The organism is Fictibacillus sp. B-59209, from assembly GCF_036216745.1.
In the GTDB taxonomy this organism is placed as follows: Bacteria; Bacillota; Bacilli; order Bacillales; family Fictibacillaceae; genus Fictibacillus_C; species Fictibacillus_C marinisediminis.
On sequence record NZ_JARMMC010000015.1, the window covers coordinates 1 to 57,671 of the forward strand.

Below are 57,671 nucleotides of genomic sequence, written 5' to 3' on the forward strand. Positions count from 1 at the left end.
CAATCAACTTGTCAATGAAGCCTATTTACAAAAAGATTCCCAAAGCAACAATCTTTTAGAAAAGAGCCTTAGGGAAAGACCTATTCCGAAATACCTAGATCACGATACAGTTTCTCAAACAGCTCAACAGGAATGGAAAAGCAAGTCGTTTTTTCGTTTCGCCAGTACGTCGTCAAAACCACTTGATTGCCTTTGTGTTCAGCTTCAAATAAGGCATTTTCTTCTTTATCCCGGACTTCAATGTAGCTGGTTCCGTTTCGTTTTTCTTTTTGTTTGTAGTCATAGTTTAAATGCATGAGAGGCACCCCTTTTGTAAAATATTTCTATATAAATAGTTTAGCATAAAAAAAGCAGCGACCCTCCTGCAAGGATCACTGCTGTCATCTTAAAGTTCGAGCTGTTCTTTTAACGTGGTTTGAATCTTGGTTTTCTCGTCTTCCGGCACGATGAGGTAGTAAATGCCGCCGATTCGCTGGCCTTGGCCTTTAATCTCGATGTTTTCTACATTTTTACGTGCGCCTTTATACTTCGATTGAATGTCTTTCATTTCGTCAAACTTCATGTTTGTCTTTACATTAGTGCCGACTACGTCCAGAATGTCGCCCATCTTTGTAACCGAAGAAATTTGTGCTCCTTCGTTTATGATTGCGCTGATCACCTGGCGCTGGCGTTCGTTACGGCCAAAGTCACCCTGTGGATCCTGTTTTCTCATACGGGTATAAGCAAGCGCTTCTTTTCCGGACAGCTTCAGCTCGCCTTTAGGGAACGAGTAGCCATCGTAATTAAACGCCAGACGTTCGTTATCTACAGTGACGCCTCCAAGGGCATCCACGATTCCTTTGAAGCTTTCCATGTTTACTTTTACGAAATAATCGACGGGCACGTCCAGGAAGTTTTCAACGGTCTTGATCGCCATTTTTGTTCCGCCAAATGCATACGCATGGTTGATTTTATCTTCTCGGCCTTTTCCAACGATTTCTGTGCGCGTATCACGCGGGATGCTGGTCATTACCATTTTGTTTGTATTCGGGTTAACGGTGACAAGAATTAGCGTATCGGATCGGCCGCGGTCACCTTGCCGCTCATCGACACCCAAAATCAAGATAGAAAGCGGGTCGCCTTTAGAGGGAGTAAGCTCTTTCTTTCGTTTAGAGGAACCGTCCCATGTAGAGTTGTCGTGCATTTTGTTGGCCGTATTTTTCACCGAGCCATAAACATAGTAGAAACCGCCTGCTCCAATGAGCAAGAGAACTCCAAGTATAATCAGTGTAACTTTTAAGCTCGTGCGTTTTTTCTTGCGCTGCTGTTTTGCTGAACGTCTGTCCATTTCATCAACCTCTTCTTTAAAATTAAAAACGACTGTATACAATTTTTGGAATATAATAGTTTAAAAGTTGCAATATCTTTTATAATATAACAGAAAATGACAGGTTTGTTTAAAAATATTTCAAAATTTACACATTCCTCAGGATTGGTTGGAGCCTAAGGTTGGGCACTTCATTAGGCTGGTTGCCTTCAATTTACAAGTTTCCGCAAATGACATGCATTATTTGTCATTTATTTTCAGTATAAACCGAACATATATTCGCATATAATAAGGTGAGGAAGGTGATGAATATGCTTCGGGACCGCGGAAAGATGAAATGGCAAGGGATGTTTATGCCTGAGCATGTGAAGGGTTTAAGGGAGTTTGACTGGGATCATAAAAAGAAGACAAAACCGGAACTGGATGAACAGCAATACGAGCTGATGGAAGAGACGATCTGTGAAGCGATGGCTGAAGATTTGGATCTGTGTATGACCATTTTTGAAAAAGGGGACTTTCATTTATTGATCGGGAAGGTCCATTATGTAGATTCCTATAAAAAAGAGCTGCGCATCGTAGATTTCCACCATGAGGTCCATCGAGTGAAGATGTCTGATCTGGTGGATGTGAAAATAAAATAAGGAGGAGTAAAATTGGTGCCATAAATTTGGTGCCAGGCACCGCTCTTTGACATATGTCAAAAGCGGGTGCCTGGCACCAATTTTTTATTTCGTTAATGCATTATAGATGTTGGCTTCTCCAGACCCGAATAGCGGATCTTGTCCCACTTTTCCGAGATCGACAGCTGTCTGGCGCAGCTTGGCCTGAACTTGTGCTGGCGAATATTCAGGATGCTGTGATTTGATGACCGCTGCGATACCGGCTACTTTCGGTGCAGCCATGGAAGTACCGTGAAGAAGGGCATAACCTTTTAAGTTTCCTGTTACATAGGGTGCCAGGTAGGTTGGCCAGGTTGAGAACGCGCGGTACTTAAAGTCACGCTTATCAAGATAATTTCCTTTTGGATTTTGGCGGTATAGGGCATCGTATGTCGGGCCGTTGTCGCCGCCAGGAGCAGCTACATCAATCACGCTTCCGTAGTTGGAATAGAACGCAATTTTATCCTTAGACCACTCATTGGAAGAGGATACCGTAACGACTCCAGGAACCTGGGCAGGTGCTACACGGGAAGGTCCTTTAATATCCAATCCGTACGTTTCCTTCCAGTAAGCTTGCATGTCATGGATATCGTTCAAGTTGCGGGAGTCATTGCCGGCAGAAACGACTACCGTCACACCTTTTTGCGTAGCGTACTGCATGGCACGGTGATAAGCCACCATGGAAGCGGAATCGCCTTTGTCGCCAAGATTGTTTGCCATCCAGCGCCATCCGCCAAGGCTCATGTTGATGACCTCAACTCCATCGTTCGCTGCAGACACGATCGCATCGGTAATCCATGATTGCTGGGCACCGCCTGTAGCACCGAAAACCCGGTACGAACGTACGGTTAAGTTCGGGCCAACGCCGTATACTTTACCGTTACCAGCAATGGAACCGGCTACGTGTGTTCCATGGCCGTTTTGGTCCCGGGCATCTTTCGTGCCAGGTACAAAGGTTTTACTGCCTGCAAGATCTGCATTTTCTTTTAAATCAGGGTGATTGAAGTCCATTCCGGTGTCGATGATCCCGACGACCGTGTTATGGTTTCCTTTGTTGATGTTATAGGATTTAAAATCGTTCGTGATCTTCTTTATATCCCACTGGAGATCATGGTAGTTTTGGCTAGGATCGTTCCAGTTGGGCTGCGGAATGGATGTAATGGGTTGTCCGTCAGCTGGATTTGGATCGTCTTCCAAATAAACTTCCAATTCTTTGTCCGCGGCTTGTACATTTGAATCTGCCTTCACTTTGGCAAGAAAATCAGGGGAGGATGATTTGGCTTCTACAACACCAATTTCCTCAACGACACGTTCCACAGAACCGCCGGCTTGTTCAATTTTTGCAGAAAGGTTGGAAGGGACGTTGTTGCCTTTATACGTTAGAAGATAATGCACCTGTGAGGCTGATTCCTCAGCGCTGGCAGGCTGGGAAACAAGTCCCGAAAACAGTGAGAATGACAGGGCTGAGCACATTGAAAGTACAGCAAGCTTTTTCTTCAAATTTCTATCCCCTTTTCATCAATATTAGACTGCAGTTAATATTTATCAAAAAACATCAGAAAATTGTGTCGAATTACTTTGTAATAAAAAATTTTATTTTCGACAATACGAAAAGTGGGGTTACAAAATTGGTGCCAGGCACCGCTCTTTGACATATGTCAAAAGCGGGTGCCTGGCACCAAAATATTATTTAGCAAATATATGATTGCCGATTCGGGTAACGCTTGGGCGTGAAAAGATCCAGTTGTTCGATGCAAGGTGAGGATTGTAATAGAAAATAGAACCGTGTGTAGGGTCCCAGCCTTTCATGGCATCAATGGCAGCACGATAGGCGGAAGAGTTAGGAGAGATATTATACTGTCCATCATGGACGGCAGTGAAAGCGTTGGTCTGGTAGACGACATTAAACGTATCTTTTGGAAAACGTGAATCTTCAAGGCGGTTTAGGATGACCGCAGCTACGGCGACTTTCCCGAGGTAGGATTCCCCGCGCGCTTCTCCGTTGACTACCCTTGCCATAATTTCGACATCGTTTAACTTACCGAATGTGCGCGGGCCGGCAACTCCGTCAGGAACAATGCCAGTGGCCAGCTGAAAATTAGCAACAGCATACTTTGTGAGAGGTCCATAATAGCCGGTAACAGGACCATGAAAGTAGCCTGCATTCTTCATGCGGCTCTGCAGGGTCTTAACCTCATTGCCTGTACTTCCCTTACCCAGCGTTTGTGCGTACGATAAACTTGGTGTTGCGGCTAGCGTGAATACCATAACAATCAGAATCAGCATTTTTTTTACCATTTTCATCAAAACACATCACCTCTCGCTATTTTTTGCACTACCATTTTACAGTAACAAACAAATAGGAAAATATTATCCATCAATGGGTTTATTTTATAGTAAGCAAGAAGTATGCTTTTTAAAAAATTGGTGCCAGGCACCACAAATTACACAAGTGTGTAATTGAGGTGCCTGGCACCGTTTACCGTTTACAGCATGATGCCGCTTTTTAGTTCCTGGACAATATTTGGGGGCTCGTTTCCGGTAACTGCAGCGACCAGGTTTTTGGCAGCGAGCATGGCCATATCGAACCTCGTCTGGTGAGTCGCTGAACCGATATGAGGCAGGGTCACCACGTTAGGAAGCTTCAACAGCGGATTGCTTGTTGAGACGGGTTCCTGGTCAAATACATCGAGACCGGCAGCCAGGATTTCTTTGTTTTGAAGAGCTTGGATCAAGGCGTTTTCATCGACCGTCTGTCCGCGTGAAGTGTTGATGAAGATGGCGGATTTTTTCATGAGTGCAAATTGCTCTTGACCCATAAGGTGCTTCGTCTCCTGAGTAAAAGGAACCATTAACAGTACGAAGTCTGAAGTTTGCAGCAATTCCTCCAGCGGGACATAGTCAGCATCCAGAATCTTTTCTGATCCAGGTTTCCTGTGCCGGTTATGATACTGAATGTTCATATTAAAGCCGAATTTGGCGCGCTTTCCAATAGCCTCGCCAATTCTGCCCATGCCGATGATACCCAATGTTTTTCCGTGAACATCGACACCGAAGAGCGGTTCATCGTCTTGATCCTCCCACTTCCCGTCCTTCACCAGCTTGTCCAGTTCGGGGATGCGCCGTGCTGCGGACAGCATTAAGGCCAGAGCCAGATCAGCCACCGTTTCATTGAGAACATCAGGGGTATTCGTACCCATAATGTTCCTTCTTTTCATGGACTCAAGGTCAAAGTTGTTATAGCCTACAGAAATATTACTGACCACCTTAAGGTTTGGGGCATGATCCAGCAGTTCGTCATCAATTTTTTCCCCGGTAATGAGCAGCCCTTCTGCATCCTCCAACCTTTCTAGCAGTTCACTTCTCGTTATCGGTGCAGAACCTTGCCATTTTTCGTATATGCAATGCTCTGAAATATACGCTTCTGCCTCAGCAGGGATAGGTCTTGCGAGAAAAACTTTCGGTTTCAATAGCGCTCCTCCTTATCCTTATTCTTGAATAGGATTCTTGACGATAAACCAATAACATAATGCCGCACAGCCTGCGATCAGACCGCCGGAGATAAAAGCAAGGGAGTAGGAGCCTGTAGCATCTACAATCATTCCTGCTATGACAGGGGAAAAGGCTCCTCCAAAATAGCCGCCGAAATTTTGAATGGCACCGACTGATGCAACCATGGAAGGCGGTGCGATATCACCCGCAAGCGCCCATGCACTTCCCGTCATTGCTGAAATAAAACAAAGAGCAAGCGTTAACAGTGTGAGCGTCATGGCAAGTCCTGTCACGAACGGAACGGCACAAACCACTATGGCAGCAGAGATGGCACAGATACTAATAAGCGCACGCTTTGCTTTGATCGGTGTAGTGATTTCCTTATCCACGAGCTTTTTCGTAAGGTATCCCCCGAAAATATTTCCGAAGATCCCGCCAAGCCATGGAATCCCGGCATAGATCCCCAGTTCTTTCAAAGAGACATGATGGACGTTTGTTAAAAAGAGCGGAAGAAAGACAAGGAAAATATTCCAGATCCAAATGGTACAGAAAAAGCCAAGAATCATCCCCCATACACTTCGATACTTGAATAATTCTCCCCATTTAATTTTGGATGTTTGAATGCTATGTTCAGAACCAGCGCCTTCCGATTGTATATATTCCAGCTCCATCTCGGAAAGCTTGCGGCTTTTGTCCGGATTTTTATAAAAGATGAAAAATCCGATAGCAAATACAATGCCGATGGCACCCGTGATATAAAAGAGGGCTCTCCAGCCAAAAGTTACCATGAGAAAAACGAGCAATGGCGGTGCTATAGCGGGCCCCCACTTGGAGGATGAGTCCCATATCCCTGTCGCAAGCCCTCTTTCCTTTTTCGGAAACCAATAAGAAGTAATCTTGGCCATGGTTGGAAAACATGGAGCTTCACCCACACCAAGCAAAACCCGGGCCATGATAAAGGTAGACATTTTATGTACTGCCCCAGTCAGCATGGTAGCGCCGCTCCACCAAATCAATGCGATCGTATAGACCCTTTTTGTTCCGAAACGGTCGATCAGCCAGCCGGAAGGGAGCTGCATCAGCGCATAACTCCAAGAAAAAACGGTTCCCAGCAATCCGATGTCTGTGGCAGTAAGCCCGAGTTCTTTCATCATTTCTGGAGCTGCTATGGAAAGATTCGCCCGGTCTAGATAGTTGATGATACCCCCGATCAACAACCAAACAACAACCGTCCAGCGAAACTTCCGTGCGAAATTAACTGGCTTAGCTTGCTTTGTCTCAAGTCTTGCTTCCATACCCAATCCCTCCTTGTTTTTTATAAAACGCCAAAATGGCAGCGCTTTCAAAAGATAAAAAGTAGAGCGTAAAATCTGGCTTTTATGTATAAACAAAGAGGTAAATGATTTATTTGTTTTATAATATAAAACTAAGTTTTGGAATAGGAACAAAAAAATAAACAGATAATTCTATCTATTCTGTCAGTTATCTTATTATGATGATGAGCTCTTGTCAATAGGGATAAAGTTTGGCAGTGAAAGTTTGATGTTAAAAGATTGGTAGGGTGTCGTTGATGTGTGATGTGGTGCCAGGCACCGCCTTTACATACTTGTGTAACGACGGTGCCAGGCACCTAAAAAAATTTCCCTTTGACATCTTAATTAGGAGGAATTATACTGTGTGTAACCGGTTACACAAGATTGACCGATTTTTTATTACAACAGTATGTAACCGGTTACACATATGAGTAGACATTCAAAACATAACTTTCTTTATAAATAGCATTTTATCGGAGTGTTTGATTATGGCAACCATTAAAGATGTCGCGAAACAGGCAGGTGTTTCAGTTGCGACGGTGTCCAGGGTGATCAACAGCAATGGGTACGTGAATGAAAATACGAAGAAAAAGGTTGATGCAGCGATCCAGCAGCTGAATTACAAGCCAAACGCGGTAGCCCGAAGCCTTTACAAAAAAACATCGAAAACCATCGGGTTAATGGTGCCGGATATAGTTAACCCTTTTTTCCCGGAGCTTGCTAGGGCAGTGGAAGATACGGCACATAAGCTGGGCTATAACGTTGTCTTCTGCAATACCGATGAAAACGCAGAAAAAGAAGAAGACTATCTTGAAATTCTGCTTCAAAAGTATGTTGACGGCCTTATTGTCGCTTCCAATACGCTGACTGCTGAAAAAGTGAAACAGCTGAACATTCCGGTTGTTAGCATCGACCGTAAAATCAACGCAGACATTCCTACTGTAGTTGTTAAAAACAAAAGCGGTGCAAAAAAAGCGGCTAGCTTTTTGAAGGGAATGGGATGTAAACGAATCGCCCATCTGAGCGGACCTGAGCATATTGATAACGCGATGGAGCGGCGTGCCGGATATCTCGAAGAAGTTGGAAGCGAACTGTGGTTCGACAGCAGCTATATCGAGGACGGCAACTATGATATGAAGACAGCGATTAAGGCGACACTTCAGCTGCTGAACCGCCACCCTGAGATCGACGGAATCTTTGCAGGCAACGATGTGATGGCCATCGGCGCGATCAAAGCAGCCCATCAGTTCGGAAAGAAGGTACCCGAGGAGTTGGCCATTATCGGTTTTGACGGTATTGCATTATCAGAAGCAACAACGCCAGAGCTGACCACTGTTGGACAGCCGATTTACGACATGGGAACAATCGTTGCTGATCTTCTTGTGAAGCTCATTGAGAAAAAGCCAGTGGAAAATACCTTCTATGAATTGGATGTTGAACTGATCGAACGAGAATCAACGCGGAAGGTTTAGGACGGTGCCAGGCACCGCAATTACACACTTGTGTAACGACGGTGCCTGGCACCGAATCAATGACACCGAAACAAACACAATCAATCAAAAAGGTGGGCTCGCAATGGCAGCTAAGATTACGGTAGTGGGAAGCATCAACATGGATCTGGTGACGATCTCGGACAAGGTTCCGAAGATGGGGGAGACGCTCCTCGGACAGGAGTTTAAGACAATCCCCGGCGGAAAAGGGGCGAACCAGGCAGTGGCTGCTGCAAGACTGGGAGCTGATGTCCGCATGGTAGGCTGTGTCGGTGACGATGTTTTCGGGTCTGAGCTTGTGAATCACCTTAATAAGCAGGGTGTAGAGGTAACAGATGTAGAGCAGGTCTCCGGATCCACGGGAACAGCCACCATCCTTGTATCAGAAGGTGATAACAGCATCATCGTTGTGCCGGCCGCCAATCATCAAGTGACGCCTGAATTTGTCGAGAAGAAGCGTGAGATAATAGCCGGCAGTGATTTTCTCCTTGTTCAGCTTGAAATACCGCTGGAAAGCGTTCAGAAAGCAGTGAGCATCGCCAAGGAAAACGGCGTAAAGGTAGTCCTGAATCCTGCTCCTATTCAGGAGTTGCCTGAAGAACTCCTTCGGGAAGTCGACTACATCACACCGAATGAACACGAGCTCGAATTGCTGCTTCAAGGCCGCGATGAGCAGCTCATCAAGGAAAAGGTCATCGTAACGAAGGGCTCAAAAGGCCTTACTTTTTATAAAGACGGCGAGGAAATCAACGTCCGTTCTTACAAGGTGGATGTTAAAGATACGACAGGGGCCGGCGATTCCTTCAACGGCGGGCTTGCCGTTGGATTAAGCCAGGGGCTGTCGCTGAAAGCGGCCTGTAAATTTGGCAACGCGGTTGCGGCCCTCTCGACAACAAAGCTCGGTGCGCAGACCGGCATGCCAACCAAATCAGAGGTAGAGCAGTTCATCGCAGTTAACGGCTGAACCGGGATTTTTTCTAATCAAAAGACAGCATGAGGAAGAGGTGGTGCAGATGAAAAAACAAGGGATATTGAACAGCGAGATTGCTTCGGTTCTCGCACGAATGGGCCACACAGATACGATTGTCATCGCAGACTGCGGCTTACCGATTCCGGACGATGTTAAACGCATCGACATCGCCCTGACGATGGGTACACCAGGCTTTTTGGAAACGCTGCAGGCGGTCGCGGATGACATGCAGGTGGAGGAAGTAACGCTGGCTCAGGAATTGAAGGAGAACGAAGCGTATCTCAGCAAGGTCCTCGAAGCGGTGCCAGGCACCGCGCAAAATATGGTCTCTCATGAAACGTTCAAGGAATTAACGAAGAATGCGAAAGCGGTCATCCGTACGGGTGAAACAACGCCTTATGCCAACATCATTTTACATGCGGGGGTGATTTTCTAATGAGTGACAAGACACTTGTTCATTTAACAGGTATCTATAAATCATTTTCAGATGTTCATGTGCTGAAAGATGTGAGCTTTGACGTGCAGACTGGCGAAGTTCATGCTCTCATGGGAGAAAACGGCGCGGGGAAATCGACACTGATGAAAATCATGGCCGGCATCTATGAACGAGACAAAGGGACAATCACAGTAAAAGGGAAGGACGTACATTTCTCCAATCCGAAAGAGGCAGAGGAGATGGGGATCGGAGTCGTGCACCAGGAGCTGAATATCATTCCTTACCTGACCGTGACGGAAAATCTTTTCCTGGGAAAAGAGCTGACGTACGGCAAGACCGGCATTTTACGGACGTCCGATATGCGAAAACGAACGAAAAAAGCACTGCAGCAGCTCGGGGTGGAAATCAATCCTGATGCGGTTGCCGGCGAGCTTTCGGTCGGACAGCAGCAGATGATCGAGATCGCCAAAGTGCTTGAAACAAATTCGGACTGCATCATCATGGACGAACCGACAGCCGCACTTACCGACCGTGAAATAGAAGCGCTTTTTACCGTGATTGAAAAGCTGAAAAAGCAAGGCGTCGGCATCGTCTACATCTCCCACCGGATGGAGGAAATCTTCCAGATGTGTGACCGGATCTCAGTTCTTCGTGACGGTGATTTTATCGGTACGAAAATAGTTAAGGAAACGAATTTTGATGAGATTGTTTCAATGATGGTCGGCCGACAGCTTGGCGAGCGGTTTCCTGAGCGGAAGGCGAAGATCGGCCCGGAACGGCTGAGAGTGGAAGGACTTTCTAGAAAAGAGCACTTCGAAGACATTCACTTTGACGTCAAGCAGGGCGAGATCCTCGGTGTAGCAGGCTTGATGGGCGCGGGCCGGACCGAGATCATGGAAGCCATCTTCGGCTATAAGAAAAAGGATGGCGGCAGCGTTTATCTCGACGGCAAACCGATGAACATCTCGAAGCCATCAGATGCGATTGAGGCCGGATTGGCCTTTGTCACAGAGGACCGCAAAGATAAAGGGCTTGTTGTAGGGATGACCGTTCGTGAAAATTTCACGCTAACCAATTTGAAAGCGGTGTCAAACGGCGGTGTGATCTCCGCAAGTGCCGAACAGAAAGAAACGGAGCGGCTCATTAAAAAACTCCACGTGAAAACGTCCGGCGGGGAACAGATCGTCAAATCGCTGAGTGGTGGAAATCAGCAAAAGATTGTCATCGGAAAATGGGTGAACAATCAGCCGAAAGTGTTGATATTGGACGAGCCGACCCGTGGCGTGGACGTTGGTGCGAAAAAAGAAATCTATCAGATTATGAATGAACTGACGGAGCAGGGAGTGTCCATCATTATGGTATCCTCCGAGCTCCCGGAAATTTTAGGAATGAGTGACCGGATCCTCGTCATTCATGAAGGAAAAATCAGCAGGATTCTCAACCGCGAAGAAGCGGATCAGGAAAAAATCATGCATGCTGCAACAGGAGGGATGTAACATGTCAGCCTCAACACGAAAGATTAGTATATTTCAGAAGCTCGGTCCGCTCATTGGACTCGTCATTATCTTAATTGTTCTATCCATCTTAAGTCCGGAGTTCTTCACGTTAACGAATATCCTCAACGTGCTTCGGCAGGTCTCCATTAACGCGCTCATTGCGTTTGGACTGACGTTCGTCATCTTAACGGGAGGCATCGACCTTTCCGTTGGTTCGATGCTGGCACTGTCCGGAGCGATCACAGCCGGACTGATGGCTGGCGGAACAGACCCAGTTCTCGCGATGCTGGCAGGTCTGGCTGCGGGTACTGTAATGGGAGCCATCAACGGAATCATTATCAGCAAAGGGAAAGTGGCGCCGTTCATCGCGACACTTGCGACGATGACCATTTTCCGAGGTTTGACGCTCGTTTATACCGAGGGAAAACCGATCACCGGCCTCTCGGATGATATGAGCTTTGTCTTGATGGGACGTGGGTATTTCCTTGGAATTCCTTTCCCGGTCATCTGGATGCTGCTCGCGTTCGCGGTCCTCTGGTTCATCCTGAAAAAAACGACCTTTGGAAGAAGAACGTACGCAATCGGTGGAAACGAGGAAGCATCATTGCTTTCAGGTATTAAAGTCGGCCGAATCAAAGTTATGATCTACTCGCTGACAGGTTTGCTGTCCGCGTTTGCCGGCATCATTTTAACGTCACGTCTGAATTCTGCACAGCCAACGGCAGGTACAGCGTATGAACTCGATGCCATCGCAGCTGTCGTGCTTGGCGGGACAAGTCTTTCCGGTGGTAAAGGCTGGATTTTTGGTACATTAGTCGGTGCCCTCATCATTGGTGTACTGAACAACGGCTTGAACCTATTAAACGTTTCATCCTTCTACCAGCAGGTGGTTAAAGGCGGAGTAATTCTGCTCGCAGTGCTGATCGATCGGAAGAAGGCGGCTTAGATTATTCGAGGAGGTTCGGTGTCAGAGGTTCGGTGCCAGGTTCGGTGCCGGGCACCGCAATTACACACTTGTGTAACGCCGGTGCCTGGCACCAAAAAAAACTGCAAACAAAAAAAGGGAGGATTTACGATGAAAAATATGTTTAAGGGTTTAATTATTCTCGTCATTGGAGCTTTGATGCTTACGGCTTGTTCCACAAAAGCGCCGGGAACAGATGACAACAAGAAAAAGGGCAAGGGTGATCTAAAGATTGGTCTTTCCGTTTCAACATTAAATAACCCATTCTTTGTTACGTTAAAAGAAGGGGCTGAAAAAGAAGCAAAGAAAGCTGGCGTACAGCTGAAAACAGTAGATGCACAGGATGATTCTGCCAAGCAGGTCAATGACATCGAAGATTTGATCCAGCAAGGCGTGGATGTGCTTCTAGTGAACCCAACAGATTCAGCAGCGATCTCTTCAGCGATTGAATCAGCGAACAGCGCCAACATTCCGGTCATCACGGTTGACCGCAGTGCAGAAGGCGGAAAAGTCGTTTCTCACATTGCATCAGATAACGTTAAAGGCGGCCAAATGGCCGGCGACTATATCGCGAAGCAGCTTAAAGGAAAAGGTAATGTAGTAGAGCTTGAAGGAATCTCTGGATCTTCTGCAGCGCGCGAGCGTGGAGAAGGCTTCCATAAAGCAGTCGATAAAGAAAAAGGCATTAAAATCGTAGCGAAACAAACAGCAAGCTTTGACCGTGCTAAAGGATTGAACGTTATGGAAAACATCCTGCAAGGAAACAAAAAAGTAGATGCGGTGTTTGCTCATAACGATGAGATGGCGCTCGGAGCGCTTCAGGCATTGGAAGCAGCCGGTTTGAAAGACGTCGTTGTTGTCGGATTTGATGCAACGGACGATGCGCAAAAAGCAATCAAAGAAGGCAAGATGGCGGCAACTGTTGCACAGAAGCCTGACATGATCGGTTCCGAGGCGGTTCAAACAGCGGTCAAAGTGAACAAGGACGAAAAGGTAGAGAAGTTCGTTCCAGTCGATTTAGATCTTATTACGAAATAACAAAAAACGGTGCCAGGCACTCCAATTACACAAGTGTGTAATGGAGGTGCCTGGCACCATTTCTATTTCCGGGGAAATTCCACAATTTTTGCAGGTTATCAGCAAAAAGGATGAGCAGCTCGGAGATGTTTGATACGTTCTACGATTCAAATTCCACCAAAACACAACGCAAAATTAAACCTATGTTTTACTACTGCTAAAATTTTTTCTGGAATTTAATCCCGGCATAAAAGGAAGTCCTATGCATGGCTTTATGACAATCCGGGTACTGCTAAATCCTATTTTTGAAAGTATTACGAAATTTTTTATAAAGGTAAAACCAAAGAGAAGACAGGAAAGAAGTCGTCTATCGGTAAATTATTGGGGCATATTAGTAAAATTCGGTAAAAATTTTAACATGGAGGATACCTTACATGCTTGATGAAAAAACCATTAATATCGTACAATCAACCGCCCCTGTTTTAAAAGAGCACAGTAAAGAAATAGGAAAAAGATTTTACAAACTATTATTTGAAAAAGCTCCTGACTTACTTAACATCTTCAATCAAACCAATCAAAAAAGAGGTCTCCAGCAGGAAGCATTAGGATATGCCGTTTATGCAGCTGGAGAATACATTACAAATCTGGATACTCTTAAACCAGTTATTGAAAGGATTTCACAGAAACATCGGGCCATTGGAATAAAACCTGAACAATATCCTGTTGTAGGTGAAACATTGCTTCAAGCAGTAAAAGATGTTCTTGGTGATACTGCAACAGATGAAATTATTGAAGCGTGGGGTAAAGCATATGGATATATTTCTGACGCTTTTATAAATCTCGAGAAAAAACTTTACGAAGAAACAGAACAACAGCCAGGAGGCTGGGAAGGATACCGGGCTTTTTATGTAGATAAGAAAGTAAAGGAAAGTGAAGAGGTCACTTCATTTTATTTTAAGCCTAAGGACGGGAAAGCAATTGCTTCGTATAAAGCTGGTCAATATCTTACCGTTAAGGCAGAAATTCCTGGCGAGAAATACACGCATATTCGCCATTACAGCTTATCTGAAGCACCTGGTAAAGATTACTACCGCATCAGCGTTAAGCGTGAAGATGAGCATGGTGATTCTCCAGATGGAATTGTTTCAAACTATCTGCATCATCACATTCAATCTAGTGATGCACTTCAATTTTCTGCCCCTGCTGGTGATTTTGTTCTCAACAATGATCATTTACCAATTGTGCTGATTAGTGGAGGAATTGGAATTACTCCTTTATTAAGTATGTTAAATACAATCGTCGAAGAAAAAGCACCAAACCAAGTTACGTTCATTCATGCAACAAGGAACAGCAAAACACATGCATTTAAAGAACATGTGAAGCAATTGGAAAACGATTATAAAAATGTAAAATCATTTATTTGTTATGATTCACCCACTGAAGAGGATAAAAAAGCCAAAAATTATGATAAAGAAGGATATATTGATTTGGACTCCCTGCAATCCATACTCACTAAAAAAGAAGCTAATTTTTATCTCTGCGGTTCCATTCCGTTTATGGAAGCGATTATTAAAGCCTTGAATGAATGGGAAGTTGCCAAGGAACATATCCATTACGAGGTTTTTCGTCCGGTGGCAATATTGGGAGAAGAGTAGAATTTTATTGAGTGCATTTACATTAAGAATTTAAAAATATGAGCCTGTGGAATGATAGGGAAAATGAGTCAACATAGGAAGTTGGCTTTTCAAGAAATGCACCTAAAATAAACTTTGTTAAATGACGGAGCATGAAGACGCTCCGTTTTCTCCTGCGCCTTCCATAAAACTGCGAATTTCTTTGCTGCCTTGATATCCTCAGATCCTCATTTGGTTCATGCCAAACTCCGTACCTCGGAATCTGCTGCTCCTCGAACTTCTTGTTTCTTGAGCCGCGCTGTCTTGGTGTAAAAAAACAGTGTTTTGTTTTATAATAAACCTATGCCAGTTTAAGGAGATGCTTGCATGCATCAAGTACCATTTGATCTATCTAGTACCGATGTTTTGAACAGTATTGGTGAAGTCATCATTCTTGCAGATAAAGAGTATAAAATTATATGGATGAATATAAAGGCGAAGGAGATTTTAGGAACAATTGCTCCGTATTATGGTCTTTCCAGTTCAGATGATTTTATAGGTTTGAATATGGACTATTTTCACAACAAGCCTGATCATCAACGCAGAGTAATGGGACGGCTCGAGGGAGGACATAGGGCAAGGATTAATATTAAAGACAAAGTGATTGCAGATATCGTAATTACCCCCATTCGAAAAGAACAAGGTTTTATGGTTATGTTGATGGACGTTACCTCAAAGGTTGAAGAGGACAAGAGAAAAGAAAGATTAATTAAAGATCTTTCTGTGCCGATCCTGAATATTTGGGATAGAACGATCGCTCTAACGCTCATAGGAAGCCTGGAAATAGATCGCGGAGAACATATTATAACCACAGTTCTGGAAGAATGCGTAAAAAATGGTGTCAGGTTTGTAATGGTCAGTTTAAGAGGTATAACCACATTTGATGATAGTGTTAGATATAATCTTACCAAACTATATGACTGTCTAAATCTGATTGGGGTAGAGTGTGTTATAGTTGGCATTAATCCTGAATTAGCAATGAGCATACAGGAGTTAAATCAGATCCCAACATTTAAAGATGCTCATGCTGGCTTAAAATATATTATTTCTTTTGAAAATAATAATTAAATCATTGAGGTAAGAGCATCCAGGCGGGTGCTCTTTTGTTGTGACCAGTGTTCCAGGTTTACCGGTGATTTTTCCTTTACCGGTGCCGCTGCATAAGCCGGCGTCATAATGCAAAACATCAGAACAAAGGATAAAAGCATTCTTGCAGTCTTCATAATCATCCACTTGGTGCCAGGCACCGCAATTACACACTTGTGTAACGCCGGTGCCTGGCACCAAAAAGAACTACCTTTTTGCCGTCGACTCCCGCACAATCAACTCCGCCGGAAGCAGCAGCTCAATAATCGGTTCATCCTTATAATGCATGCGCCATGTGAGCTGCTCGACGGCTTTCCGGCCATACAGCTCCAAATCAATATTCATCGTGGTGATCTTCGGGGTAGACAAGCGAGAAAGCATCCCGTTGTCAAAACTGCACACAGAAGCCTCACCCGGAACAGCAATGCCGTGCTGCTGCAGGGCAGACCTTACAAAAAAGCCAAACCCATCATTCACGCAAAACCAAGCACTGGGCTGAACATCCAGCCCCTGCACGAGCCTGGTCACATCCTGATCATCCTCAAGAACGTCACTAAACACAAACTCCTCATTAAGCTCGATCCCATGCTCCTGAAGCGCGAGCCTGTAGCCTTCCAAACGCTCCTGATAACTCGGTGACAGCCTGACGTTTCCAACATAGGCGATGTTCCGGTGGCCAAGCTCGATCAGATGCTTGACCGCGGTATAGGCGCCGAACCGGTTGTTCGTCAGAATGGCATCCGCCTGAATCAAGGGATGGTGATGGTCAATAATGACCGTCGGAATGCCGGTCGCGATGACGGCGTTACTATACTCTGTGCTGATGTGCGAGAGAATCAAGACACCATCGACCTTGCCCTCTGCTATAAAGGAAGGAAGGACTAGATTGTCACGCGCCACAGTATTGATCGACTGAATGAGCAGGTTCATCCCGCGTTCGGTCACTTCTTTTTCCACACTCAAATAAATTTCCCCGAAAAAGCTTTTCAGCGAGAAGGCATAATCCGAAGCGATCAGCCCGATGCTGCCTGTGCCGCTCCCAACCACACCAGCAGACACAGACGACTTCCTCACACTGTATCCCATCTCTTGAGCTGTTTTTTCAACAAGTCGCCGAGTTGCTTCACTTACACCCGGTTTCCCCGACAGCGCTTGGGAGACGGAGTTTTTCGATATATTCAATGCATCTGCAATGTCCTGCATGGAGACCTTTTTTGCCATTGTTATTCAAACCTTTCAAATAAAATCATCATATGGATTACATAAATTACATTTGTCACGTTACAAATTCACTATAACCTAATCAAGCACTCGCGTAAACTACAACAAGCAAATTCATCCAATTAATTTTCAGACAAAAAGAATTGACAGAACTTTTGTAATGATGTAAAACTGTAATTGTAAAGTTATTAATCACATTACAAAGTTACAAATAGAATAAAATGTAATGTTTTTCGACCGAGCAAGCGCAAAATTTTTTTATAAGAAATGATAGCGCTTACTCAAACTATCGTATTGGGGGATATCGTGATGAAAATGAAGAAGGCCGCATCACTATTGCTTGGAGCGTCATTAACGGTTTCTGCACTGTCAGCCTGTTCGACCGGAAACCCGGCAAGTGAAGATTCATCAAAGAACGGCACCACCACGATTGAATTCTGGGCCGCACCAAACCCGCCGCAGCAAGCGTACTGGAAAGAAACAGCCAAAGCGTTTGAAAAAGATCACCCGAAAATCAAGATCAAAGTAAGCCCGATCAAGGAAAGCCCGACTTCAGAAGCGAGCATCCAATCCGCCATCGCCGGTAAGGAAGCACCGACGATGTCCGAGAACATCAACCGCGGATTCGCGGCACAGCTGGCGGAAAGCAAAGCGATCGAACCGCTTAACAAGCTTGATGGCTACAATGACATCATCAAATCACGCAATATGAACAACACGATCAAAGGCTGGAAGTTCTCTGACGGCAACCAATACGTATTGCCGATCTACTCCAACGCCATGCTGTTCGGCTGGAGACTCGATATCCTGAAAAAGCTGGGGTACAACGAGCCGCCAAAAACATACAGCGAAGTACTCGATGTAACGAAAAAACTAAAAGCGAAATACCCGGATAAATACTTGTGGGCAAAGCCTGACCTTGCCGATCCGACCGCCTGGAAGCGCTGGTTCGACTTCTTCATGCTTTATGACGCTGCGACGCAAGGCAACAATTTTATAGAAGGAAGCAAGCTTGTGGCTGACGATAAAGCCGGAGTGGATGTGCTGAACTTCATGAACGACATCCGCAAGGAAAAAGGCATCCTTACCAAGCAGTCGAAGGATCCGTTCGAAACAGGACTCGGCATCTTCACTGACATCGGACCGTGGACATTGACTTACTGGGCAGAGAAGTTCCCGGAGATGAAATTCAATGAAACGTTCGCCTTATCAACACCGCCAGTGCCGGACGGAGCCAGCACAAAAGATGTATCCACATTTGCTGATACAAAAGGTCTTGTGATCTATTCCTCCGCACCTGAAAACGAGAAAAAAGCAGCGATGGAATTCATGAAATGGGTGTATTCAAAACCTGAAAATGATGTGAAATGGATGGAGAAAACGAACCTTCCGCCTGCACGCGACGATTTGGCGTCCAACGATTCATTCAAAGCGATCTTTGACAAGAATCCTGCGCTCAAGCCCTACGCAGAGGCCATTCCGAACGCCGTGCCGTCCATTGATAACGCGAAATACAACGAACTTCAAACCTATATTGGCCAATATGCCGTCAACCCTGTAGTAAAAGGGGAAGTACAGCCGAAGAAAGGCTGGGAAAAGATGAAGCAGGCCATTGAGGGGGATCTCAAGTAATGAGAACCAAGCATAATAACAGATTGGGCTGGCTATTCGCCAGTCCTTACCTTTTATATGGGCTGATCTTTTTCCTGATTCCGCTCGGCTGGTCGTTCTATCTGTCGATCACCGACTGGAATTTGATCGCTCCCGTTTTTCATCATGTCGGCTTTGAAAATTTCATTAAAGCACTGCAAAGCCCCGGCGTTCATGCCGCATTCATTGTCACGTTCAAGTTCATGATCGTGTTCGTGCCGATGGTCATCGCGTCCTCACTGATCGTGGCGCTCGTCGTTCACGGTTTGCCGCGGTTCAAAGGCTTGTTCCTGATCGGTTTCTTCCTGCCGTACCTGGCATCCGGCGTTGTATCTTCCTTTATCGTAAAAGGATTCCTTTCGTACAACAGCCCGGTCAACACATTCTTGCGCAGCTCGTTCGGACTTGACGTAAACTGGCTCGGAACACCGTTTTCAGCCCTGCTGGTCGTTTCCATAATCATGGCCTGGAAGTTTACCGGCTACTACGCGCTCATCTTAACGTCAGGCTTTGAATCAATTTCCAAAGAAATTTACGAAGCGGCAGCCATCGATGGCGTAAACGGCTGGCAGCGCTTTTGGAGAATTACCTTGCCGCTGCTGTACCCGGCTCTTTTCACGACACTCATCCTTTCGATCGGCGTGACCTTCGGGATTTTTACCGAGGTATACCAGCTGACAGGCGGAGGGCCGAACTTCGCGACCAACACGTGGCAGATGGAGATTTACAAGCAGGCGTTCCAGAACCTGTCCGCCGGCTATGCATCCGCCGTTGCGCTCATTGCGTCCGTTGTTACGTTCATCTCGATCTTTATCATTCGAAAATTATTAGAAATGTGGGGGAAACGAAATGGTTGGACATAAGAAAAATACGCTCATCATCCGTTATATCATCGCGTTTCTGCTCTTGTTCGTCATGGTTTTTCCGTATCTCTATATGGTCCTGAACTCGTTCGCCGACTGGAACCAGGTGGACAGGACACTTATTCCGTCTCACTTCTCACTCCGGTCATATGAATGGCTGCTGAGCGGGGGCCAGTCAGCTGAACCGCGGCCATGGATCCGTGCCTTTTTCAACAGTTTGATTGTTTCAACCGGCTCCACGGCTCTCATGATGGTGACCGGTATCATCGTGGCTTACTCGCTCGCCAAGCTTCAGTTCCGCGGGCGGAATTTCCTGAACAACGCCATCCTGTTTCAAATGTTTTTCCCGGCGATCATCCTGCTTGTGCCGACGTTCCTCATCATCCAGCGCTTGGGGCTGTACGACTCCTACTGGGCGATGATCCTGCCGAAAGCACTGAGTCTGTGGGCGGTCTTCATGTACACGAACTTTTTCCGGGCGATCCCCGACACGTTTATTGAAGCGGCAAAACTGGACGGTGCGTCCGACTGGCAGATCATCTTCCGGATCATTCTGCCGATGTCGAAGTCGATCACGATCGTTGTCTTTCTCTTCCTGTTCATGGAACGCTGGACCGAGCTCCTCTGGGACATGCTTGTCGTCAAGAGCGACAACATGCTGACCCTGAACGTGCTTCTGTCGCAGATGTTCGGCCCGTACGGCGGCTATCCGGGGCCGATGTATGCGGCATCCGTGATCCTGACCGTGCCGATCATCATCCTGTTCCTGTTCTTTGCCAAAAAGTTTAAAGAAGGCATGCAATTCACACTGAAATAAGGAGGGACAATCCTTTGAAACTAGTTAAATCCAACGTAAAAACATGCAGTGAACTGCTCTCCGGCTACGAGAAAAAAGATAAGCCCGGAGATCCTGAAAAACTGCTATTTGAAGGCGTCGGTGGAAAAGATGTCTACAACATTACCGCACCGTTTGAAGACGATGGCGAGCTGGTCATCGCCGGCAGAGTAGAGGCGCGTGACAGTGAGAAATCGGAAGTTCATTTTTTCATAAAAGCAGGGGAGACATGGGTTCCGAGAGAGGGAGCACCAATCTATCAGCTTCAGGATCCATTCATTACACGCATCGCTGGCGATCTCGTCCTAGGCGGCGTGCAGACCTTTCCGCATCCAAGTATCGAAAACGCCCTCGGCTGGCGGACTGTTTTTTATAAAGGAAGCAGCATCAATACTCTTCAAGAGTTCTTCAAAGGGCCGGATGGCATGAAGGACTTGCGGATTGCCGAGCTGTTGAACGGATCCATCGCTGTTTTCACAAGGCCTCAAGGCGAAAAGGGTGGAAGAGGGAAGATCGGATTCACGGTTGTTCCCGCGCTTAGCGACTTAACAATGGAGTCAATAGAAAACGCCTCGCTCTTGGAAAATCAGTTTACAGACGAGGAGTGGGGAGGGGCGAACGAGCTGCATGTCCTCTCGAGCGGATTGATTGGCGTGCTTGGCCACATCGCGAGCTTTGATTCGGAAGGCAACCGCCATTATTATCCGATGCGGTTTGTCGTGAATCCGAAAACAGGAGATTATTCCGATATCGAACTGATTGCGGTAAGAAATGATTTTCTGCCAGGAGCGTCAAAACGCCCTGACTTGGTAGATGTAGTGTTCAGCGGCGGCTTGGTGCGAAAGGAAGACGGCACCGCCGATCTATACGCCGGCATCAGTGACGCAGAGGCCCATAAGCTGACGATTCAAGACCCGTTCCTACCCTATGAGAGATAAGGAGACTGCAGCATGAATGTATATCGATATGAACAGAACCCCTTAGTAACACCTAGTGATGTTAAACCTCACCGTTCGGACTTTGAAGTGATTGGTGCCTTTAACGCCGGCATCGCCCAGTACAATGATGAAGTCATCATGCTGCTGCGTGTAGCCGAACGCCCGGTGAGCGAGGACCCTGAGATTGTGAAAGCTCCCGTCTTTAATGTGGAAAAAAATGAACTCGAGATTCTGGAGCTTCAGCTTTCTGATGAAAGGTATGATTTCGAAGATCCGCGTGTGATTCGGAAAGCCGGCTCGGAGCAATTTGTCTACTTAACTTCATTATCCTATCTAAGGATTGCAAGGAGTAAGGACGGGCGGGAGTTCACCATCGATCCCGAGCCGTTCATCTATCCGTCCAACAACCTCGAAACGTTTGGGATTGAAGACCCGAGGATCACAAAGATCGAGGACACGTACTACATCTATTACAGTGCGGTTTCACCTGTCGGAGTAGGAGAATCGCTCGTCTCAACAAAAGATTTTGAAAATGTAGAGCACCATGGCATGATCTTTGCGCCGGAAAATAAGGATGTCCTCATTTTTCCGGAAAAAGTGAACGGAAAATACTACGCCCTTCATCGCCCGGTACCGAAAAGCACGGGCGCGCCGGAGATCTGGATCGCTGAGTCGCCGGATCTCATGCATTGGGGCAACCATAAATACTTGCTGGGATTGCGTGATGGCATGTGGGATGATGGCCGCATCGGCGGAGGCGCCGTTCCGATCAAGACGGAAAAAGGCTGGCTTGAACTGTATCACGGTGCGACGAAAGACAACCGCTATTGCATGGGTGCTGTCCTGCTCGACCTCAACGACCCGTCAAAAGTTATCGCCCGTTCGGAGACTCCGATCCTTGAGCCAGAAGCAGATTATGAAGTGAACGGCTTCTTCGGCAACGTCGTATTCTCCTGCGGTGCGTTGGTGGAAGGCGATGCAGTGAAGATGTATTACGGTGTGTCGGATACGTCGATGGCGTGTGCGGAGCTGAGTTTGAGTGAGATTTTGGCATCATTAACTGAAAAATAATAAAAAGAACGGTCCTGAAAAGTTCAGGGCCGTTCTTTCATTTAACGAATTTATACATAAGAATATCATCAACATAGTCGTTTTCATTCATCTTAAACTCTTTAATTTTACGGCCTTCTTCAAGGAAACCCATTTTTTTGTACAGTGAGATGGCCCTATGATTGGTTGAGAAAACCCCTAAACTTACCTTCTCGATCAAAGGATTTTTCTCTGCCCAGTCTAATAAAGCTTTTAGCAGCATAGTTCCAACTCCCATTTCTCTGTAACCTTTGCTGATCATCATCCCTAAAGCACCTGTATGAGACAATCGCTTTCGATTCGGGGCAGCTTGAAATACGATCCAGCCAACAACTTCACCATCTCTTTCAGCGACAATTAAGGTTTCATTTACATTCTCCAATAGGCTCTGTACCCATTCTCTTTGTTGAGATGACGTTTTATTAAACTCTTCGGATAACGAAATCAGAAACTCGCCTTCGGATACGACGGATCTCTGTATGTCTAAAATGGCCTCGGCATCCTCAATTTTTCCAGTACGAACAACGTAACTAATATCTTTGGAAATGGACAACGATATCTCCCCCAAATAGAATATTTGTTTACTATTCCATCTCTCTTTATAAAATCCTTCTTGCCGAATTAAAATGCAAAAGCAGTAATTCTCGAACCTGAAGCAGAGTACGAAGTGAACGGCTTCTTCGGCAACTGGGCTTCAGGAAATAAACAAAAGTAAATAAAAAGAAATTTTATTAATATAAGGTAATTCTTCAAAAATATATTCGCAAATGATAGTTTAGGTGTAAAATTATTCAGATACAATTTAATAGTCATCAGGGGGAATACAGACGATGTTTACTTTTTTTACAACCATTAGTGTTATGGTTGGAATATTATTCTTATTTTTAGCTATTAAAGCTTATATGGGTGACAATGGGTTTATGAAATGGGTAGGTTATATGATTCTATCCTTTGTTATTGCCTTCATTTTTTCATGTATGAGCATCAATACAGTGCCGGTAAGTGGAACAGATCATAAACAGGCTTCCAAGAAAGAGGTGAAGCCTGTGAAAAAGAAAACCTTATATATAAAGCAAGAGCAGGTGACCTATGATAAAGCTAAAGATACCGTTGTGTTTTCTGGAAAAACGAATTTGAATGACGGTACAGAGGTCGGTGTAGGTATTGAAGACAAAAATACGGATGAAAGTTATGGAGGCGGGGGAAAAGTTAAAGACGGAAAATTCACTGTAAAAATGGGAGAAGAATATTACCTTATCGAAAATGGAAACTATGAAGTATCCGCTACTGTTTATGTTGATACAGCAAACAACCTGAAGTTTCCTGAAAAATACGGTCATTACAATACATTTCATCAAAATTACAAAGTATTAAAGGGTGAGATTGTCCCTGATGGCAAGCATTATAATATTGGGTTTTATCACTTGGGTAAAATAAAAATTACAAATGCCCATACGAAAGAAGAAGTAGAAAAGTATGATGAAAGCCTTAAAAAGCAGGAAGAGCAAGAAAGAAAGCAAAGTGCCAAAACGATACGGTACGGCGAACTGGAGAAGAATCCTGATACCTTTAAAGGGGATTTTGTTAAATTCCAAGGTCAGATCGTTCAAATAATGGAGAAAGATGGTTCCACTGATATCCGTTTAGCCGTTACGAAAGCCTCTTATGGTTATGATATTAACGATATAGTCTATGTAACCTACTCAGGCACAACACCTTTTATAAAAGATGATACAGTTACAGTGTATGGGACGATTGAAGGTTCATTAACCTATAAATCCCAGGCTGGCTTTGAAATTACCGTCCCTCATTTAGAAGCGGAAACGGTTGAATAAATTACTTGAAAAATGAAGGAGGCTGATCCTGATGCTCACATTAAATGAGTTTCGGGTGTCAGCCTCCTTTTAAGGATGTCTATTTAGCTTTAAACTAAATCAAGTCCCGCAATACGTCTTATAGCACTGCCCGTCTTCTGGTGGCAGGGTCGAGTATTCAGCCTGTTCAACCGTGTGAGCATAAGGATCGGAAAGAACGTTCAGAAGCTTTTCCATCACACTGTAATCTTCCTGTTCTACAGTAGCCTCCAGCGCCTCTTCTACTCGGTGGTTCCGAGGAATGACGGCAGGATTGCTGTTTTTCATCAGTTGAACGGAATCAGCGATCGATTCAGACTGCTTTTCCCGCCTCGCCTGCCATTTTTCCCGCCATTGGGTAAATTCCTCGTCCTCGAAAAGAGCATGCTCCTCCTTCCGATCGAAGGTTAAAGCGAGGAACGTATTCGTGTAGTCCGCACGGTGCTTTTCCATCAGATAGAGCAATTCACCGATCAGCGCTTCATCCTGTTCCTCTTCACTAAACCATCCGAGCTTGGCCCTCATGCCGCTCTGCCAGTGGTTATTGAACAGCTCTTTAAATGTCGAAAGGGCACTCTCTGCAAGCTCGATCGCCTTCTCCTGTTCTTTATCAAGCAGGGGAAGCAGGCTTTCTGCAAACCGTGCAAGGTTCCATACGGCGATACTTGGCTGGTTGCCATAGGCATAGCGGCCCTGGATGTCGATGGAGCTGAAGACCGTTTTAGAATCATAGGCATCCATAAAGGCGCAAGGACCATAATCGATCGTTTCTCCGCAGATGGACATGTTGTCGGTGTTCATCACGCCATGGATGAAGCCGGCCAGCTGCCATTGGGCGATCAGCTTGGCCTGGCGCTTGATCACTTCTTCAAGCAGGGTAAGATAAAGGTTTTCCTTTTTCTCGACCTCTGAAAAATGACGCTCCAGGGCATAGTCGGCCAATGCTTTAATGTCTTCAGCTGTACCCCAATGAGACGCATATTCAAAAGTGCCTACACGCAGATGGCTCGAAGCCACACGGGTCATAATCGCACCTGGCAGTTCGGTCTCGCGATAGATGGGCTCACCGGTTGTTACTACAGCCAGACTGCGGGTCGTCGGGATGCCAAGTCCTTGCATGGCTTCACTGATGATGTATTCCCGCAGCATCGGTCCAAGTGCAGCCCGGCCATCGCCCCCGCGGGAGTACGGTGTTCTGCCGGATCCTTTAAGCTGGATATCAAACCGCTCACCATTCGGAGTCAATTGCTCACCGATGAGCAAAGCCCGGCCATCCCCCAGACGAGTAAAGTTGCCGAACTGATGACCGGCATAAGCTTGGGCGAGCGGCAAAGAGCCTTCCGGTACCCGATTGCCGGCAAGTATATCAACTCCATCTTCAGCTCTTAGTGCATCAGCATTCAAGCCTAGCGATTCTGCCAGAGGCTGATTCAAAATGACAAGGTTTGGCGAGCGGACGGGATTCGGCTCGATCAGGGAAAAGAACAGCTCTGGCAGACGGGCATAACTGTTCTCCAGGTTCCATCCTGCTTTTTGATTCATCATAAAAAAACTCCTTTTTAGAAAGTGGCCATGGACTGTTCATGGCCATTATTTTAGGTTAGTTTCTTGATCACATTAATTCTCTCCAAATGCATGCCCTCATGATACAGGCAGCAGCTTAAAAATTCTTCGACGGTGGAGAGGTGCAGTCCCATGGAAGTAGTATAGGGTTCTGTCTTTTCTTTTAACCGGTCCTTGAACGTGGATTCGATTCGGTCGATCTGATTCTCCATTAAATGCACGATCTCTGAAAGGTCTACCGGCATCTTTTGTCTGTTTTCCGGCTTCGTGCCAGGGCTGAATAGCGACGGAAAAGACTCAGGCATGATCCAATCTTCCTTTTCCTTTACAAATTGAAAGGCATTTCTTTCGTGAATGAAATAAATATGTCCAAGATTCCACTTGATATGGTTGTTTAAAGGATCTGGGATGATCTCAGATTGTTCATCGTTCAGACCGGCAACCAATTTCATTGTATTGCCCCTGACAAAACGCAATTGATCAAAAAGATAAGAACTCATACAAACGCCTCCTGTGCATTGTAGAATATTTATAACTGAATCTTCTTTTAGTTTACCATCAAAAGCTCCATGCACTAAAGGTTATAGCCCTATTACGCTCTACTGGTTATATATGCTCTGATTCAGAATTCCTAGACGTGTCTGCTCGCCCGCACATCTTATAGAATCATTCATTAAAGTGTTAAAAATATTTATGAAATGTAGTAAAGGAAAAAATTCAAAGGTGTACCAAAGCCATCCGTGGTTTTGGACAATCTATGAAAGTTATTAACGGAATAGAAATGCTACAGCTTGAAATGTCCTTTATGGGTGAGGAAAGAGTTTCATTCGATCAATGAAGTTAAAATCCATTGCTGGGGTCAACTTTGCGTATTAATTGATCCCTGTGGCACGGACAACCTTCGATACTTTTTGAAGTGTACTTCCCTCGAAAAACAGTATCGTCTATAAAGATAAAATAAAAAGGCTTGTAGACATGAGACGTTGTCTACAAGCTGAAACAGCTGAAATTAGTAGCTGTTTTCCCTCAACTCATTATTCTGCTTTATAAGAAACGGAGAGCTTGTCGCTTTCTAGTTTGCCAGGAGAGGTACGGGTTACATAAAGCGTCCCTTTTCTCGTTCCCAGCTGTTTAATCTTTAATGAAAGCAAGTTGCCGATTGATTTTCCGGAGGCAATCAACGTGTTTTGGCTGTTATACACACGCACTGTCTCATCCTTTGTTATTGAGTTCACCGTAACTGTATCGTTACTCTTTTTGCGGTTAACGACAGTCACTTGGCCAGAACTTAATTTTAATGAAATAGGGAGGTTGGTAAAAACCGCGTTTCCGAATAACACGTCTTGTGTACCTTTCGCGCCTTTTTTCTGAAGAACCATTACCTTAATGCGCTTCGTTTTAGAAGGGAAACGAAGGGTAAGGCTTTTGAGATCTGTACGCTTGAGTGAACTAGAATAGAGCCGTTTTCCGTCCGCATAGATATAAACGCTTGATGAACCGTAGTCCCCAACAAGACAATCATAATCCAGAGATAGCTTGGTTTTTAAAGAGTTGAACCCCATATTTTGAATGTCATATTCGGCAAAGGCAGTCCCGCCATAATAGGAAGAGGTAGAAAGACCTAAACCGGAAGTGGCAAACTGATTATTTTGGTACAGGAAGGGTTGTTCACTCCAAGCATGGTTATACACGTTTCCTTCCGTATCAATAGCACCTACAGTAGAAAAGGCAACAGTTTTAGGAACCACTTTCGGTGTTTGGCTTACTTTGTGCAAAAGCGGGTTCGCTAGCACAAGGTTTTGCGTTCCTTTTGCTCCTTTAAATTGTTTAACAGTCAGTGTTAAATTTTTAGTGCCTGTTGGAATGGTAAGCTTTAACGACTGCACCGGTGTTTTTACCGTAAATTCTTTTTCATAAAGTAAATAATCATCTGCATAAACACCAAGAGCTGTCCGGCCGTAGTCTCCCTTTGTCCATTTCGAATCAAGAGACACTTTAGCGGTAAACTGGTTATAGCCCATTTGATCAATGTTATATTCAGCTAAAGAGGTTCCCCCGTAACTTCCGGGAGTAGAGAAACCAATTCCATCTGTAACCAAATCTCCTGCGATATTTTGAAAAGCAGGATTGTCACCCGACCATTCATTTGGGTAGTAATAACCCTCGGTATTAAACGTTCCTATGGTTCGTAATGAAACAGGGAGATCGCCAGCTGTACTGTATGTCCCGCTACCAGAAAAAACAGGATTTGCTAGTACGACATTTTGTACACCCCTTGCTCCTCGTACTTGTTTAACCACGATATAAAAGTTTTTAACCTGTTTTGGAAGAGATATGTTCAGCTTGAGCAAGCCGTCTTTTTTAGAAAGCTGCTTTTCATAAAGTAATACATCATCCGCGTAAAAGCCGACAGCTGTCACTCCATAATCGCCAACGAGCCATTGGGAATCGAGAGTTAACCCTGTTTTAAAGTTCGTGTAGCCCATGTTTTGAATATTATAACTCGCCCAAGCCGTTCCTCCATAAGAATTGGAAGAATAAAATCCAATCCCTTTGTCAACTAAATTTCCATTTGCATCCATAAATGGTTTGTGATCATCCCACTCTTTGTATCTCATGGTGCCTTCATAATCATCTGCTCCAATGTCAACAAGCGATGTTTCGGCCTCTGCCTTCGCATGGTGTCCAGGAATGACAGCAGAAAGCATGAAAAGAAGTATTGAGAAAATCATAATCCACTGTATTCGTTTTCCGATGTAAATAAGGAACCCCTCCTAATTTAGTAAATAATTACCTTATTTCTATTATAAAAGTCCTACATGTTGTTGGCAAAACTATTCTTATAGAGTAATTTCGCATTACGGGAGGAATTTGGAAAGAGATTATGAGGACCCTAGGTGGTGCCTGGCACCACCCCAATCACGAAAAACCCCAGCTGCTCCAATGAAAAAACCTCACTCTATCGGTGCCTGGCACCAAAATCTTTAGCTTTGCTCCTTGGGAAAATCCGCACAGATAACCTTCAAAATTCGACATCTTGGGATATGAATTTTCCCAATACACCTTTCTTTCTAGATGAGGTAACATGAATGTAGTATAAAAGAAACGGGAGAAATGACGGATGGCAGAAGAAATTAGCTTTTTTAAAGGTTGTTTATGGGCGTTGGGATTATCACTTCCATTATGGGCTTTAGTGTTCATTGCAGCCCATTATTCTATTGCATAATAAAAATCGATTAAGTAATAAAATAATTTTGGTAAAAAATTTACAATAACGTCCGATATATAGATTATCAACTGATATATAAGGTGATGATCTATGAAGAGGTGTAAGATAAAAGATTGCAACAAAGAAGCTGCGGCTAGAGATCTCTGCCACATGCATTATAAGAGGTGGGCGAGGCACGGAAATCCAGCAATCACGAAAGTGACGAAGTTTTGCAGGATGGAAAGCTGCGGGAAACCGCATTTTTGCAAAGGATATTGTGAACGGCATTACCGACAAATACGGAGGCAGACTGTGAAACGAGCAGCAGCTCGTTAAACAAAATAAAAGAAGGCACGGCCAGGCACCTTCTCCTATAGGTTATGTACAACGGCTTATAGAATTTAAAATAGTAGATCGTTTGGTAGATATAAAGATTCTTTTACTTCCACTTCTTCATTTTAGCTTTTAAGACATCTTTAATTTCTTCCGTTTCTGCATCACTCAAGCTTTCAAACTGACCCTGATATTTGGCAATAAAAAAGGTGCTGGCAGGCGCCTTTTTATTGTATGTAAGGTCGTAACCTTCATCAATGTTGCAAACAATTTTGTAATGTTGCTGATGAAAACTTAAGATATCGACTGGACCGCCTACGATTTCCTCAAACTGTTTCGTTGAATTGGGGATTGCAGTAATGTGCGGTCTTTTTTTGGGCATGATCATAACTACTTGTATATCCGGCATTATATGTCCTCCCATCGACCTAAAATTTGGAAAATAATTGTTTTGTCCATTAAACCATAGTCCCTGTAAAAAGGGAATATATTTCCTAAAATTAGACAAAAAGTTACATAGGGTGAATTATTAAACCTTACAATCTAATGTAGTATAAAGCTTTTCTTAAATAATGAAAAATGTGTTAATAGTTTGAAAGATTCGTCGATAATACACAAGGTACAATTATTTCATTAATAGGAATTATGTGGTTATGTAATTCTAAAGCTATTTGAATAAAACATTAATTTATAAAATTTTACAAAAAATATTAAATCATGACTTTAAATTCCAATTTCCTATGATATAATACATCGTATGCAAATTTTTTACATAATGAAGAAGGATAAATATATGGAGGGTGTTATGGAAGAAACGATAAGTTTAAAGGATATTTATCAAACCATAAGGAAACGGCTGATGATTATTCTGCTGATTACAGTTGTAGCAATAGCGATTAGCGGAGTGGTTTCTTATTTCGTATTAACCCCAATCTACCAATCTTCCACGCAAATTCTTGTAAACCAGGAAAGAAAAAAAGATGTCCCGGATTACAACCAAGTTCAAACCAATGTACAGATGGTCAATACGTATAGCGTAATTATTAAAAGTCCAGTCATTCTTTCTAAAGTAATCAATAACCTTAACCTAAAAACAACACCTGAAGAACTTACCAACAAGCTCACGATCAACAGTGAACAGGATACACAAGTATTAAATGTAACCGTTCAGGATCCCGATCCGGCCATGGCCGTTAATATAGCCAACAATATAGCCAAAACATTTAAAGATGAAATACCTTCCATTATGAAAATAGATAACGTCAGTATTTTGTCTAAAGCAGAACTTAAAGAAAACCCATCACCGATTAAACCAAATCCGATGTTGAACATGGCGATTGCCCTTGTTGTTGGATTAATGACAGGTGTAGGTCTGGCCTTCTTATTGGAATACCTTGATAACACATTGAAAACAGAGCAGGATATTGAAAACTTCCTGGAGCTGCCTGTACTCGGAACGATACCGAAGATAACCGTAAACGATGAAAAAGATCAATCATACCGAAGAAAAGCAGTATAAACACTGTAGGAGGAACAACCATTGAGCCGTAAATTGCGTAAAACCATTAGCAATCTTACACAGAGAAGCTTAATTACACATAACAACCCTAAGTCGCCAATCTCTGAGCAATACCGAACGATTCGAACAAATATTCAGTTCTCTTCCATTGATACAGACTATAAAACGTTAATGGTGACATCAGCTGGACCTGGAGAAGGGAAGTCAACAACCGTGGCTAACCTGGCCGTTGTTCTCGCCCAGCAAGGAAAGAGCGTATTGTTGGTGGATGGCGATTTAAGAAAACCGACTGTTCACTATACGTTTAAAGTAAGCAATATTCAGGGAGTCACAAACGTCTTAACACGCCAAATTACATTAGAGGATGCGGTTCAAGAAACCAATGTAGAGGATCTCTATGTATTACCTAGCGGACCTGTACCGCCTAATCCGTCAGAACTTTTAAACTCAAAAGCGATGGAAGTACTCGTAGAAGAAGCGAACAATAAGTATGATTATGTACTTTTTGATTCACCCCCTGTACTGGCAGTTACAGATGCTCAAGTACTGTCCAGCCGTTGTGATGGCGTAGTATTGGTAACGAGCAGCGGGAAAACGGAGAAAGAAGAAGCATTAAAAGCGAAGGAATTGCTGGAAAATGCAAATGCAAAGATTTTAGGTGTCGTATTAAACGGAAAAGAAACGAACGATAGCAGCTATTACTACTATTACGGCAGTAAGTAACAATAAAATTAAAAATTTACGGTTTTCGACAAAATAAGCCCCTTGATGGATTGTACAGTTATGCTACTATAGGAAACGTATTAGTTTTATGGTAAAAAGAACCAAAAGTATATAAATTGGTTCTTTCACCTTTTTTTATGAAGGGAGTGTAGGTCTTTTGATTGATGTCCATAGTCACATCTTACCAGGAATTGATGATGGAGCACCGGATTTATCTGCAAGTTTCGACATGGCCAAACAAGCAGTCGAAGATGGCATTACAACGTTATTTGCAACACCGCATCACCGCAACGGTAAATATGAAAACAGCAAACAGGACATTCTGTTACATACAGAACGACTAAATGAAGCGCTATCAATCAATCAAATTCCTCTAACCATACTTCCAGGACAGGAAATACGCATCTATGCAGAATTTCTAGCTGATTTGGCAAACGATCAATTGCTGACGTTAAACAACCTGGGTAAGTACATAATGATCGAACTTCCCTCCAACGCTGTACCCAACTACACCCGTCAAATAATTTATGAGTGCAAGCTTCAGGACATTACACCCATCATCGTTCATCCGGAACGCAACAGTGAACTGATGGAAAATCCCCAAACATTATATGATCTAGTGAATGAAGGTGCGTTAACCCAAGTTACAGCCAATAGTATTATCGGCAGGTTTGGAAAAAATATTAAGTCCTTTTCTCTTAAAATTATAGAAAACCATTTAACACACTTTATAGCATCTGATGCTCATAATATTTCGTCCCGGGGCTTCTATTTAAGGGAGGCGTTTGACGAAATAAGCAAGAAGTACGGTAATCATATGACCTATTACCTGCAAGAAAATGCGCAGCTAATATTTAACAATCAGAGTATTTATATAGAAGAACCAAAACCAATAAGGAAGAAGAAGCTTCTAGGTATTTTTTAAAAAGAAAAATACTAGGTATTTTTTAAAGAAAAATACTAGGAATCTTTTAAGGGGAAGATAGGGATGAAAAAAGTACGGAAAGCAATTATTCCGGCAGCGGGATTAGGGACCCGTTTTCTGCCGGCAACTAAGGCTATGCCAAAAGAAATGCTTCCGATCGTGGACAAGCCAACCATTCAATACATCGTGGAAGAAGCAATTGAATCAGGTATTGAAGATATTATTATCGTAACCGGTAAAGGAAAGCGCGCTATCGAGGATCATTTCGACCATGCTTTTGAACTTGAACAAAATCTTTTTGAAAAAGGCAAAATCGATTTACTAAATAAGGTTCAGCAATCCTCCAAGATGGCAGATATTCATTACATTCGCCAAAAGGAACCAAAAGGACTAGGTCATGCGGTATGGTGTGCCCGTAAATTTATTGGTGACGAACCATTTGCTGTATTACTTGGTGATGACATTGTACAGGCAGACAAGCCTTGCTTAAAACAGCTGATAGATCAATATGAAGGGATAGGATCTTCAGTAATTGGAGTGCAGACTGTTCCAGAACATGAAACAAATCGTTATGGAATAGTAGATTCATCGTTTCAAGTAGGCAGGTTATACGGGGTGGAAAATTTTGTTGAAAAACCTGCATTAGGAACAGCGCCATCAAACTTAGCGATCATGGGCCGTTACATTTTATCACCTGAGATCTTTAATTACTTGGATAAACAGGAACAAGGAGCTGGCGGTGAAATTCAACTGACAGATGCCATCCAAAAACTCAATCAGTACCAGCGAGTTTTTGCCTATGATTTCGAAGGTACCCGTTATGACGTTGGTGAGAAGCTCGGTTTTATTATGACAACCATTGAATTTGCATTAAAAGACAAAGAAATTAGCCAACAATTAATTCCAGAGCTTGAAAGGCTTTTAAAAAGGAATAGAAATAAAAAGCTAGGCTTACAGAAAAATAACTCCTAGTTTTCATAGGTATTACTTTGTCTAAAATTCAATGAAAGAAGTGATAAGTTTTGAGCTATCAAAAACGAGTATCGATGTTGATTTTACTTGATTCACTTATTGTTTTAACAGCCATTTATATCGGTTATTTCACCCTTCATCCATACTTCAACATCTATACCTTAAAAACCATTGTTATCAGTTCTGTAGCCTTACTTGTTAGTCATCATGTCTTTGCCTTTAAATTCCGTTTGTATCAAAAAGCATGGGAGTATGCAAGCGTAGGAGAAATCATCGGAATTTTGCGGGCGGTTACTCTATCCATTATAACGACAGGGATTATACAGCTTCTAGTCAACGGGAATGTCTACGTAAGAGTATTAGGGATTACTTGGATGCTGCATGTCATTCTCATTGGAGGATCACGATTCTCTTGGAGAATGCTTAGAGATTATTATATACAGCCCCAACAGGAAAAGAAACGCACGTTAATCATTGGAGCTGGCTCAGCAGGTTCCATGTTAGTCCGTCAGTTAATTAAGAGCCGTGATACTGATCTAATTCCTGTAGGCTTTGTAGATGACGATCCAAGGAAATCAAAATTGCAAATTTACGGAGTTACTGTTTATGGGAAAACAGAAGATATCCCCAAACTAGTAACAAATCTAAACGTCGAAAACATTATTATTGCTATTCCTTCTCTTAGTAAAAAAGATGTTCAAAAGATCTACCAGGAATGCAGCAAGACGAACGCTAAAACTCAAATCATGCCAATGATTGAAGATATTGTATCCGGAAAGGTATCAGTAAATCAGTTCCGGGATGTTCGAGTGGAAGACTTGCTTGGCCGTGAACCGGTTGAACTGGATATGGAAAGCATTTCTAATAATCTAACGGATAAAACAATACTGGTTACCGGAGCGGGCGGTTCAATCGGTTCGGAAATCTGCCGCCAAGTAAGTAAATTCAAACCGAAAAAACTTCTCTTGCTGGGTCATGGAGAAAACTCCATTTACCTTATCGATATGGAACTAAAAAACAAGTATGGTTCTCAATTTGAAATTATTCCGATTATCGCCGATGTACAAGACCGAGATCGTATTTTTGAAGTGATGAGCCAACATGCGCCAGATGTTGTTTACCATGCAGCTGCCCATAAACATGTTCCGTTAATGGAATATAACCCAAAGGAAGCTGTAAAAAACAATGTAATTGGAACCAAAAATGTGGCTGAAGCAGCAAATGTCTTCGGAGCCAAAACGTTTGTTTTAATTTCTTCAGACAAGGCGGTTAACCCTACGAATGTAATGGGATCAACCAAGCGGATTGCTGAAATGGTTATTCAACAACTAGATAAAACGAGCCTTACTAATTATGTAGCGGTTCGATTTGGAAATGTGTTAGGCAGCCGTGGATCGGTTATTCCACTCTTTAAAAAGCAAATTCAAAACGGTGGACCTGTTACGGTAACCCATCCGGATATGACTCGTTATTTTATGACCATTCCAGAAGCTTCACGATTAGTCATGCAAGCGGGTGCGTTAGCTCGTGGCGGAGAAATTTTCGTGTTGGATATGGGGGAACCGGTTAAAATTGTAGACTTAGCGAAGAACCTCATTCACCTTTCGGGTTATACGACTGATGAAATTGGGATTAAGTTTGCAGGAATTCGTCCTGGTGAGAAGATGTATGAAGAGCTGCTTGGAGAGAATGAAGTTCATAAGAAAGAGGTTTTTCCTAAGATTTTTATTGGGAAAACGGTGGCATTTGATTATGAAAGAGTAGTTAATCTTATTGCGAATCATCAGTCGTTTGATGGTGGTTATTTGTCGGAGTATGTTTTGGGGTTGGCGAATAAGAAAGAGCGGATGTTAGTGAAGAATGTTAACTAATGGACGAGAGATAAATAAGTAGGAATCATTTATCTTTGGAAGATGTTGAGCATAGTAATATGGTTTGCTAGGTATTTAAATGAGTTTAATTATGATGTTTGTTCGGTTCGTGGGACTGTTATTTATACGGATGGACATATTGATTAAGAGGATTCTGGAGAGGATGGTGGGATTTCTTATTTATAGGAATCCCATTCTTTCTTGATTTTGGGATTGAATGGTTGTGGGGAACTGACTATCGTGCTTGGATAACATGCTGGAAGCCTTGCGGGATAATGGTGTGAGGTGTTTTTAGTTAGTTTTATAGGTTGATTGAATGGTATATATAATTGGAAGATACTCGGTTGAATTCGTCAGAAAGGTAAATATCTATTTTGCATTTGATTGATATTGAATAGATATTACGAGGTGGCTTTAGTGGTTTAGTAGTTGATTGGAATTGAAGAATATCAGATTCTAATTAAGTCCTAATCTACTAAAGAACAAATATTAAGGAGTGTAGCTAGATGTATATGAAGGTTAAAAGATTGATAGATATTATTCTTTCTTTTATAGGACTTATTGTCTTATCACCCTTTTTTTTAATTCTAATAATTGCTATTAAGATGGATTCAAGGGGCCCAGTCTTGTTTAAGCAACAACGTGTAGGAATCAACAAGACTCATTTCGACATATTGAAATTTCGTACCATGAGAATAGATACACCGAAGGACACTCCAACTCACTTATTAGGTAATCCAGAACAGTATATCACAAAGATGGGCAAATTCCTGAGAAAAACCTCACTTGATGAGCTTCCGCAGATTTGGAATATTTTTGTGGGGCAGATGAGTATTATTGGGCCAAGACCAGCATTATGGAATCAGTATGATCTGATTGCTGAACGGGATAAGTATGGTGCTAATGATGTACCACCTGGACTAACTGGTTGGGCACAGATTAATGGTAGGGATGAGTTACCTATTGAGGTAAAGGCAAAGTTAGACGGGGAATATGTTGAAAAAATTAGTTTTTGGATGGATGTTAAATGTTTCTTTGGGACCATCGTTAGTGTTGTGAAAAGTGATGGTGTTGTTGAAGGTGGAACTGGAGTTAAGAAGCAAGTTGCGAGTACTAAGGAGAGCATTTCTAAATGAAAAGAATACTGATAACCGGGAAAAACAGCTATATAGGTATAAGTCTAGAGAAATGGTTTGGAAATTATCCCGATAGATATAAAATTGATTCCGTTAGTTTAAGAGATGATTTATGGAAGGGAATAGATTTCTCGGGGTATGATGTTGTGTTTCATGTGGCTGGGATAGCGCATATTAAGGAAACAAAGGAAAACTCACATCTTTATTATAAAGTGAATCGTGACTTGGCCTTTGAGGTTGCTCAAAAGGCAAAAAATGAAGGGGTTAAGCAATTCATATTTTTAAGTTCTATGAGTGTTTATGGAATCGAAAGTGGTGTTATAGACAAAGACTCACCTCTCAAACCAAAAAGTAACTATGGAAAGTCTAAGCTTCAGGCAGAGGAACTAATATCAGCTATAGAGGGTGATACTTTTAAAGTTGCATTTTTACGTCCACCTATGATTTATGGAAAAGGTTGTAAAGGTAATTATACTAGACTGGCGAATCTAGCAATCAAAATACCTATTTTCCCTGATGTAGACAATAAAAGAAGTATGATTTATATAGACAATTTATCGGAGTTTGTAAGATTACTTATTGAAGATTCTAAAAGCGGACTATTCCACCCACAGAACAAAGAATATGTACGTACATCAAGAATGGTGGAAATGATCGCCGATATGCATGGAACTAATATAAGAATGACTAAGTTGTTTAATGTCTTCTTGAAATTGATTTCGATAAATACAGTAAAGAAGGTATTTGGCGATTTGGTTTATGATAAGAAAATGGATGATTACAAAAATAGATATATAGTTTGTGATTTTGAGACATCTATAAGGTTAACGGAGAAATGAAATGAAAAAAGTATTGTTTGTAGCTACTGTAGTAAAAGCCCATATTATGGTATTTCATATTCCCTTTTTAAAATGGTTTAAGGAGAACGGGTATGAGACATATGTTTGTGCAAAAAACGATTATGAAAATAAAGAAGACTGTGTTATACCCTATTGCGATTATTATTTTGACCTTCCATTTGAACGTTCTCCTATAAAACTAAATAATTTTAAAACATATAAGCAACTAAAAGAAATTACCGAATCTAATGAGTTTGATATAATTCACTGTCATACTCCTATGGGGGGTGTTCTTACCCGATTAGCAGCACGAAATGCAAGAAAAAAAAATACAAATGTTATCTATACAGCTCATGGATTCCATTTTTATAAGGGTGCTCCTATTGCAAATTGGTTATTATATTATCCAGTTGAAAGATGGCTATCAAGACATACGGATGTACTTATTACAATAAATAAGGAAGACTTTAGTAGGGCCCAAAAATTTAAAGCAAAGAGTATTGAATATGTGCCCGGTGTTGGAATTGATACTAATAAATTTAAAGAGATACTAGTTAATAAAACTAAAAAGCGCAGTGAAATTGGGATTGATGATAATAGTTTAATTGTTCTTTCAGTCGGTGAACTAAATAAAAATAAAAACCATGAAACAATTATTAGATCTATAGCACAATTAGATAAACCTGATATTTATTACGTAATTTGTGGAGAAGGTCCACTAGTGAATTATTTGAAAAACTTAACTATGGAATTAGGGATGGAGAATCAAGTGAAATTGTTGGGGTTCCGGACAGATATAGCTGAGCTTAGTAAAGTTTCAGACATCTTCGCTTTCCCTTCATTTCGGGAAGGACTATCATTGTCTCTAATGGAAGCTATGACATCAGGGCTCCCAGTAGTTTGTTCAAATATTAGAGGAAATAGTGATTTAGTAGTAGATGGTAAAGGTGGTTACTTAGTAAATCCAGATAATATTCAAGGGTTTGCTAATGTACTTCTTAATCTATATGAAAGTAATACACAAAGAGAAAGTATGGGTATTTATAATAGAAGCTTAATTAAGAATTTTGATTTGAAAAACGTAATAGTAGAAATGGGATATATATATTCAAAAAATAAATTTCATTAAATACTCTAATCGAAGGAGAAAAATATGGAAAATCCAAAGGTTTCAATAATAATGGGTGTATTAAATGGGAAAGATCGAATATTAACTGCTGTAGATTCTATTAAAGAGCAAACATTCGAAGATTGGGAATTGATAATTTGTGATGATGGTTCTACTGATGGAACATTCGAGTTACTACTTGATATTGCAGAAAAAGACCAAAGAATAAAACCAATTAAAAATCAGGTGAATTTAGGTTTGGCTCGAACATTAAATCATTGTCTAGAAGTTTCAAAGGGTGAATATATTGCGAGAATGGATGATGATGATTATAGTTATCCAGATAGATTAGCAATTCAGGTAGATTTTTTAAATAAACATCCGGAATATGATATTGTATGTTCAGCAATCGATATATTTGACGGTGAAAAGGTGTTATATAAGAAAAAGCCAATCAGCGTAACTCCAGAAATTGCTGACTTTTTATGGGGCTCCTGTTTCGAACATCCTGCAACTATTTTTAGGGCTAGTAAGTTAAGAGAAGTAAATGGGTACCGCTTTGCAAAGGAAACCCGCAGAGCTGAAGATTATGACTTATTCATGAGAATGTATGCAGCCGGTATGAGGGGCTATAATATTGAGAAACCCCTATTAAGATACTACGTAAATGTGCAGGCAATGAAGAAAAGAAAATTTAAATATAGACTTGATGAGGTAATTGTTAGATATAAAGGGTTTAAAAATCTAGGATTATTTCCAAAAGGATATTTATATGTTTTAAAGCCATTAATTGTTAGCTTAATTCCTAAGAAAATACTTTTAAAATTACAAAGAAACAAATATCAACAATTTGTTAATTAAAAACTTTCAAATTTCCTATAGTGACTTTACTATTTAATATGAGTTGTAATATAGGAAAGGCTTAAATATATATTATAACAGGCACATCGAGATTAAGTAATTATAAAAACTTCCGGATATATAAGACTGGAAGGTATTTACTCTCTTTACTTGGAGGGTATTGGCGATTATGTATAGAAAATAGCAAAAAGTAAAGGAATTTTTAGGAAATGAAAAATTTAGCATTGAGGATAGTGATTTTTTCCATTAGTTTTCTAGTTTCAATAATTTCATTGGCTAGTTATCCACCTCAGGGATATAAAATGGTATTTTTACTTCCACTAACCTACGGTTTATTGATATTGATATTACCATCTATCACAAGATTTATGATTAAAAATGCAGGATTGTTAATATTTAATATTGTGACTTTTGTTAGATATGTCATTTTGGTTCTTGTTGGTGTCTTAACGGATTTTTCAATATGGAGAGGTATCCCACCCGGTTCCACTTACCTTAAAAGTGCTATTTTAGTAATGTTTATTGAGATGATAACAGTTTTCATTTTTATACAAATTATATCCAAAAGGTATTACTCTAGTACGAAAATGCAGGTATCCAATGAGAGGGTAATAAATAAAAATATTAACTCCTTTATACTAAACTTATTTATTTTACTAGGTATAATTTCAGTAATATTATTTCCGGAAATTATATCAAAACTCAGATTTGTTACAAACCTTGATGATTTTACAGAATATCAACGTAATGACTTTCCGCTTTTTGGGCTCTTTGAACTATTATTTAATATTGCAAGGATATTAGTGGTTCTTTCTATAATTGTCTACTGGAAGAAGAAACATGAACTTACTGGTAAGTTTAAATACGTGTTTTATTCAATCGGGATATCTCTTTTAAACTTATTAATAGTTACAGGTTTAAGCAGATTTAGCATACTGATATCAGCTGTAGCAATCCTTTATTTCTTGGCTAAATTATTTAACAAACATAAAAAGCTGATTTTTTCGTCACTTATGACTGGCATTATTTTTTCGGTTACTATTGTATCTTTATATAAATTTTTTGGAAGAAGTGAAAATAACTCCTCAAATTATAATGATTTAGCTTGGTGGAGTGATACATTACAAATGTATTTTTCAGGTCCTAAAAATGTTGCTATTGCACTTACCATGAATGATAGATTTGATATTAATATAGTAATTCAAATATTAGTAGATCTGTTTTCTTCTGTAGCAGGCATCGCCGGCATTCTTCATCCGAATTTTAGTACTGTTGGATTATATAATTTAACCTATTATGGAAGTACGGTGAGTGTAGATCAAATTGTTCCTATTGTCGGTCAAGGGTTTTTTTATTTTGGATATATAGGAAGTTTTATTCCTTCGATTATTGCAGTTTGGTTAATGATGAAATTTGATAAAAAAGCTGCTTTAACTAACAATCCATATTCTTCCTATGCTTATTATTTTATTGCCACCTGGTTTGGGGCATTAATGATGGTAAACTGGACCATTCTATTTTCTCACTTTATAAACACATTTGTCTTACTAATGATAATTATTAAAGTGAATAATCGCTTTATCTTAAAAAACAAAAAGTAGGAAAATTATTATGAGAGCTAAAAGCGCTATAAATAACCTAGTAGCAGCACTTCTACTAAGTTTAGTAACAGCTATTTCGGGATTAATTTTACCAAGATTATTTATTTTAACCTATGGTTCTGAGGTAAATGGACTAATCTCTTCAATAAAACAATTTTTGGTATACCTGAGCTTAGTAGAAGCTGGAATTGGTTATGCATCAATGGCTATGCTTTATTTACCAATAAGAGAAAAGAATTATAAATCAATTAATTCTATTCTTTCTGCAACAAGGATTCAATATATTAAATCTGGTCGGCTTTTTATGGGTCTGGTACTTATCCTAGCATTTATATATCCATTTTTTGTTTTTAATCAAATTTCATGGACATTGGCGTTCCTAATGGTTTTAGTTCTTGGGATAAGTGGCGTATCGGAGTTCTTTTTAATAGGGAATTATAGAGTGTTTTTAACTGCTTCCCAAAAGGGTTATGTAGTTTCATATATTCAATTAGGTGGATTATTTCTAAACCTATTTGTCACAATTATACTTGTATTAGCTGAGGTTAATCCTGTCGTTGTACAATTAGTAGCATCCGCAGTGTATGTACTAAGATTTGTTTTTTTGAAATTATATCTTAATAAAAAATATCCGTTGGCTAGTTATGATGAGGAGCCAAATTATAAGGCATTGGATAAAAGATGGGATGTGCTTATACATCAAATTGTGAATCTTGTATTAGTAAACACTCCTATAGTTATCATTACAGTATTTAGTGGTTTAAAGGATGTAAGTGTTTTTATCATTTATTTGTTGGTTCATAATATGATAATTATGCTTTTATCTGTGTTTATGAATGGATTTCAAGCCGTTTTTGGAGATATTATATCAGAAAAAAACAAGGCATTATTGAAGAAAAACTTTCATTTATATGAATGGACATTTTTTACTCTAGTTAGTATTACTTATGTGATTACCGCGTTATTATATATGCCGTTTATTTCTCTTTATACATCTGGAATAACTGACGCAAACTACATTCAACCCCAACTCGCGATTCTATTTGTTTTTATAGGTATTCTCCATAATTTAAGAGTTCCATCCATGTCAATAATGAATTCAGCGGGATTATTTAAGGAAACAAAAGTTGCAGCAATAACCGAGGCTGTAATTAGCCTTATATTATCGTTGACATTAGTTCAATATTGGGGAATAGTAGGCGTGCTGGTAGGTTGGTTAGCTGCCTATATGTTTAGAATTGTTATACTGGTTAAACAGATATCTAAAGATTATGTATATGGTAGTGTATTTCCTACTATCAAGGTGATCTTAATGAATGGAGTATTTGGCTTAATCACATACTTCATTTGTAAAAACTTTATTTACTTGGATATTAATAGTTTTTTTGAGTTTTTGGTAAACGGAGTTTTAATATCAATAATTGTATCAATTTTAATCATATTTTTTAATTTTATAGTATATAAGAGAGAATTTTTATCGATAAAGGATATACTTATAAATTTACTAAGAAAAAAGCAGAATAAATCAATTTAATATGAATCTTGTTTGGGAGTTAGAGTCTATGAAAGTAGCATTTGTAGTGGACAATATGATTTTTGGTGGCATTGAGCGTGTAGCTATAAATTATATGGATATATTGATAAGCCAAGGGCATGAAATAGATGTAATTATATTAAATTCAAAAGTAGATGAAATTGTTAAGGAAATACCAAAACAATGTAATGTGATATTTACCAATCTTCCCAAAACACTTTGTCCAGATGCTTATTGGACTGTTGCAAAAAAACATAAGTGGGGGAAATATATATTTCCTATAGTGTATTTTATATTATCATTCCTCACTCCTGTACTTAGAATTTTTAAAGGTAGGCGTGGGAAATACGACCGCGCAATCGCCTTTTCGGGTCATTATAATGATTTAACATATGTATCTAATTATATTAACGCTGACAAACGCTTTTGTTGGCTTCATGGTGGTGTTACTGGATATCTATTAATTTCCCCCGGTTATTATTTTTTATATAAGAAAATAAAAAATCTAGTAGTGCTATCTAAAGATTATCAAGAAAATGCAATGATTAGTAATAAATTGGATGACTGTAATATAACCAAGATGTACAATCCAGTTTCCATAACTGCTAGATTATTAGATAAACAGAAAATAGAAAAACTAAAAAAAGATTATGGTGAATTCATGCTAATGGTAGGTAGATTTTCCTCTCAAAAGGATCAAAGAACTGTAATTAATGCAATAAAAATTTTAAAAACAAAATATAAAAGAACAATGAAAATGGTATTTGTTGGTGATGGACCTACTAAGGAATCTATTGAAAAATATGCTTCAGATTGTGGAGTATCAGATTTAGTAATTTTTGAGGGAACTAAATCTGACGTGCAAAATTACTATAAGGCATCTAAAATATTTGTTCATTCAAGTCCGTCTGAGGGATTGCCAACAGTTTTATTGGAAGCAATGTCCTTTGGCGTTCCAATTGTAGCGACTGATAGTAAACCTGGAGTGAGGGAAATTTTAGGAGATAATGAATATGGCTTAATAAGCCCAATAAAAGATCCGGAAATAATGGCTTTAAATATGAATAAACTACTTTCCGATAATATATTGTATGAAGCTTACATTAAAAAGGGATTGGAACGAATTGAAGACTTTAAACCAGAAGTTATTTCCGAACAATTAAAAGTACTTTTAAAAGATGTATAAGGAGAAAGAAAAATGAGCAATAGATTAAACGTTGCAGTGACAGGCTTTGTTGGGACCGGCTCATCAGCTGTTATTGATTTAATAAAGGAATTTGATAATTGCGGAGTTGCTTTAGAAAGTGATCAACCTTACGAACACATACCGCTTTATACGGATAACGGATTATTTGACTTGGGGGCCATAATGATGAATGTGAATAGCCCCCTTCGTTCTGGTACGGCAATCTCCTCATTTATTAAAAGTATGAATTGGCTTAATAATAACAACTTTGGCTGGTTTGGTTCATATCGATGGTTAGTCGGTAACAAATTTGAAAGAGCAACTAATGAATTTGTTAATGAAATCAGTACCCCAATTAGTGGGAGAACCTATAGTGATTACAAAAGAGTCAGATTCTCTATTTTTAAAGTCTTCTTACAAATTGCTGCAAAGATAATTTATAAGCGTAAAATTTATAAGTGGGGTAGATTATATATCTTTGAAAAAAAACAAAAATTTTTTTCTATGCCCTCACCCGATGAATTTTATACTGCTGCAAGGAAATTCGTGAATTCTTACTTTGAAATGTGTGCAAAACCAAATAAACAAATAATGGTATACGATCATCTTCTTTGGCCCCAACATACTAATTTGGTAGACTCCTATTTTGACGAAAATTTTAAAATGATCGTTGTATTACGAGACGCAAGAGATCTATATATACTAAATAAATATTATTGGAGTAAGAGAACAGTTGGTAGCGGATCCGAACTATTTCCTACAGAACCTAAAGATTTCATATACTACTGGTCAAGATTAATGGCTGGAACCAAACAGAGTAATTCAAAGAAAATCCTATTTATTGAGTTCGAGGATTTAATTTATAATTATGAAAAATCCGTTTCGCAAATTATGGAATTTTTAAACGTTAAGGCTGAACAACACACAAATAAAAAGAAATATTTTGATCCTGATAAGTCTATAAAGAACACTCAGACATTTTTAATAAAAGATGAATGGAAAAGAGAAGTTAAAGTAATTCATGAAAAGATGCCTCAATATACCTATGATTTTCCTTTTGAAAATAGTACAAGTTTAGATGAACTGTTTAATTAAGACCTTTATACAGCACTAATAAGATGGAGGAATCGGTAATGAAAAGCGTGATAAATACGAAACATTTAATTTACTTCATTATGGTCATATAAATTTATTGAAAAGGGCTAAAGATCAAGGTCATTATCTAATTGTTGCAGTGTGAACAAATGAACAATGAGGTAAAGGGAAAAAAGTGTTCCTTTTCTTATAAGGAAAGAAAAAAACTTGTAGAAGCTATTCGTTATGTAGATATGGTAATACCTGGAAATAGTTGGGAACAAAAGGTTGATGACGTAGCTAACGGAGTATGGTGCTGCAGAAGGTGAAAATACACTGGATCCGACGATGAAGCAGCTTGTTTCGTAGTTTCGAAGATTCACGATATACCATTCATCAATGGGAGATTGCACATTTATAACCTATTCAGCCTGCAGAATGCTAAAGCTGAGGAGGCTATAGAAACTTTTGAGGAACTGACGACAAAAGGAATTTTAGACATCAATCATTCATTAATTTCTATTGAAGAATTAAGGAAGCATCCTTGGATTCTACTAGGTTGGGGATGCAAACAAAAAGCAGGCTGGGTTAATTTAAGGAAATCTAAAGAGCAATGGCTTAACCTTATTCAAGAGTCAGGTATACGTTCATTCGGTAACAGCAGTGGATCGAATGGCAAGTATTATCACCCCTGTCCTCAATTAGTAAGGAATAGAGTCACAATGGTAGAAGAATTAGTTACTCTTTATAGAGAGAGTGTATAGAAGGGAAGAGGAGTAATAACATGTCAATTTTAGTTACCGGAGGCGCTGGATACATCGGCAGCCATACATGTGTAGAGCTTTTGAATGCGGGATATGAGGTCGTTGTGGTAGACAATCTATCCAACAGTCATATGGAATCGTTGAACCGCGTTCAGGAGATTACGGGGAAGAGCTTGAAATTTGAGCAAGTCGATATTCTTGATCGAAACGAGTTAGAGCGTGTTTTTACGGAGAATGAGATTGAAGCGGTGATTCACTTTGCAGGTCTGAAGGCAGTAGGGGAGTCGGTCGCTAAGCCGCTTTATTACTACCATAATAATGTGACAGGGACAGTGGTTTTATGTGAGGTCATGCAGCAATTCGGTGTGAAGCAAATGGTATTCAGTTCATCAGCAACAGTCTATGGTCTGACTGATCAAGTGCCTATTTCAGAAGGAGTATCACTCGGGGCAACTAATCCGTATGGCCGTACAAAGCTCATGATTGAAGAAATTCTTCGTGATCTTTATATGTCTGATAATGAATGGAGCATCTCCCTTCTTCGCTACTTTAACCCGGTTGGGGCTCATGAGAGTGGACAAATTGGGGAAGATCCAAATGGTATTCCCAACAATTTAACACCTTATATCACTCAGGTAGCTGTAGGCAAACTGCAGGAACTCCAAGTGTTTGGCAACGATTATGATACTGTGGATGGGACAGGCGTCAGGGACTATATCCATGTCGTAGATTTGGCAAAAGGTCACTTAAAAGCACTAGATAAAGTGATGAAAAGTGAAGGTGTAGAAGCTTATAACCTTGGTACTGGTAAGGGTTATAGTGTGTTGGAAGTTTTAAGTGCTTTTGAAAAAGCAACAGGAAAAACGATTCCTTATAAAGTAGTAGATCGCCGGCCTGGTGATGTTGCGGTTAGCTATGCTGATCCGACAAAAGCAAAAGAAGAGCTTGGGTGGGAAGCAGAAAAAGATTTGGATGAGATGTGCCGTGATGCGTGGAACTGGCAAAAGAAGAATGTTCATGGTTTTAAAGAAGAAGTTATAAAGTAATGCTCCTATGGACATAACAGAGGTATGAATATATTTAAATTTCTTATCGTTATTGTATGGGCGCTATTTTTGGGACTTCATACCTTTACGGACAATTTGGAAGCTCTATTAAGTAATCAATCTATTCAATTTATTTGGAATGCATCTCCAGACTTTTTATCTTTCTTTAATCTATCAGATCTCACGGTGATCCATCCTTACTTTTATCTTGTAAAAGCCGGACATTTGATTGGCTTTGGAATTTTAGACTTACTTGTATTTGTATGGTTAAGAAACCACGGAAAATCAATGCTGCTTACCTTTTGTTTTGCTGTATTTACAGAAATCCTTCAGCTGTATTTTGGAAGGGATGGTAGGTTGTATGATGTGGTTATTGATTCGTTAGGCATTGTTATGGTTTATCAGTTGTTAAAGCTAAACAACAGTGAGAAAGCATCGATTCCCTATGAATAGATGCTTTTTTTACAGAGGAGATAGAATGAAAACAACCATTCAAGATGTACATAAAGCGATCTATATTATTAATATCCATGCGAAAAATGCGCCTGCACTCTATCCCATGAAGCAGCGAGCAATTCAGAAATTGCTGAAGGAAGGTCGAGCTGTAAAGATAGGTTTAACCTATTCGCCCAACCCGGGAAACGCGTTACAGCGGTTAGATGTGCTTATAAGAGTTGGAGATTTCTTATTTCATCTTCCCTCCACGAAAGAAGATCGAAGAAACTTGGAAATCCTAGAAGATGATCCCGAATATCGTAACCCCAAAGTATATATGCCTTTGAAACGTGCGAAGCGACTTTTAGAGTTATACTCCCCTTTGCTAGAGTCACCAGTTGATAAGGAGCCCCTACAAAAACAACCTACTACCTATATCGGGTTATCCGGCTATTTAAATGGTAAAGTCAATAATGGTATCGATGCTGCTTACGTGTTGTTTTGCTGTATGATGTGGTGATTGACTCGTAAGGCATTGTTATGGTATATCAATGGTTAAAACTCATAAACAAGAGTGAGAAAGCATCATTTCCCTATAAATAGATGCTTTCTCCATTTAATCTAAATTCTTTGAAGGTTGGATAGAATGAAAACGACAACCCAAGATCTAGCGATAGCCATCTATATTATTAACAAACACGCGAAAAATGCACCTGCTCTTTATGAGATGAAGCAGCGGGCGATTGAGAAGCTGCTGAAGCAGGGTAAAGCACAGAAAGTAGGGCTAAATTATTCCCCGAATCCGGGTAAAGCCTTGCAGCGACTGGATGTCCTGGTTCAAGTTGAAGATTATTTGTTTCATCTTCCCTCTACGAAAGAAGACCGGAAAACACTAAACATTCTGGAGTACGAAGCACAGATCCGCAATCCTAAAGCATCGATGCCTCTAAATCGGGCCAAGCAAATTTTAGAGGCTTATTCGCCTTTGCCAAAACCCCCAGCTGTTAAGCATTCCCATCCAAAGCAAAGACCAAAATATATTGGGATCTCTACCTATTTGAATGGTCCAAGTAAATAATCATGATTCTCCAGAGCCTTCGTTCAGCCAATCATACCCCAGCACATTGGAATAGCTTTCTCGCCTTCTCTCCACCGTCAACATTCCATAAATGACACCATAGAAGTACTGAGCAAAGCTTGTCCTGATCTTCTGCAGCTTGTACTGGTAAACCGTAATCTTGAAGCCTTGGATCACTTCCGGGATCAGCATCTCCAGCGGCTTTTCAATATTCAATTTCTTGTAGGCAACCCGAGCTTTTTGCCAGAGAGAGCAGATCTCTGCAGCGGTTGTGAAGAAGGGTTTGACCGCCTGAATAAAGTCTCTTGGTATGTAATCAGGAAGATAGGAATAATCCAATGTCGGCGAAAACGCGGGTTGCTTACGTAGGATTTTGGTTTTTATTTTTTCTTTTGTTTCTATGTTTTTAGTTTCCGATGCCGGAATGACGGGATTTTTCATAGCGCTGCAAGGTGTTTGAGTGCTTGTCAAGGCCGGTTGTAACTTCCCCAGAATGTCCGGAATAAAAATCCCCAGTTTTCCTATTTTTCAAGCTTATCCTTGTTGCGTTTTTCCTTCAGCCGATAGCTCTCACCATTTAGGTTAAAGATGCGTGAATGGTGAAGCAGTCGGTCTAACATCGCCGTTGCATAACTCCTCTCATGTATCCACTTTCAGTATTTAAACTCAACTTATTTTAATAATGAGCAGAGCTCGCCCGGATCTTCCGGACAAGCTCTGCTTTTCAGGTGCATAATTACTTAACAACTGGAATTGAGATATTAGCTAGAAAATCATTAATGAACATTTGGTGTTCAGTAAATATATTCTCTGGTAAATCACCTAGTGGATAGAATATATTCTGTAAAGATTCTTCATTTTGTTCAATCAAATCACCTCTGTAATGTTTACAGATGAATGCAATCAGCACAGGAGATACTTGGTCTCCATTAGGGAAAGTCTTGTCATAGTGAGAACCAGAGTAAATACCAAACAGCTCCATGTCTTCTAACGAAAGACCAGTTTCTTCATATGCTTCTCTCCTCGCAGTATCTTGAACGCTTTCTCCTAATTCCATGAAACCGCCTGGAAGTCCCCATTGGCCATTATCAGATCGCTTTTGAAGCAGCAATCGATTATCTCTATCCAACACAAAGGCACAGGCAACTACCATAATCACTTTCTCATTTCCTACCATTGATCTTAAACGTCGTATGTAATCCATTTCAACAGCTCCTCTTTCCATTCATTATATGGATAATTACCTCAACAAAGCAGTACTTTAGACCGATAAATATAAAGAATATAATTGGTTTAAATTGCCAGGAGGCTTAGCTATGTCAAGTGATATTGTACAACAAGAAAAAAATGTCTACTCAGAATTGGAATTATTACTTAACGAATTAACTAAAGATGTTGTTAATGAGGTTATTAAGCAGGTTGTTTCATCGCCATTTTCTCAACTTTATAAGAAATATGATGAACAAATACCCTTATTGGTTAAGCAAAATGATGAACTAAGAAATCTAACCAATCAGCTAAATTTAACTAGTAAAAATTTATATGATGATATGTATGAATTAGTAGGGGATGTTAGTAGAGAAGTTATCGAACATAATGTAATAAACAAATTAAAAAGTCTTTATGATAGTCATGAAAAACAAATACTAACCCTAGGAGAGAACGCAAATAAACTCGATAATTATGTGTCTGAACTTATTGAAACAGAGAAATTTATTACTAACCAAGTGAAACAAATTACAGGCGATGTAGGAGAGAATCTTCTTAAAAACCACATTATGTTACAGTTCGAGCAACTCTTTAATAATTATAAGGTTTTATTACCAAATTTGAAAAATTCGCAGGAATTATTATCAAATACAATTGTAGAATTTTCTAACGCGGAAGAAACCTTTCAAAAATGGTTACAGGAAATGGCTTTAAAAATGGTAGATCAAGTAACTCAAATTATTAATTTAAAACTGAATGGTATAAAAAATCAGATTGAAGCTCAAGTAAGTTCTCTAGAAGAGAAACTTATTGAAATTAATGATTTTATTATGGTTGCACAAATTGTTGAAAAAGACCTAAGAGAAACAACGAATAAATTAGAAGACAAACTTTTAAGTGTGGAAGACAATATTTCTGAAGTTTTGAAAGAGACGAATAAACAATTCACTGTCATAAAAAAGGAAAATAGCAATTTTTATGATTCTCTGAATTCAAAAATTACCCGTATAGGTGGAGCTATTATACTTTTATTGATAATATCTCTTTTTTTCTAGGAGTAAAAGTTATGAAAATGAATCAAAGTTACAATGTTTTTTTGTATGCAGAAAAGTATAGAGAGCTTCAAAGATTATTATCTGATAAACATAAATTATATTATAAGGAAAAATTAACCAGGCATTTTAATGAAGCGTACCATACGGCCAAAAATCATAAATTGGAGATCAATAACCATATCATAGGTTCCGATGCTAAATTAATTCAACCTGTCTTAAATGAATTGGAATCCCTAGGCTTAAAATTCCAAGAGTTAGAAAATGGACTTAAAGATAAGTTTTTACTCTTTATAGTAGGAATGGGTAATGTAGGCAAATCGACAGTGATAAACTCTCTTCTTGAACATGAAGCTGCAGAAATTGATTTTTTACCAAAAACGTGGAAAATAGATGTTTTTGAAAATAATAATAGTGTATGTTTATTAAAATTCAAGAACGGTACATCTAAGAAATTGTCTATAAAAGATACAAAAGAGTTTATTAACTTAGAAGAAATGAAGGTAGCAGATAGTAAAAAACAGAAAAAAGAGGCATTAAAAAAAATTGCTCCTTCTTTAAAAACAATTGAAGAGAAAAGAGAGCTTGAAAAAACATTAGAAGAACAATATTTATATAAGTCAGATTTAGTAGAGGTTCGATGGCCAGTGCCAGAGAACCGTCTTTCAGAAAAATTTAAACTAGTAGATACTCCTGGTCTGGTACAAGAAAACTTATCAGGTGAAACAAAAATGAATTTGCAAGAATATTATCACAAAGCAGACGGAGTCATTTGGTTATTAGATGCTAATAAAATTGCTCATGGAAAATCCAAAGAAATGATTAGTGAGTTAAAAGAGGCTATAGAAAATATTGGAGGGAAAACAAATAATATTATAGCTGTAATTAATAGAATCGATCTTATTCAGCATAATAGTGAGGTTAAAAGCGTGTTAGAACAAGCCCCCTTATTGCTGGGAGAGTTTTTTTCTAAATTTATACCTATTTCTGCAAAAAAAGCATTGGATGGATATAAAACAAAAAATACAGAACTCAGAGAAGCAAGCGGCATTCTAGACTTATATGATGAGATTGAATCTCGCTTCTTTAAACAAGCGCAAATTATTAGATTGGAAAGTAAACTTACTAGTTTTCGTCACCAAGTTAAACTACTAGACGAACCTGAATACATACTTAACGAATATTTAACTCGTTTAAAAAAGGATCAAAATTCTTTTGAAAAAAAGGAACAAAACATAGCTACAGTATTTAAAGAAATAAGAAAAGAATTTATAAATGAGTTAGAAAAGTCTAAAGAACACCTTATAACAAGAGTTAACAAAAGAATTGATCAGTTTACAGAAGGTCTTTATGATAAGTCTTCTTATGAAAAAAAAGAATATATGAATAATACAATATTTAGAGTGAATGAGGTTGAAGACCAGTTAAAAGGTATTTTGTCATATTGGCGGGGGAAAATAGATGAAACTTCTAAAACCCTAGTCAATGAAAATGAATTCCATGAGTTTGAGCATATTAATGATCAAATAATGCAATCTTTTTTTTATATTTCAACTAAGGGTGATCAAAAAGATGAGGGATTAGTTGAATCTAAAAAGATCCTTAAGTATAGCTCTGTCCCTTTGGGAACCAATATGGAAAGCATGGAAGATTTCTTTCTTAATCTATTTGGTGAATCCTTGGGTGGTATTTTTAATAGCTTCGGGAAGGGTATTGCAAAATTTTTCACGCTAAACAATGTGAAAAGGCAGCTTAAAGACAGTTTTAAAACCAATATAGGAAGTTATACTACTGAGATTAAAAAAGAAATAGATAATCAAATAAATCATCAAAAAGTGAGTTTGTTAGAAGCCATGGATCAATCCTACTCTCGCTTACATGGATATTATAAAAACAGCCTTTTAATTAAAGATTCCCTTGAGACATTTAAACATTCTATAAATCAAAAATATAACCCCCCAATGCTTCTTGATATATTGAAACAAGATAAGATGAAAATAAGTAACAAGGAGATTATAAATGAAATTATATGAAGATTTATTAAGTATTAAGGAAAAAATGGAAAATTCACCGTTGCGAAAAAGTAGAGATAGTGCTCCAATACTTATTGAACAGGAGCTTTTTAACGAAGATTTAGCCTCTTTAGATATATTGATAGAAAATATTAGTGCTGCTCTGTGTGTAGGTATTATAGGGGAAGTGAAGGCAGGGAAATCTACATTAATAAATGCATTAGCGGGAAGAGTAGTTACACCTACAAACGTTTTGGAGGCAACATCCAGTATTATCAAAATAAAATATAGCGCTACTGAATATGCAAAGATTATTTATACTACCGGTACAATTGAAGAAAAAGAAAATGTTGAAGTTTTATTTCAATTTCTTACTGAACATGCTAATGATCAATTATTTTTTTCTACTGTTCAGTCAGTAGAAATAGGAATACCGCTAAATAACTTGAGAAACTTAATACTGGTGGACACTCCAGGGTTAGAAACAGTTACAAAGGATAATGAGAAAAGGACTCATGACTTTGTGAAAAATGCGGATCTCTTTTTATGGGTAATTAATGGTCACTATCTTGGTCAAGCAGACATACTAGATACAATGATGGAAATTATAAAGCATGGAAAACCGGTTGTAGCGGTCTTAAATAGAATAGATGAAATAGATGGTGATGTAGATAGACTTGTAACCTATTTAGAAGATGAGTTAGGTATGTATGTACAAAACATTTTCCCGTTTTCTGGATATCAGGCGTTGCAGGGTATATTAGAAAATAATAATAATAAAATCGATGAATCCGGGTATTATACCCTATTAAATTATTTAGATGAAAGAATCAATCAAAAGGTTGATGAAGTAAAAGTCAAAAGTACGCTATCTGCTACCCAAACTTTGATTCATCGAGACATTGTTAAACATGAAGAAATATTAAATACAATGAAATTTGTTGAAGATCAAATTGAGAAAGTTGAAAGAATAGTGGAAGAATACAGCGATAAGACGGGTAATGTTATTCAACATGCTTTTGATAACTGGTACAGTTACCGATTTTTAGAGTCAGAAAAGAAAGAGTTAATGGATGTAGTTCAAACAGGTAATATTTTTAGTAATAAAAAAATGAAAGAAAATTTAAATGTTGCTTTGCAGAATTTTTTATCCAATGAACGTATTGATCAACAACTCACTTTACAAGTACAAGAATTAAATGAGATTTTTAAAATCGAATGGGATAAAGCTTTACATAAATTAAAAGAAGAAATATTAATAGATTTCAATGATTTTTCTGTAGCTGGGCAAAAAAGGTTAACCTTGCAGCTCTCTAATACAGATAAATTGCATATTGAGGGGAGTGTCTTATCCGGAGCAGCTACCGGGGCTTGGATTGGTGGCGCTGCTGGTGCTTCAGCAGCATTTTATGCCGCTGCACTGGGTCCTGCAGCCTCTTATGTAACAATTGGGATGGCAGCTTCTGCCTTTCTGCCGCCTTTTCTTCTTATAGGAGCTTCAATAGGTTTTACAAACAAGCTTTTAAAAACAAAAAAGGAAAAAAATTTGGTTGAAATGAATGTTAGCGAACTTATTGAATCTTATAAGAAAGAAAATAAACTCCAGATTTCAAACCATGTATTAAAAATATTTAAAGAAAGAGCAGAATTAGTTTCAAGAAATGTTCTAGAAGAACTTACTCGCTCTTTTTGTAATCAACAATCCAAAGATGAACTAATGGTTTACAAAAAGACACTGACGGAATACATTATGAAAATGAAAAAATTACAAGAGTTATTATTTGTACAAACAATAGTGCAATAATCTATAGATGCAATTAAGGAATTTAGGTCTTACCACCCTCGCTTAGCCTAATATAAAATTTGGAAGATCCATTCACTTGGATCTTTTTTTATTTGTCGAAACTTCACGAATAGCCCCGCTCAGCCGATATTTAAGGTGATGAACCATACATACAATAAATGTTAAATTGTGTAAATTTTAATATAGGGGGGCTGCACATGTCAGAGGTTCAAACGAGATATTCGAGGCTGGCTACGATTACGAAGATGATCAATACGAAGCTTGAATTGAAGAATGTGTTGGAGCATGTTGTGCTGGCGATCTCGGAGGAGATTGTAAATTGTGATTCGATCGGCATTTATTTGCCGCAGAAGGACGGTACTTACCGGGGATATGTGGGCAAACCAAAGGTCATCAATGGGGTTACGCTTGATATGCTAGTGATTGATCCGTTCGTTGATCGTCTGGCGAAGGAAGTGCTGGATACAAAGACAGCGATCTATATTCCGGATACAGCAAAGGACGATCGCCCGGATCCGAGGCCGATCGAGAAGTTTAGCATCAAGTCTTTGCTGTGCCTGCCGATTTTTAACGGTGAGGAAACGTACGGGCTGGTGTTCCTGTTTAATTATGACTCTCACATGATCTTGTCAGAGAGCGAGATTCAGTCGGTGGAGGCTTATGTGAATATGGCAGCTGTTGCCATACGGAATTCAAACCAGCTCAGCCGGAAAGAGCGTTTGCTGAAGGACAAGCAGCTTATGCTCGATGTTAATCGGGAACTGTCCCACTGCCAAACAATGCAGCAAGTGCTGGATATCTGTTTCTCATACGTCGGCAAAGTGCTGGATAACCCGAATATTGGGGCTCATCTGCTTGATCCGATTGCGGAAAAGAAAATTCGTCCGGCTCACTTAAGCAAAGAGAGCGACTGGACGGAGGAAGAGTGGAAGGAGACGCATGGCAAGATCAAGATCGACCATAGCAAGGATCTATTATTCCAAGAAGTGATCCGGTCGAAGAAGGCGATTTATATCGGGGATGTGTTCTCTGATCCGCGTCCTGACCACAACGCCTGCCGCAACTTTGGCATTAAAGGACTGTATATGATGCCGCTTGTGGCGATGGGTGAGGTGCTTGGAACCATACCGGTCGTGAACCTGGACGAAGTGAACAAGCCCTACTCGGAGACGGATCTTCAGCTGGCGCAGTCAGTGGTGGATGCCAGTGCTTCTGTGCTTTCCCATCTTCTTTATATGGAAAAGCAGGAATTAATCATTCAGGAACGGACTTCTGAGCTTTTGGAGAAGAACAAGGAACTGACTGATGTTGTGGGAAAGCTCCAACGGCTGAGCCGGGAGAATGAATTAATCCTCGACTCAGCCGGTGACGGAATTTTCGGGCTTGATCTTGCCGGGCGATTGACGTTCAGCAACCCGGCCGCAGCAAATATGCTCGGCTATGAAAACAAAGGAGAACTGATCGGCCAGCCGTTCAGCTGCATTTACTATGGTGATCGGCATAAAGAGGTTTCCCTGCCGATCAGCAAGTACAATTGCGACGAGTTTTTTTACCGAAAGGACGGCAGCAAGTTCCCTGTGGAATTCGTGACGTCTTCCATAAAAGAAGACGAGGAAACCGTTGGCTACGTCGTGACCTTTAAAGATACAACCTTCCGGAAGCAGATGGAGGAGAAGATTCGCTATCATGCCTACTTCGACAGTCTAACGAACCTGCCGAACCGGGTGCTGTTCTTGGACCGTCTGAACCAGGGGCTCACCTATGCCGAGATGTGCCAGGGGAAATTAGCGATCATGTTCCTGGATCTTAATCGCTTCAAGACGATCAACGACACGCTCGGCCATAGCTTTGGCGATATTCTGCTGAAAAAGGTAGCGGACCGTCTGGCGAACCTCATTCCAAAAGAGTGTACCGTATCGCGACAGGGCGGGGATGAATTTATGGTCATCATGCCTAGGGTAAAGGATCAGGAGGAGGCAGTCCATTTTGCAGAATATATCCTTTCTTCCTTCTCGGAGTCCTTTGATCTCGATGGACATGAGGTCATCGTGAAGCCAAGCATCGGCATCAGTCTGTACCCGGATCACGGAACGAACACTGACGTCCTGATCAAGAATGCGGATACCGCCATGTACAAGGCGAAGGAAGTGATCGGAGGAAGCTATGAATGCTATGAGAAGGGGATGGATTTCCGCACGATTGAAAGTGTCCAACTTGAAATTGATCTTCATAAAGCGCTCGAGCGGGACGAATTTGTCCTTTATTACCAGCCGCAGGTAGATTACCGTGCAAAGGAAATTATCGGTGCAGAGGCGCTGATTCGCTGGAACCATCCGGTAAAGGGGATGATTCCGCCGCGTGATTTTATTCCGATTGCCGAGGAAACCGGGTTGATCGTGCAAATTGGAGAGTGGGTGCTGCATAAAGGCTGCCAGCAGCTGAAAAAATGGCATGCTGAAGGGCATCGCATTGCCCTGTCCGTGAACATTGCCGCTCTGCAGTTCAAAAAGGAGCTCGCCGCAGTCGTGCAGTGCCTATTGAGGGAGACCGGGCTTGAACCGGAGTATCTGCAGCTCGAGATCACAGAGAACGCCATCATCCAAAACACGGATGCGACGCTTCGTATCATGTCGAAGCTGAAAAAGGAAGGCTTGAAAATCGCCATCGATGATTTCGGAACCGGGTACTCATCACTCGGCTACCTAAAGAATTTTCCAATTGATACGCTGAAAATTGACCAGACGTTTGTAAAGGACATCATCCAGGACAGCAATAACGAAGCCATTACAAACACGATCATAGCGCTTGCAAAGAACCTGAGGCTCAGTGTTATTGCAGAGGGTGTGGAAACGAAGGAACAAATTGATTTTCTGATGGAAAATGACTGCTTCTTGATGCAGGGGTTTTATTTCAGCCGGCCGGTGCCTGCTCATGAGTTTGAAGCTTTGTATTTTAAAACAATGGAGGAGAACGAGTGATGAAAGCAGTAAAGGGCGTATTGGATTATTTAAAAAGCGGTGGCGTAGAGTATGTATTCGGTATTCCAGCCGGTTCCGTGAACGCGTTTTTCGATGAGCTGTATGAAATGCCCGAGATCCAGCCGGTCGTTGCTAAGCATGAAGGGGCAGCCTCCTATATGGCCGCGTCCTATGCAAAATATTCCCGGTCACTCGGGGTATGTATCGCGTGCAGCGGCCCCGGGGCGACCAACCTCGTAACAGGTGCGGCAAACGCCATGCGCGAGCATCTTCCCGTTCTGTTCCTGACTGGTGCAGTCCCTGTCAGCACAATGGGGCTGAACGCCTCACAGGAATTAAATGCGGAGCCCGTTTTCTCACCGGTAACGAAATACAGTGTGACGGCTCAGGATGCTTCCTCTTTAGTAGATGAAGTGGCGAAGGCCGTTGAGATCGCGCTATCCGGTGTACCTGGTCCGGTTCATGTGGCCATGCCGATCGATCTTCAGC

General features: G+C 40.6%; 54 protein-coding genes and 1 pseudogene (1 of these 55 running past the window's edge). 39 read left to right on the forward strand and 16 right to left on the reverse strand.

Going from position 1 to position 57,671, the window contains the following annotated elements:
* Positions 1-80: 80 nt before the first annotated feature.
* Entirely contained in the window at positions 81-296 is a 216-nt protein-coding gene (locus tag P4361_RS11435; protein WP_328089474.1) for a hypothetical protein, read from the reverse strand.
* Between the two features lie 89 nt (positions 297-385).
* A complete protein-coding gene (locus P4361_RS11440) occupies positions 386-1,327 on the reverse strand; it encodes a LytR family transcriptional regulator (protein WP_328089475.1) in 942 nt (313 codons plus the stop codon).
* A 284-nt stretch (positions 1,328-1,611) separates the two neighbouring features.
* On the opposite strand from P4361_RS11440, the gene P4361_RS11445 reads away from it, so the two are divergent.
* A complete protein-coding gene (locus P4361_RS11445; protein ID WP_328089476.1) occupies positions 1,612-1,947 on the forward strand; it encodes a YolD-like family protein in 336 nt (111 codons plus the stop codon).
* Positions 1,948-2,031: 84 nt separating this feature from the next.
* On the opposite strand, the gene P4361_RS11450 is transcribed toward P4361_RS11445, so the two are convergent.
* The 4 genes from P4361_RS11450 to P4361_RS11465 all read right to left on the reverse strand — a co-directional run bounded on the left by P4361_RS11450 (position 2,032) and on the right by P4361_RS11465 (position 6,752).
* Positions 2,032-3,465: a S8 family serine peptidase gene (locus P4361_RS11450; RefSeq protein WP_328089477.1), complete on the reverse strand. Its 1,434-nt coding sequence runs from the start codon at positions 3,463-3,465 to the stop codon at positions 2,032-2,034.
* A 186-nt stretch (positions 3,466-3,651) separates the two neighbouring features.
* Positions 3,652-4,269, reverse strand: a complete 618-nt coding sequence (locus tag P4361_RS11455; RefSeq protein WP_256224950.1) for a cell wall hydrolase — start codon at positions 4,267-4,269, stop codon at positions 3,652-3,654.
* Positions 4,270-4,451: 182 nt separating this feature from the next.
* Positions 4,452-5,435: a D-glycerate dehydrogenase gene (locus P4361_RS11460; RefSeq protein WP_328089478.1), complete on the reverse strand. Its 984-nt coding sequence runs from the start codon at positions 5,433-5,435 to the stop codon at positions 4,452-4,454.
* A gap of 18 nt (positions 5,436-5,453) precedes the next feature.
* A complete protein-coding gene (locus tag P4361_RS11465) occupies positions 5,454-6,752 on the reverse strand; it encodes an MFS transporter (protein ID WP_328089479.1) in 1,299 nt (432 codons plus the stop codon).
* Positions 6,753-7,258: 506 nt separating this feature from the next.
* On the opposite strand from P4361_RS11465, the gene P4361_RS11470 reads away from it, so the two are divergent.
* The 8 genes from P4361_RS11470 to P4361_RS11505 all read left to right on the forward strand — a co-directional run bounded on the left by P4361_RS11470 (position 7,259) and on the right by P4361_RS11505 (position 15,884).
* Positions 7,259-8,242, forward strand: coding sequence for a LacI family DNA-binding transcriptional regulator (locus P4361_RS11470; RefSeq protein ID WP_328089481.1), 984 nt, complete (start codon positions 7,259-7,261; stop codon positions 8,240-8,242).
* 103 nt (positions 8,243-8,345) lie between these two features.
* The gene (gene rbsK / locus P4361_RS11475; RefSeq protein ID WP_328089482.1) at positions 8,346-9,224 is read left to right on the forward strand and encodes a ribokinase; all 879 of its coding nucleotides are present in this window, start codon (positions 8,346-8,348) and stop codon (positions 9,222-9,224) included.
* 49 nt (positions 9,225-9,273) lie between these two features.
* Positions 9,274-9,666 (forward strand): D-ribose pyranase, encoded by a 393-nt coding sequence (gene rbsD / locus P4361_RS11480; protein WP_062237193.1) that lies wholly within the window; start codon positions 9,274-9,276, stop codon positions 9,664-9,666.
* On the forward strand, positions 9,666-11,162 hold the full coding sequence (locus P4361_RS11485) for a sugar ABC transporter ATP-binding protein (protein WP_328089484.1): 1,497 nt from the start codon (positions 9,666-9,668) through the stop codon (positions 11,160-11,162). Before rbsD ends, P4361_RS11485 begins: the two co-directional genes overlap by 1 nt.
* A gap of 1 nt (position 11,163) precedes the next feature.
* Positions 11,164-12,108: a ribose ABC transporter permease gene (gene rbsC / locus P4361_RS11490; protein ID WP_062237196.1), complete on the forward strand. Its 945-nt coding sequence runs from the start codon at positions 11,164-11,166 to the stop codon at positions 12,106-12,108.
* Positions 12,109-12,237: 129 nt separating this feature from the next.
* Positions 12,238-13,164, forward strand: a complete 927-nt coding sequence (gene rbsB / locus P4361_RS11495) for a ribose ABC transporter substrate-binding protein RbsB (protein ID WP_425590254.1) — start codon at positions 12,238-12,240, stop codon at positions 13,162-13,164.
* A gap of 413 nt (positions 13,165-13,577) precedes the next feature.
* On the forward strand, positions 13,578-14,798 hold the full coding sequence (gene hmpA, locus P4361_RS11500) for an NO-inducible flavohemoprotein (protein WP_328089485.1): 1,221 nt from the start codon (positions 13,578-13,580) through the stop codon (positions 14,796-14,798).
* Between the two features lie 345 nt (positions 14,799-15,143).
* Positions 15,144-15,884, forward strand: coding sequence for an STAS domain-containing protein (locus P4361_RS11505; RefSeq protein WP_062237202.1), 741 nt, complete (start codon positions 15,144-15,146; stop codon positions 15,882-15,884).
* Here the strand turns inward: P4361_RS11505 and P4361_RS11510 are convergent.
* Positions 15,881-16,039, reverse strand: coding sequence for a hypothetical protein (locus P4361_RS11510; RefSeq protein ID WP_328089486.1), 159 nt, complete (start codon positions 16,037-16,039; stop codon positions 15,881-15,883). The two genes, P4361_RS11505 and P4361_RS11510, sit on opposite strands and share 4 nt — an antisense overlap.
* Positions 16,040-16,109: 70 nt before the next feature.
* Entirely contained in the window at positions 16,110-17,123 is a 1,014-nt protein-coding gene (locus P4361_RS11515) for a substrate-binding domain-containing protein (protein WP_328089487.1), read from the reverse strand.
* A gap of 309 nt (positions 17,124-17,432) precedes the next feature.
* On the opposite strand from P4361_RS11515, the gene P4361_RS11520 reads away from it, so the two are divergent.
* The 5 genes from P4361_RS11520 to P4361_RS11540 are packed head-to-tail and all read left to right on the forward strand — an operon-like array spanning position 17,433 to position 22,480.
* Positions 17,433-18,755 (forward strand): ABC transporter substrate-binding protein, encoded by a 1,323-nt coding sequence (locus P4361_RS11520; RefSeq protein WP_328089488.1) that lies wholly within the window; start codon positions 17,433-17,435, stop codon positions 18,753-18,755.
* Positions 18,755-19,636 carry a sugar ABC transporter permease gene (locus tag P4361_RS11525; protein WP_328089489.1) on the forward strand — a complete coding sequence of 294 codons (882 nt, stop codon included), beginning with the start codon at positions 18,755-18,757 and terminating at the stop codon, positions 19,634-19,636. Before P4361_RS11520 ends, P4361_RS11525 begins: the two co-directional genes overlap by 1 nt.
* Positions 19,623-20,453: a carbohydrate ABC transporter permease gene (locus P4361_RS11530; protein ID WP_053356626.1), complete on the forward strand. Its 831-nt coding sequence runs from the start codon at positions 19,623-19,625 to the stop codon at positions 20,451-20,453. The genes P4361_RS11525 and P4361_RS11530 overlap by 14 nt, the downstream gene beginning before the upstream one ends.
* Before the next feature lie 14 nt (positions 20,454-20,467).
* Positions 20,468-21,409, forward strand: a complete 942-nt coding sequence (locus P4361_RS11535; RefSeq protein ID WP_328089491.1) for a DUF1861 family protein — start codon at positions 20,468-20,470, stop codon at positions 21,407-21,409.
* 12 nt (positions 21,410-21,421) lie between these two features.
* On the forward strand, positions 21,422-22,480 hold the full coding sequence (locus tag P4361_RS11540) for a BtaManbiosPhlase (protein WP_328089492.1): 1,059 nt from the start codon (positions 21,422-21,424) through the stop codon (positions 22,478-22,480).
* A gap of 37 nt (positions 22,481-22,517) precedes the next feature.
* On the opposite strand, the gene P4361_RS11545 is transcribed toward P4361_RS11540, so the two are convergent.
* Positions 22,518-23,051: a GNAT family N-acetyltransferase gene (locus tag P4361_RS11545; RefSeq protein ID WP_328089493.1), complete on the reverse strand. Its 534-nt coding sequence runs from the start codon at positions 23,049-23,051 to the stop codon at positions 22,518-22,520.
* A 277-nt stretch (positions 23,052-23,328) separates the two neighbouring features.
* Here P4361_RS11545 and P4361_RS11550 point away from each other — a divergent pair, with 277 nt between their 5' ends.
* Positions 23,329-24,333, forward strand: a complete 1,005-nt coding sequence (locus tag P4361_RS11550; protein ID WP_328089494.1) for a hypothetical protein — start codon at positions 23,329-23,331, stop codon at positions 24,331-24,333.
* Positions 24,334-24,432: 99 nt separating this feature from the next.
* On the opposite strand, the gene P4361_RS11555 is transcribed toward P4361_RS11550, so the two are convergent.
* The 4 genes from P4361_RS11555 to P4361_RS11570 form a co-directional block, all read right to left on the reverse strand.
* On the reverse strand, positions 24,433-25,896 hold the full coding sequence (locus tag P4361_RS11555) for a protein adenylyltransferase SelO (protein ID WP_328089495.1): 1,464 nt from the start codon (positions 25,894-25,896) through the stop codon (positions 24,433-24,435).
* A gap of 50 nt (positions 25,897-25,946) precedes the next feature.
* The gene (locus P4361_RS11560) at positions 25,947-26,414 is read right to left on the reverse strand and encodes a DinB family protein (RefSeq protein ID WP_328089497.1); all 468 of its coding nucleotides are present in this window, start codon (positions 26,412-26,414) and stop codon (positions 25,947-25,949) included.
* 534 nt (positions 26,415-26,948) lie between these two features.
* Positions 26,949-28,646 carry an NPCBM/NEW2 domain-containing protein gene (locus P4361_RS11565; RefSeq protein WP_328089498.1) on the reverse strand — a complete coding sequence of 566 codons (1,698 nt, stop codon included), beginning with the start codon at positions 28,644-28,646 and terminating at the stop codon, positions 26,949-26,951.
* Between the two features lie 915 nt (positions 28,647-29,561).
* Positions 29,562-29,864 carry a DUF3846 domain-containing protein gene (locus P4361_RS11570; RefSeq protein WP_328089499.1) on the reverse strand — a complete coding sequence of 101 codons (303 nt, stop codon included), beginning with the start codon at positions 29,862-29,864 and terminating at the stop codon, positions 29,562-29,564.
* A gap of 396 nt (positions 29,865-30,260) precedes the next feature.
* On the opposite strand from P4361_RS11570, the gene P4361_RS11575 reads away from it, so the two are divergent.
* From P4361_RS11575 to P4361_RS11665, 19 genes and pseudogenes are all read left to right on the forward strand, one after another.
* Complete coding sequence (locus P4361_RS11575; RefSeq protein WP_328089501.1) at positions 30,261-30,974, forward strand: YveK family protein; 714 nt, start codon at positions 30,261-30,263, stop codon at positions 30,972-30,974.
* Between the two features lie 21 nt (positions 30,975-30,995).
* Positions 30,996-31,697, forward strand: a complete 702-nt coding sequence (locus P4361_RS11580) for a CpsD/CapB family tyrosine-protein kinase (RefSeq protein WP_328089502.1) — start codon at positions 30,996-30,998, stop codon at positions 31,695-31,697.
* Between the two features lie 157 nt (positions 31,698-31,854).
* Entirely contained in the window at positions 31,855-32,622 is a 768-nt protein-coding gene (locus P4361_RS11585; RefSeq protein ID WP_328089503.1) for a tyrosine-protein phosphatase, read from the forward strand.
* A 63-nt stretch (positions 32,623-32,685) separates the two neighbouring features.
* Entirely contained in the window at positions 32,686-33,594 is a 909-nt protein-coding gene (galU, locus tag P4361_RS11590; protein ID WP_328089504.1) for a UTP--glucose-1-phosphate uridylyltransferase GalU, read from the forward strand.
* Between the two features lie 50 nt (positions 33,595-33,644).
* The gene (locus P4361_RS11595) at positions 33,645-35,465 is read left to right on the forward strand and encodes a nucleoside-diphosphate sugar epimerase/dehydratase (protein ID WP_328089505.1); all 1,821 of its coding nucleotides are present in this window, start codon (positions 33,645-33,647) and stop codon (positions 35,463-35,465) included.
* Between the two features lie 506 nt (positions 35,466-35,971).
* Positions 35,972-36,601: a sugar transferase gene (locus P4361_RS11600; RefSeq protein WP_328089506.1), complete on the forward strand. Its 630-nt coding sequence runs from the start codon at positions 35,972-35,974 to the stop codon at positions 36,599-36,601.
* Positions 36,598-37,440, forward strand: a complete 843-nt coding sequence (locus P4361_RS11605; protein WP_328089507.1) for an NAD-dependent epimerase/dehydratase family protein — start codon at positions 36,598-36,600, stop codon at positions 37,438-37,440. Before P4361_RS11600 ends, P4361_RS11605 begins: the two co-directional genes overlap by 4 nt.
* A gap of 1 nt (position 37,441) precedes the next feature.
* The gene (locus P4361_RS11610; protein WP_328089508.1) at positions 37,442-38,569 is read left to right on the forward strand and encodes a glycosyltransferase family 4 protein; all 1,128 of its coding nucleotides are present in this window, start codon (positions 37,442-37,444) and stop codon (positions 38,567-38,569) included.
* 24 nt (positions 38,570-38,593) lie between these two features.
* Positions 38,594-39,409, forward strand: a complete 816-nt coding sequence (locus P4361_RS11615; protein ID WP_328089509.1) for a glycosyltransferase family 2 protein — start codon at positions 38,594-38,596, stop codon at positions 39,407-39,409.
* Between the two features lie 209 nt (positions 39,410-39,618).
* Positions 39,619-41,010 carry an O-antigen polymerase gene (locus P4361_RS11620; RefSeq protein WP_328089510.1) on the forward strand — a complete coding sequence of 464 codons (1,392 nt, stop codon included), beginning with the start codon at positions 39,619-39,621 and terminating at the stop codon, positions 41,008-41,010.
* A gap of 10 nt (positions 41,011-41,020) precedes the next feature.
* A complete protein-coding gene (locus P4361_RS11625; protein ID WP_328089511.1) occupies positions 41,021-42,544 on the forward strand; it encodes a lipopolysaccharide biosynthesis protein in 1,524 nt (507 codons plus the stop codon).
* Between the two features lie 28 nt (positions 42,545-42,572).
* Positions 42,573-43,730 carry a glycosyltransferase gene (locus P4361_RS11630; RefSeq protein ID WP_328089512.1) on the forward strand — a complete coding sequence of 386 codons (1,158 nt, stop codon included), beginning with the start codon at positions 42,573-42,575 and terminating at the stop codon, positions 43,728-43,730.
* A gap of 12 nt (positions 43,731-43,742) precedes the next feature.
* A complete protein-coding gene (locus tag P4361_RS11635) occupies positions 43,743-44,825 on the forward strand; it encodes a sulfotransferase domain-containing protein (RefSeq protein ID WP_328089514.1) in 1,083 nt (360 codons plus the stop codon).
* A 31-nt stretch (positions 44,826-44,856) separates the two neighbouring features.
* Positions 44,857-45,103, forward strand: a pseudogene (locus tag P4361_RS11640) (adenylyltransferase/cytidyltransferase family protein); the annotation flags it as partial.
* A gap of 108 nt (positions 45,104-45,211) precedes the next feature.
* Positions 45,212-45,568, forward strand: a complete 357-nt coding sequence (locus tag P4361_RS11645) for a hypothetical protein (protein WP_328089516.1) — start codon at positions 45,212-45,214, stop codon at positions 45,566-45,568.
* A gap of 20 nt (positions 45,569-45,588) precedes the next feature.
* Positions 45,589-46,614, forward strand: a complete 1,026-nt coding sequence (galE, locus tag P4361_RS11650) for a UDP-glucose 4-epimerase GalE (RefSeq protein WP_328089517.1) — start codon at positions 45,589-45,591, stop codon at positions 46,612-46,614.
* Between the two features lie 24 nt (positions 46,615-46,638).
* A complete protein-coding gene (locus P4361_RS11655) occupies positions 46,639-47,067 on the forward strand; it encodes a VanZ family protein (protein WP_328089518.1) in 429 nt (142 codons plus the stop codon).
* Between the two features lie 25 nt (positions 47,068-47,092).
* Positions 47,093-47,569 (forward strand): YkyB family protein, encoded by a 477-nt coding sequence (locus tag P4361_RS11660; protein ID WP_328089519.1) that lies wholly within the window; start codon positions 47,093-47,095, stop codon positions 47,567-47,569.
* 126 nt (positions 47,570-47,695) lie between these two features.
* Positions 47,696-48,127: a YkyB family protein gene (locus P4361_RS11665; RefSeq protein WP_328089520.1), complete on the forward strand. Its 432-nt coding sequence runs from the start codon at positions 47,696-47,698 to the stop codon at positions 48,125-48,127.
* On the opposite strand, the gene P4361_RS11670 is transcribed toward P4361_RS11665, so the two are convergent.
* The 3 genes from P4361_RS11670 to P4361_RS11680 all read right to left on the reverse strand — a co-directional run bounded on the left by P4361_RS11670 (position 48,128) and on the right by P4361_RS11680 (position 49,331).
* Positions 48,128-48,598 (reverse strand): hypothetical protein, encoded by a 471-nt coding sequence (locus tag P4361_RS11670; protein WP_328089522.1) that lies wholly within the window; start codon positions 48,596-48,598, stop codon positions 48,128-48,130. It lies immediately after the preceding gene.
* 50 nt (positions 48,599-48,648) lie between these two features.
* Entirely contained in the window at positions 48,649-48,774 is a 126-nt protein-coding gene (locus P4361_RS11675) for an ATP-binding protein (protein ID WP_425590256.1), read from the reverse strand.
* 89 nt (positions 48,775-48,863) lie between these two features.
* The gene (locus tag P4361_RS11680) at positions 48,864-49,331 is read right to left on the reverse strand and encodes an NUDIX hydrolase (RefSeq protein WP_328089523.1); all 468 of its coding nucleotides are present in this window, start codon (positions 49,329-49,331) and stop codon (positions 48,864-48,866) included.
* Positions 49,332-49,443: 112 nt separating this feature from the next.
* Between P4361_RS11680 and P4361_RS11685 the strand changes: the two genes are divergently transcribed.
* The 5 genes from P4361_RS11685 to P4361_RS11705 form a co-directional block, all read left to right on the forward strand.
* Positions 49,444-50,391, forward strand: a complete 948-nt coding sequence (locus P4361_RS11685) for a hypothetical protein (RefSeq protein ID WP_328089524.1) — start codon at positions 49,444-49,446, stop codon at positions 50,389-50,391.
* Positions 50,392-50,402: 11 nt separating this feature from the next.
* Entirely contained in the window at positions 50,403-52,421 is a 2,019-nt protein-coding gene (locus P4361_RS11690) for a dynamin family protein (protein ID WP_328089526.1), read from the forward strand.
* Positions 52,408-54,204, forward strand: coding sequence for a dynamin family protein (locus P4361_RS11695; protein WP_328089527.1), 1,797 nt, complete (start codon positions 52,408-52,410; stop codon positions 54,202-54,204). Before P4361_RS11690 ends, P4361_RS11695 begins: the two co-directional genes overlap by 14 nt.
* A 197-nt stretch (positions 54,205-54,401) precedes the next feature.
* Positions 54,402-57,182, forward strand: coding sequence for a bifunctional diguanylate cyclase/phosphodiesterase (locus tag P4361_RS11700; protein WP_328089528.1), 2,781 nt, complete (start codon positions 54,402-54,404; stop codon positions 57,180-57,182).
* Positions 57,182-57,671, forward strand: the 5' end (the start) of a protein-coding gene (locus tag P4361_RS11705; protein ID WP_328089529.1) for a thiamine pyrophosphate-binding protein. The gene runs 1,145 nt beyond the window's last position; 490 of the gene's 1,635 nt are visible here — the first part of the coding sequence; the start codon lies at positions 57,182-57,184; the stop codon falls past the right edge of the window. Before P4361_RS11700 ends, P4361_RS11705 begins: the two co-directional genes overlap by 1 nt.

Coding starts and splice junctions, on each gene's coding strand:
- P4361_RS11435 (WP_328089474.1), bottom strand. CDS start 296: ATGCATTTAAACTATGACTACAAACAAAAAGAAAAACGAAACGGAACC.
- P4361_RS11440 (WP_328089475.1), bottom strand. CDS start 1,327: ATGGACAGACGTTCAGCAAAACAGCAGCGCAAGAAAAAACGCACGAGC.
- P4361_RS11445 (WP_328089476.1), top strand. CDS start 1,612: ATGAATATGCTTCGGGACCGCGGAAAGATGAAATGGCAAGGGATGTTT.
- P4361_RS11455 (WP_256224950.1), bottom strand. CDS start 4,269: ATGAAAATGGTAAAAAAAATGCTGATTCTGATTGTTATGGTATTCACG.
- P4361_RS11465 (WP_328089479.1), bottom strand. CDS start 6,752: ATGGAAGCAAGACTTGAGACAAAGCAAGCTAAGCCAGTTAATTTCGCA.
- P4361_RS11470 (WP_328089481.1), top strand. CDS start 7,259: ATGGCAACCATTAAAGATGTCGCGAAACAGGCAGGTGTTTCAGTTGCG.
- rbsK (WP_328089482.1), top strand. CDS start 8,346: ATGGCAGCTAAGATTACGGTAGTGGGAAGCATCAACATGGATCTGGTG.
- rbsD (WP_062237193.1), top strand. CDS start 9,274: ATGAAAAAACAAGGGATATTGAACAGCGAGATTGCTTCGGTTCTCGCA.
- P4361_RS11485 (WP_328089484.1), top strand. CDS start 9,666: ATGAGTGACAAGACACTTGTTCATTTAACAGGTATCTATAAATCATTT.
- rbsC (WP_062237196.1), top strand. CDS start 11,164: ATGTCAGCCTCAACACGAAAGATTAGTATATTTCAGAAGCTCGGTCCG.
- rbsB (WP_425590254.1), top strand. CDS start 12,238: ATGAAAAATATGTTTAAGGGTTTAATTATTCTCGTCATTGGAGCTTTG.
- hmpA (WP_328089485.1), top strand. CDS start 13,578: ATGCTTGATGAAAAAACCATTAATATCGTACAATCAACCGCCCCTGTT.
- P4361_RS11505 (WP_062237202.1), top strand. CDS start 15,144: ATGCATCAAGTACCATTTGATCTATCTAGTACCGATGTTTTGAACAGT.
- P4361_RS11510 (WP_328089486.1), bottom strand. CDS start 16,039: ATGAAGACTGCAAGAATGCTTTTATCCTTTGTTCTGATGTTTTGCATT.
- P4361_RS11515 (WP_328089487.1), bottom strand. CDS start 17,123: ATGGCAAAAAAGGTCTCCATGCAGGACATTGCAGATGCATTGAATATA.
- P4361_RS11520 (WP_328089488.1), top strand. CDS start 17,433: ATGAAAATGAAGAAGGCCGCATCACTATTGCTTGGAGCGTCATTAACG.
- P4361_RS11525 (WP_328089489.1), top strand. CDS start 18,755: ATGAGAACCAAGCATAATAACAGATTGGGCTGGCTATTCGCCAGTCCT.
- P4361_RS11530 (WP_053356626.1), top strand. CDS start 19,623: ATGGTTGGACATAAGAAAAATACGCTCATCATCCGTTATATCATCGCG.
- P4361_RS11540 (WP_328089492.1), top strand. CDS start 21,422: ATGAATGTATATCGATATGAACAGAACCCCTTAGTAACACCTAGTGAT.
- P4361_RS11550 (WP_328089494.1), top strand. CDS start 23,329: ATGTTTACTTTTTTTACAACCATTAGTGTTATGGTTGGAATATTATTC.
- P4361_RS11555 (WP_328089495.1), bottom strand. CDS start 25,896: ATGATGAATCAAAAAGCAGGATGGAACCTGGAGAACAGTTATGCCCGT.
- P4361_RS11560 (WP_328089497.1), bottom strand. CDS start 26,414: ATGAGTTCTTATCTTTTTGATCAATTGCGTTTTGTCAGGGGCAATACA.
- P4361_RS11565 (WP_328089498.1), bottom strand. CDS start 28,646: ATGATTTTCTCAATACTTCTTTTCATGCTTTCTGCTGTCATTCCTGGA.
- P4361_RS11570 (WP_328089499.1), bottom strand. CDS start 29,864: ATGCCGGATATACAAGTAGTTATGATCATGCCCAAAAAAAGACCGCAC.
- P4361_RS11575 (WP_328089501.1), top strand. CDS start 30,261: ATGGAAGAAACGATAAGTTTAAAGGATATTTATCAAACCATAAGGAAA.
- galU (WP_328089504.1), top strand. CDS start 32,686: ATGAAAAAAGTACGGAAAGCAATTATTCCGGCAGCGGGATTAGGGACC.
- P4361_RS11600 (WP_328089506.1), top strand. CDS start 35,972: ATGTATATGAAGGTTAAAAGATTGATAGATATTATTCTTTCTTTTATA.
- P4361_RS11605 (WP_328089507.1), top strand. CDS start 36,598: ATGAAAAGAATACTGATAACCGGGAAAAACAGCTATATAGGTATAAGT.
- P4361_RS11610 (WP_328089508.1), top strand. CDS start 37,442: ATGAAAAAAGTATTGTTTGTAGCTACTGTAGTAAAAGCCCATATTATG.
- P4361_RS11615 (WP_328089509.1), top strand. CDS start 38,594: ATGGAAAATCCAAAGGTTTCAATAATAATGGGTGTATTAAATGGGAAA.
- P4361_RS11620 (WP_328089510.1), top strand. CDS start 39,619: ATGAAAAATTTAGCATTGAGGATAGTGATTTTTTCCATTAGTTTTCTA.
- P4361_RS11625 (WP_328089511.1), top strand. CDS start 41,021: ATGAGAGCTAAAAGCGCTATAAATAACCTAGTAGCAGCACTTCTACTA.
- P4361_RS11630 (WP_328089512.1), top strand. CDS start 42,573: ATGAAAGTAGCATTTGTAGTGGACAATATGATTTTTGGTGGCATTGAG.
- P4361_RS11635 (WP_328089514.1), top strand. CDS start 43,743: ATGAGCAATAGATTAAACGTTGCAGTGACAGGCTTTGTTGGGACCGGC.
- galE (WP_328089517.1), top strand. CDS start 45,589: ATGTCAATTTTAGTTACCGGAGGCGCTGGATACATCGGCAGCCATACA.
- P4361_RS11655 (WP_328089518.1), top strand. CDS start 46,639: ATGAATATATTTAAATTTCTTATCGTTATTGTATGGGCGCTATTTTTG.
- P4361_RS11660 (WP_328089519.1), top strand. CDS start 47,093: ATGAAAACAACCATTCAAGATGTACATAAAGCGATCTATATTATTAAT.
- P4361_RS11665 (WP_328089520.1), top strand. CDS start 47,696: ATGAAAACGACAACCCAAGATCTAGCGATAGCCATCTATATTATTAAC.
- P4361_RS11680 (WP_328089523.1), bottom strand. CDS start 49,331: ATGGATTACATACGACGTTTAAGATCAATGGTAGGAAATGAGAAAGTG.
- P4361_RS11685 (WP_328089524.1), top strand. CDS start 49,444: ATGTCAAGTGATATTGTACAACAAGAAAAAAATGTCTACTCAGAATTG.
- P4361_RS11690 (WP_328089526.1), top strand. CDS start 50,403: ATGAAAATGAATCAAAGTTACAATGTTTTTTTGTATGCAGAAAAGTAT.
- P4361_RS11695 (WP_328089527.1), top strand. CDS start 52,408: ATGAAATTATATGAAGATTTATTAAGTATTAAGGAAAAAATGGAAAAT.
- P4361_RS11700 (WP_328089528.1), top strand. CDS start 54,402: ATGTCAGAGGTTCAAACGAGATATTCGAGGCTGGCTACGATTACGAAG.